This is a genomic window from Staphylococcus sp. HMSC62A08 (genome assembly GCF_001839105.1).
GTDB classification, from domain to species: Bacteria; Bacillota; Bacilli; order Staphylococcales; family Staphylococcaceae; genus Staphylococcus; species Staphylococcus caprae.
Window position 1 is genome coordinate 1 of the sequence record NZ_KV840052.1, and the last position, 57,671, is coordinate 57,671.

The 57,671-nt window shown below is 32.7% G+C and carries 50 protein-coding genes and 5 pseudogenes (1 of these 55 running past the window's edge); 31 read left to right on the forward strand and 24 right to left on the reverse strand.

What is annotated here, in order from left to right; translation table 11 throughout:
* Positions 1–460: 460 nt before the first annotated feature.
* From HMPREF3264_RS13160 to ilvD, 10 genes and pseudogenes are all read right to left on the reverse strand, one after another.
* Positions 461–760 carry a hypothetical protein gene (locus tag HMPREF3264_RS13160; RefSeq protein WP_371106828.1) on the reverse strand — a complete coding sequence of 100 codons (300 nt, stop codon included), beginning with the start codon at positions 758–760 and terminating at the stop codon, positions 461–463.
* A gap of 81 nt (positions 761–841) precedes the next feature.
* Positions 842–1,728: pseudogene (gene ilvA / locus HMPREF3264_RS10730) on the reverse strand (threonine ammonia-lyase IlvA); the annotation flags it as partial.
* A 15-nt stretch (positions 1,729–1,743) separates the two neighbouring features.
* A complete protein-coding gene (gene leuD, locus HMPREF3264_RS10735) occupies positions 1,744–2,313 on the reverse strand; it encodes a 3-isopropylmalate dehydratase small subunit (protein WP_070873307.1) in 570 nt (189 codons plus the stop codon).
* Positions 2,314–3,684, reverse strand: a complete 1,371-nt coding sequence (leuC, locus tag HMPREF3264_RS10740) for a 3-isopropylmalate dehydratase large subunit (RefSeq protein WP_070873370.1) — start codon at positions 3,682–3,684, stop codon at positions 2,314–2,316.
* A 17-nt stretch (positions 3,685–3,701) separates the two neighbouring features.
* Entirely contained in the window at positions 3,702–4,745 is a 1,044-nt protein-coding gene (gene leuB, locus HMPREF3264_RS10745) for a 3-isopropylmalate dehydrogenase (protein ID WP_070873308.1), read from the reverse strand.
* Positions 4,745–6,277: a 2-isopropylmalate synthase gene (locus HMPREF3264_RS10750; protein WP_070830535.1), complete on the reverse strand. Its 1,533-nt coding sequence runs from the start codon at positions 6,275–6,277 to the stop codon at positions 4,745–4,747. The genes leuB and HMPREF3264_RS10750 overlap by 1 nt, the downstream gene beginning before the upstream one ends.
* A 26-nt stretch (positions 6,278–6,303) precedes the next feature.
* Entirely contained in the window at positions 6,304–7,308 is a 1,005-nt protein-coding gene (gene ilvC / locus HMPREF3264_RS10755) for a ketol-acid reductoisomerase (RefSeq protein ID WP_002445299.1), read from the reverse strand.
* 127 nt (positions 7,309–7,435) lie between these two features.
* A complete protein-coding gene (locus tag HMPREF3264_RS10760) occupies positions 7,436–7,669 on the reverse strand; it encodes an ACT domain-containing protein (RefSeq protein WP_070830533.1) in 234 nt (77 codons plus the stop codon).
* Positions 7,669–9,456 (reverse strand): biosynthetic-type acetolactate synthase large subunit, encoded by a 1,788-nt coding sequence (gene ilvB / locus HMPREF3264_RS10765; protein ID WP_070873309.1) that lies wholly within the window; start codon positions 9,454–9,456, stop codon positions 7,669–7,671. Before ilvB ends, HMPREF3264_RS10760 begins: the two co-directional genes overlap by 1 nt.
* Positions 9,457–9,472: 16 nt before the next feature.
* The gene (gene ilvD / locus HMPREF3264_RS10770) at positions 9,473–11,161 is read right to left on the reverse strand and encodes a dihydroxy-acid dehydratase (protein WP_070873310.1); all 1,689 of its coding nucleotides are present in this window, start codon (positions 11,159–11,161) and stop codon (positions 9,473–9,475) included.
* Between the two features lie 484 nt (positions 11,162–11,645).
* Here ilvD and tsaE point away from each other — a divergent pair, with 484 nt between their 5' ends.
* The 4 genes from tsaE to tsaD are packed head-to-tail and all read left to right on the forward strand — an operon-like array spanning position 11,646 to position 14,206.
* Positions 11,646–12,107 carry a tRNA (adenosine(37)-N6)-threonylcarbamoyltransferase complex ATPase subunit type 1 TsaE gene (gene tsaE / locus HMPREF3264_RS10775; RefSeq protein WP_176746844.1) on the forward strand — a complete coding sequence of 154 codons (462 nt, stop codon included), beginning with the start codon at positions 11,646–11,648 and terminating at the stop codon, positions 12,105–12,107.
* A complete protein-coding gene (gene tsaB / locus HMPREF3264_RS10780; protein WP_070873312.1) occupies positions 12,088–12,750 on the forward strand; it encodes a tRNA (adenosine(37)-N6)-threonylcarbamoyltransferase complex dimerization subunit type 1 TsaB in 663 nt (220 codons plus the stop codon). Before tsaE ends, tsaB begins: the two co-directional genes overlap by 20 nt.
* The gene (gene rimI / locus HMPREF3264_RS10785) at positions 12,723–13,184 is read left to right on the forward strand and encodes a ribosomal protein S18-alanine N-acetyltransferase (protein WP_070873313.1); all 462 of its coding nucleotides are present in this window, start codon (positions 12,723–12,725) and stop codon (positions 13,182–13,184) included. The genes tsaB and rimI overlap by 28 nt, the downstream gene beginning before the upstream one ends.
* Complete coding sequence (tsaD, locus tag HMPREF3264_RS10790) at positions 13,181–14,206, forward strand: tRNA (adenosine(37)-N6)-threonylcarbamoyltransferase complex transferase subunit TsaD (protein ID WP_070873314.1); 1,026 nt, start codon at positions 13,181–13,183, stop codon at positions 14,204–14,206. Before rimI ends, tsaD begins: the two co-directional genes overlap by 4 nt.
* Before the next feature lie 98 nt (positions 14,207–14,304).
* Here tsaD and HMPREF3264_RS10795 read toward each other — a convergent pair.
* A pseudogene (locus HMPREF3264_RS10795) lies at positions 14,305–15,921 on the reverse strand (MutS family DNA mismatch repair protein).
* 341 nt (positions 15,922–16,262) lie between these two features.
* Positions 16,263–18,194, reverse strand: coding sequence for an ABC-F family ATP-binding cassette domain-containing protein (locus tag HMPREF3264_RS10800; RefSeq protein ID WP_070873315.1), 1,932 nt, complete (start codon positions 18,192–18,194; stop codon positions 16,263–16,265).
* A gap of 358 nt (positions 18,195–18,552) precedes the next feature.
* Here HMPREF3264_RS10800 and HMPREF3264_RS10805 point away from each other — a divergent pair, with 358 nt between their 5' ends.
* The 6 genes from HMPREF3264_RS10805 (at position 18,553) to HMPREF3264_RS10830 (ending at position 24,420) form a co-directional block, all read left to right on the forward strand.
* Complete coding sequence (locus HMPREF3264_RS10805; protein WP_070873316.1) at positions 18,553–19,194, forward strand: redox-sensing transcriptional repressor Rex; 642 nt, start codon at positions 18,553–18,555, stop codon at positions 19,192–19,194.
* Between the two features lie 89 nt (positions 19,195–19,283).
* Positions 19,284–19,571, forward strand: a complete 288-nt coding sequence (locus HMPREF3264_RS10810; RefSeq protein ID WP_070873317.1) for a hypothetical protein — start codon at positions 19,284–19,286, stop codon at positions 19,569–19,571.
* Between the two features lie 273 nt (positions 19,572–19,844).
* Complete coding sequence (locus tag HMPREF3264_RS10815; RefSeq protein WP_070873318.1) at positions 19,845–20,939, forward strand: YeeE/YedE family protein; 1,095 nt, start codon at positions 19,845–19,847, stop codon at positions 20,937–20,939.
* 12 nt (positions 20,940–20,951) lie between these two features.
* Complete coding sequence (locus HMPREF3264_RS10820) at positions 20,952–21,176, forward strand: sulfurtransferase TusA family protein (RefSeq protein ID WP_002445323.1); 225 nt, start codon at positions 20,952–20,954, stop codon at positions 21,174–21,176.
* A 178-nt stretch (positions 21,177–21,354) separates the two neighbouring features.
* Entirely contained in the window at positions 21,355–22,605 is a 1,251-nt protein-coding gene (locus HMPREF3264_RS10825) for an ammonium transporter (protein WP_044466874.1), read from the forward strand.
* Positions 22,606–22,944: 339 nt separating this feature from the next.
* Positions 22,945–24,420 carry a sucrose-6-phosphate hydrolase gene (locus HMPREF3264_RS10830; protein WP_070873319.1) on the forward strand — a complete coding sequence of 492 codons (1,476 nt, stop codon included), beginning with the start codon at positions 22,945–22,947 and terminating at the stop codon, positions 24,418–24,420.
* Between the two features lie 72 nt (positions 24,421–24,492).
* On the opposite strand, the gene agrA is transcribed toward HMPREF3264_RS10830, so the two are convergent.
* From agrA to HMPREF3264_RS10850, 4 genes are read right to left on the reverse strand one after another with little or no spacing between them, the layout of a single operon-like run.
* On the reverse strand, positions 24,493–25,209 hold the full coding sequence (gene agrA, locus HMPREF3264_RS10835) for a quorum-sensing response regulator AgrA (RefSeq protein ID WP_002445329.1): 717 nt from the start codon (positions 25,207–25,209) through the stop codon (positions 24,493–24,495).
* Between the two features lie 14 nt (positions 25,210–25,223).
* Positions 25,224–26,519, reverse strand: coding sequence for a quorum-sensing sensor histidine kinase AgrC (gene agrC / locus HMPREF3264_RS10840; protein WP_070873320.1), 1,296 nt, complete (start codon positions 26,517–26,519; stop codon positions 25,224–25,226).
* A 22-nt stretch (positions 26,520–26,541) separates the two neighbouring features.
* Positions 26,542–26,682, reverse strand: coding sequence for a cyclic lactone autoinducer peptide AgrD (gene agrD / locus HMPREF3264_RS10845; protein ID WP_070873321.1), 141 nt, complete (start codon positions 26,680–26,682; stop codon positions 26,542–26,544).
* Positions 26,683–26,688: 6 nt separating this feature from the next.
* On the reverse strand, positions 26,689–27,252 hold the full coding sequence (locus tag HMPREF3264_RS10850; protein ID WP_070873322.1) for an accessory gene regulator AgrB: 564 nt from the start codon (positions 27,250–27,252) through the stop codon (positions 26,689–26,691).
* A 316-nt stretch (positions 27,253–27,568) separates the two neighbouring features.
* Between HMPREF3264_RS10850 and HMPREF3264_RS12500 the strand changes: the two genes are divergently transcribed.
* Positions 27,569–27,646, forward strand: a complete 78-nt coding sequence (locus HMPREF3264_RS12500; RefSeq protein ID WP_080981464.1) for a delta-lysin family phenol-soluble modulin — start codon at positions 27,569–27,571, stop codon at positions 27,644–27,646.
* A 370-nt stretch (positions 27,647–28,016) separates the two neighbouring features.
* On the opposite strand, the gene HMPREF3264_RS10855 is transcribed toward HMPREF3264_RS12500, so the two are convergent.
* Together HMPREF3264_RS10855 and HMPREF3264_RS10860 are read right to left on the reverse strand one after the other, a co-directional pair.
* On the reverse strand, positions 28,017–28,802 hold the full coding sequence (locus HMPREF3264_RS10855) for a carbon-nitrogen family hydrolase (RefSeq protein ID WP_070873323.1): 786 nt from the start codon (positions 28,800–28,802) through the stop codon (positions 28,017–28,019).
* Positions 28,803–28,903: 101 nt separating this feature from the next.
* Positions 28,904–29,530: a nitroreductase family protein gene (locus HMPREF3264_RS10860; RefSeq protein WP_070873324.1), complete on the reverse strand. Its 627-nt coding sequence runs from the start codon at positions 29,528–29,530 to the stop codon at positions 28,904–28,906.
* Positions 29,531–29,719: 189 nt separating this feature from the next.
* Between HMPREF3264_RS10860 and HMPREF3264_RS10865 the strand changes: the two genes are divergently transcribed.
* Positions 29,720–31,234, forward strand: coding sequence for an SdrH family protein (locus tag HMPREF3264_RS10865; RefSeq protein WP_070873371.1), 1,515 nt, complete (start codon positions 29,720–29,722; stop codon positions 31,232–31,234).
* Between the two features lie 56 nt (positions 31,235–31,290).
* Here HMPREF3264_RS10865 and mroQ read toward each other — a convergent pair whose 3' ends face one another.
* Entirely contained in the window at positions 31,291–32,034 is a 744-nt protein-coding gene (mroQ, locus tag HMPREF3264_RS10870) for an intramembrane glutamic endopeptidase MroQ (protein WP_002445337.1), read from the reverse strand.
* Between the two features lie 178 nt (positions 32,035–32,212).
* Here mroQ and groES point away from each other — a divergent pair, with 178 nt between their 5' ends.
* From groES to HMPREF3264_RS10890, 4 genes are all read left to right on the forward strand, one after another.
* The gene (groES, locus tag HMPREF3264_RS10875) at positions 32,213–32,497 is read left to right on the forward strand and encodes a co-chaperone GroES (protein ID WP_044466866.1); all 285 of its coding nucleotides are present in this window, start codon (positions 32,213–32,215) and stop codon (positions 32,495–32,497) included.
* Between the two features lie 69 nt (positions 32,498–32,566).
* Positions 32,567–34,186, forward strand: a complete 1,620-nt coding sequence (gene groL / locus HMPREF3264_RS10880; protein ID WP_070873325.1) for a chaperonin GroEL — start codon at positions 32,567–32,569, stop codon at positions 34,184–34,186.
* Positions 34,187–34,431: 245 nt separating this feature from the next.
* Entirely contained in the window at positions 34,432–35,655 is a 1,224-nt protein-coding gene (locus HMPREF3264_RS10885; protein ID WP_070873326.1) for an LPXTG cell wall anchor domain-containing protein, read from the forward strand.
* Between the two features lie 218 nt (positions 35,656–35,873).
* Positions 35,874–41,828: a SasC/FmtB family protein gene (locus tag HMPREF3264_RS10890; protein WP_070873327.1), complete on the forward strand. Its 5,955-nt coding sequence runs from the start codon at positions 35,874–35,876 to the stop codon at positions 41,826–41,828.
* 53 nt (positions 41,829–41,881) lie between these two features.
* Here HMPREF3264_RS10890 and HMPREF3264_RS10895 read toward each other — a convergent pair whose 3' ends face one another.
* Positions 41,882–43,171 (reverse strand): aminotransferase class I/II-fold pyridoxal phosphate-dependent enzyme, encoded by a 1,290-nt coding sequence (locus HMPREF3264_RS10895; protein ID WP_070873328.1) that lies wholly within the window; start codon positions 43,169–43,171, stop codon positions 41,882–41,884.
* A gap of 191 nt (positions 43,172–43,362) precedes the next feature.
* Between HMPREF3264_RS10895 and HMPREF3264_RS13015 the strand changes: the two genes are divergently transcribed.
* The 7 genes from HMPREF3264_RS13015 (at position 43,363) to pmtD (ending at position 47,618) form a co-directional block, all read left to right on the forward strand.
* A complete protein-coding gene (locus tag HMPREF3264_RS13015) occupies positions 43,363–43,461 on the forward strand; it encodes a Trp-rich small protein (RefSeq protein WP_002445390.1) in 99 nt (32 codons plus the stop codon).
* Positions 43,462–43,710: 249 nt separating this feature from the next.
* A complete protein-coding gene (locus HMPREF3264_RS12680; protein ID WP_141764493.1) occupies positions 43,711–43,881 on the forward strand; it encodes an SE1626 family protein in 171 nt (56 codons plus the stop codon).
* Between the two features lie 180 nt (positions 43,882–44,061).
* Positions 44,062–44,439: a PSM export ABC transporter transcriptional regulator PmtR gene (locus HMPREF3264_RS10900; protein WP_002445393.1), complete on the forward strand. Its 378-nt coding sequence runs from the start codon at positions 44,062–44,064 to the stop codon at positions 44,437–44,439.
* Positions 44,439–45,338 (forward strand): phenol-soluble modulin export ABC transporter ATP-binding protein PmtA, encoded by a 900-nt coding sequence (locus HMPREF3264_RS10905; protein WP_070873329.1) that lies wholly within the window; start codon positions 44,439–44,441, stop codon positions 45,336–45,338. Before HMPREF3264_RS10900 ends, HMPREF3264_RS10905 begins: the two co-directional genes overlap by 1 nt.
* Entirely contained in the window at positions 45,335–45,994 is a 660-nt protein-coding gene (locus HMPREF3264_RS10910; protein WP_002445397.1) for a phenol-soluble modulin export ABC transporter permease subunit PmtB, read from the forward strand. Before HMPREF3264_RS10905 ends, HMPREF3264_RS10910 begins: the two co-directional genes overlap by 4 nt.
* A 20-nt stretch (positions 45,995–46,014) precedes the next feature.
* A complete protein-coding gene (pmtC, locus tag HMPREF3264_RS10915) occupies positions 46,015–46,887 on the forward strand; it encodes a phenol-soluble modulin export ABC transporter ATP-binding protein PmtC (RefSeq protein ID WP_002445398.1) in 873 nt (290 codons plus the stop codon).
* Complete coding sequence (gene pmtD, locus HMPREF3264_RS10920) at positions 46,887–47,618, forward strand: phenol-soluble modulin export ABC transporter permease subunit PmtD (RefSeq protein ID WP_070830489.1); 732 nt, start codon at positions 46,887–46,889, stop codon at positions 47,616–47,618. Before pmtC ends, pmtD begins: the two co-directional genes overlap by 1 nt.
* Positions 47,619–47,651: 33 nt before the next feature.
* On the opposite strand, the gene HMPREF3264_RS10925 is transcribed toward pmtD, so the two are convergent.
* Positions 47,652–48,215 carry a thioredoxin family protein gene (locus HMPREF3264_RS10925; protein WP_070873330.1) on the reverse strand — a complete coding sequence of 188 codons (564 nt, stop codon included), beginning with the start codon at positions 48,213–48,215 and terminating at the stop codon, positions 47,652–47,654.
* A 166-nt stretch (positions 48,216–48,381) separates the two neighbouring features.
* Between HMPREF3264_RS10925 and HMPREF3264_RS10930 the strand changes: the two are divergent.
* The 3 genes and pseudogenes from HMPREF3264_RS10930 to HMPREF3264_RS10940 all read left to right on the forward strand — a co-directional run bounded on the left by HMPREF3264_RS10930 (position 48,382) and on the right by HMPREF3264_RS10940 (position 50,321).
* Positions 48,382–48,866, forward strand: a pseudogene (locus HMPREF3264_RS10930) (hypothetical protein).
* A 64-nt stretch (positions 48,867–48,930) separates the two neighbouring features.
* Positions 48,931–49,488 (forward strand): HAAS signaling domain-containing protein, encoded by a 558-nt coding sequence (locus HMPREF3264_RS10935; RefSeq protein WP_070873332.1) that lies wholly within the window; start codon positions 48,931–48,933, stop codon positions 49,486–49,488.
* Positions 49,485–50,321: a DUF4097 family beta strand repeat-containing protein gene (locus tag HMPREF3264_RS10940; protein ID WP_070873333.1), complete on the forward strand. Its 837-nt coding sequence runs from the start codon at positions 49,485–49,487 to the stop codon at positions 50,319–50,321. The genes HMPREF3264_RS10935 and HMPREF3264_RS10940 overlap by 4 nt, the downstream gene beginning before the upstream one ends.
* A 118-nt stretch (positions 50,322–50,439) precedes the next feature.
* Here HMPREF3264_RS10940 and HMPREF3264_RS10945 read toward each other — a convergent pair whose 3' ends face one another.
* Complete coding sequence (locus HMPREF3264_RS10945; RefSeq protein WP_070873334.1) at positions 50,440–51,480, reverse strand: C45 family autoproteolytic acyltransferase/hydrolase; 1,041 nt, start codon at positions 51,478–51,480, stop codon at positions 50,440–50,442.
* 400 nt (positions 51,481–51,880) lie between these two features.
* Between HMPREF3264_RS10945 and HMPREF3264_RS12685 the strand changes: the two genes are divergently transcribed.
* Positions 51,881–52,051 (forward strand): hypothetical protein, encoded by a 171-nt coding sequence (locus tag HMPREF3264_RS12685; RefSeq protein WP_002435939.1) that lies wholly within the window; start codon positions 51,881–51,883, stop codon positions 52,049–52,051.
* Between the two features lie 75 nt (positions 52,052–52,126).
* Here HMPREF3264_RS12685 and HMPREF3264_RS10950 read toward each other — a convergent pair.
* A pseudogene (locus HMPREF3264_RS10950) lies at positions 52,127–52,429 on the reverse strand (YolD-like family protein); the annotation flags it as partial.
* Positions 52,430–52,612: 183 nt separating this feature from the next.
* Between HMPREF3264_RS10950 and HMPREF3264_RS10955 the strand changes: the two are divergent.
* From HMPREF3264_RS10955 to HMPREF3264_RS10970, 4 genes and pseudogenes are all read left to right on the forward strand, one after another.
* The gene (locus HMPREF3264_RS10955) at positions 52,613–53,725 is read left to right on the forward strand and encodes a tyrosine-type recombinase/integrase (RefSeq protein ID WP_002489461.1); all 1,113 of its coding nucleotides are present in this window, start codon (positions 52,613–52,615) and stop codon (positions 53,723–53,725) included.
* A gap of 2 nt (positions 53,726–53,727) precedes the next feature.
* Positions 53,728–55,791: a tyrosine-type recombinase/integrase gene (locus HMPREF3264_RS10960; RefSeq protein WP_000026850.1), complete on the forward strand. Its 2,064-nt coding sequence runs from the start codon at positions 53,728–53,730 to the stop codon at positions 55,789–55,791.
* An 8-nt stretch (positions 55,792–55,799) separates the two neighbouring features.
* Positions 55,800–56,164, forward strand: a pseudogene (locus tag HMPREF3264_RS10965) (DUF6262 family protein).
* 4 nt (positions 56,165–56,168) lie between these two features.
* A complete protein-coding gene (locus HMPREF3264_RS10970; RefSeq protein ID WP_070873335.1) occupies positions 56,169–57,557 on the forward strand; it encodes a hypothetical protein in 1,389 nt (462 codons plus the stop codon).
* A gap of 42 nt (positions 57,558–57,599) precedes the next feature.
* Here the strand turns inward: HMPREF3264_RS10970 and HMPREF3264_RS10975 are convergent, their stop codons facing one another.
* A protein-coding gene (locus HMPREF3264_RS10975; protein WP_000612779.1) for a YolD-like family protein crosses the window boundary here: on the reverse strand, positions 57,600–57,671 show its 3' portion. Its footprint extends 339 nt past the window's final position; the window shows 72 of its 411 coding nt (coding positions 340–411); the start codon falls outside the window, past its right edge; its stop codon occupies positions 57,600–57,602.

The following is a 57,671-nucleotide window of genomic DNA, read 5'->3' on the forward strand; positions in this document are numbered from 1 at the left end:
TTATGCCTAAAAATCAATCGGCGCCCCGAAGGTACGTAGTCTATTAGCTATGGAGAAAGAATGATTCTCTGCGAAGAGAAAGCGATTGAAGCTGATGAATTAAGGAAAGAGCGCAACGAGTTTAGTCGAGCTAAATGAGTCAGCGAGAGACGCGAATGAAGAAAGATGCGAACGCTTGACTCAAGCAGAGGAAGCACCTTAGCGACAGATGGTAGCCCGGCTTACGTCCTAAAGAAAAATAAGGATATTAATCCTTAATTTTTCTTACTTAATGGCATAAAGCCATTAAGAACCGCTGAAGCAATTGCCAGGCAAGTCAGAGACCGTAAGGTCTCTTTTTTTATGCCCAATAATAAAATTATAATTACACAATTCATTTCAAATAAAAAACTCGAAAATGATTACCTGCACGTCACAGAATCATTTTCGAGCAATATTAATTAAAGCATATATTATTAGCTTAAATAAGTAAGGAATATAGCATTTTATTTTCATTAATATATATATTAGAAGGATCAAAGTGGTTCACACGTTCTTTTAATTGAATAAGGTCACTATGATGCTTAAGTTGAATACCAATAATGACTGTACCCGTAGTTTGAGATGTTTTCTTCAGATATTCAAATTTAGTAATATCATCTTGCGAACCTAACACGTCATTTACAAACTCTCTTAAAGCACCAGGTCTTTGAGGGAAGTTTAATATAAAATAGTGTTTCATTTCTTCAAATAAAAGTGAGCGCTCTTCTATTTCTTTCATACGATTGATATCATTGTTACCACCACTTACGACACAAACGACTGTTTTACCTTTAATCTGCGTTCTATAATTTTCAAGAGCAGCTACACTTAATGCGCCTGCAGGTTCAGCTACAATAGCTTGCTTAGAATACATATCTAAGATAGTAGAACATACAGCGCCTTCATCTACTTGAACGTAATCATCTACGTTATCTTTAGCAATTTCAAATGTAATATCTCCAACTCTTGCAACTGACGCACCATCTACAAACTTATCTATATGATCTAAAGTAACGACACGTTGATTCACAACGACTGATTCATACATACTACTAGCACAGCAGGTTCCACTCCAATAATTTGAGTATGTGGGGAGTACGCTTTAAAATATGTGCTAATACCTGAAATTAGGCCTCCACCGCCAATAGCAGCGAATAAATAGTCGAATTTCACGCCATCTGCTTTAGATTGTTCAATGATTTCTTTCGCAAGTGTACCTTGGCCAGAAATTGTATAAACATTGTTAAATGGATCAATGAAGTTCATTTCGTGTTCTTTAGTATAAGTGAGCGCTTCCTCTAAACAATGATCAAACGTATCACCAGTTAATACAACTTCGACATTGTCACTACCAAAAAATTGTACTTGGTTGATTTTTTGAAGTGGTGTGGTTACCGGCATGAAAATAACGGCTTTTAAATTTAATTTTTTAGCAGTGTAAGCAACACCTTGTGCATGATTACCTGCACTTGCGCATGTAATGCCTTTATTTTTAGCCTCATCAGATAATACTGAAATTGCATTGTAGGCACCTCTTAACTTGAACGAACGTACCCATTGAAGGTCTTCTCTCTTTAAATAAACCTTGCAATCATACTTTTGGGAAAGGTAGTGATCAAGTTGTAATGGTGTTTCTTTGGCGATATCTTTAAGACGTAAAAAGGCTTCATCGATATCTTGAGTTGAAACGGTCGTTTTTACTGTCATAATATTCCACACCCTTTAAAATGTTTTTTCATATTTTTCTATTAAATCTTCATATTGTAAAGTAATGGCAATATCATCAAGTCCATTTACTAATTTATTCTTCCATGTTTCATCTATTTTAAAGTTAAAAGTTTGTTCAGGAGATGAAACAGTTTGAGTAGGTAAATCAATGGTTACCTCTTCGAATTGAGCTAAATGTTCACGAGCTTCCTTTTCAAGAGCAATAGGTAACATTGCATTCTTAGTACAGTTCATATAAAAAATATCACTAAAACTGCCAGCAATAATAATATTAAAGCCGTAATCTTTTAATGCCCATGCAGCATGTTCACGACTAGAGCCACATCCGAAATTATCTCCTGTAATTAAAATAGATGCCCCTTTGTATTGTGGCTTATTAGGATTAAATTCTGGATTATCTGAGCCATCAGGTAAATAACGCCACTCATCAAAAGCAAATGGGCCAAAGCCTGTCTTTGAGATTCGTTTAAGGTGTACTTTAGGGATTATTTGATCTGTATCAATATTGTCATAGAAAAGGGGGACAACCTTACCTGTATATGTTGTTATAGGTTGAATATCCATTTATACGACCACCTTTCTTACATCTACAAATCTTCCATTAATAGCTGCAGCAGCTGCCATTGCAGGGGAGACAAGATGTGTTCGTGCACCTTTACCTTGGCGTCCTTCAAAGTTTCGATTACTTGTTGAAGCACAGTGAACACCTTCAGGAACTTGGTCAGGATTCATCCCTAAACACATTGAACATCCAGGCTCTCTCCATTCAAATCCAGCTTCTTTAAAAATAACATCGAGACCGAGAGCTTCAGCTTCTTTCTTAACTGTTCTTGAACCAGGAACAACGATAGCAGTGATATTAGGATGAACTTTATTTCCTTTAACGATACGACTTGCTTCTAATAAATCAGATAATCTTGCATTGGTACATGATCCAAGAAAAACATATCCTAATTCAATATCTTCGGCTTTTTGACCAGGTTTGAGGCCCATATAATGATATGCGCGTTCATCGTTTGAATCTTTGATTTTAGGAAATGGACTACTGAAATTAACACCCATTTCAGGATTTGTTCCCCAAGTTACTTGAGGTTCAAGGTTAGAAACATCTAATTCAATGACTTTATCAAAATGTGCATCCTCATCTGAATAAAGTGTTCTCCACCAATCAATAGATTGATTAAAGTTACTTGCATAAGGACGGCCTTTAACATATTCAAATGTAATTTCATCTGGTTGCATCATGCCATACTTTGCTCCGGCTTCAATAGCCATATTACAGATTGTCATACGTGCTTCCATAGACAAACTTTTTATTGTTTCTCCTGTAAATTCAAGGGCATATCCAGTACCAAAATCTACACCATATTGGTTAATTAAATAGAGTATAATATCTTTAGCATAAACACCTGTATGTAATTGGCCATTAATATCTATCTTCAAATTTTTAGGTTTTGTTTGCCATAAAGTTTGAGTTGCAAAGACATGCTCAACTTCACTAGTACCAATACCGAACGCAATTGCACCAAATGCACCATGTGTAGCTGTATGTGAGTCACCGCATACAATTGTTTTACCTGGTTGTGTCAATCCAGTTTCCGGTCCAACCATATGAACAATACCTTGCTCATCAGATCCCATATCAAAGATGTGTACCCCAAAATCTTTAGCATTTTTCTGTAATGTCGTAATTTGTTTATTAGCAATCTCGTCTTTAATATTGAAAATATCAATAGTAGGAACGTTATGGTCTAATGTTGCGAAGGTAAGATCTGGTCTTCTAAGTTTTCGATTTTGAATTCTGAGTCCCTCAAATGCTTGAGGAGAAGTAACTTCATGTATGAGATGCAAATCTATATATAATAATTGAGGTTCACCTTCGTTTCCGTGTAGAACATGTTTATTCCATACTTTATCGAATAGTGTTAGTCCCATCATACTTCTCCTCCCTTTTATGAATATTGATTCTTTAGTAGTTTAAATATATCTGAAGTGTTGCATTGACCACCTAAATCAGCAGTCGTTTTACCAGATTTAATTAAAGCAAAGACATGGTCTTCAAGTTCTTTGGCAGCTTTAGGTTGGTTTAAACTTTCCCTTAAGCAAAGCGCTAATGACAAAATCATGCCAAATGGATTTGCAATGTCCTGATTTGCAATATCTGGCGCAGATCCATGGATGGGTTCATACAAGCGAGTTCCTTGATTACTGAAACTTGCTGAAGGTGATAATCCAAGAGAACCAGGAATCACTGATGCTTCGTCACTTAGAATATCCCCAAATAAATTTTCGGTGACGATGACATCAAATTGCGTAGGTCGAGTGATTAAATGCATACTGCAGGCATCTACTAAAAGATGATTGACTTCTACATCTGGGTAATCTGCTTTAACTTCTTCAACAGTTTGACGCCATAGTTTACTAGAAGATAAAACATTTTCTTTGTCTACAGAAGTTAATTTTTTTCTTCTATTTTGTGCTAAGTCGAAAGCGACTCTTACAATTCTTTCAATTTCCTCACGCGTATAAGTTAAAGAGTCTAAAGCAGAAGTAGCATCATAGTGACTCGGTTCACCAAAATAAATACCACTAGTTAACTCTCTAACAATAACTAAATCAGTTCCTTTGACACGTTCCTCTTTTAAAGGAGAAAGGTGGCTTGTCCCCTCAGTGACAATGGTAGGACGGATATTTGCGTATAAATTTAATGATTTTCTTAATTTCAGTAACCCATGCTCTGGTCGATTGTTTGGATTAGTCCATTTCGGACCGCCTATAGCACCTAATAAGATTGCATCAGCATTTTTACATGCTTCTAATGTTTTATCAGATAGGGGAGTGCCATAGTTGTCTATGGCCGCCCCTCCAAAATGATGTTCTTCAAGTTGATATTCAAAATCATATAGTTCACTAATTAACTTGAGAAGTTCTAAAGTACCATTTAAGATTTCTGGACCAATCCCATCTCCCGGAAGTGCAACGATGTGATAACGCATTATTGAATACCTTCCTTTTCTTGATTTTCAGATACATATTTAGCATGGGCTTCAATATAAGCTTTGCATGATGCTTGTAAAATATCGTGATCGAAACCAATACCATTGACAGATTTTCCTTCGATAATTAAGCTCACATGTACTTCAGCTTGCGCATCTGTACCTTCTGTAACGGAGTCAATTCTATAATCAATGAGCTCTGTTTGACGTTTGAAAATGCGATCAACAGCATTATAAATGGCAACAATTGAACCAGTACCAATACTTGAATCTTGATAAGTTTGTCCGTTGTTATCTTTAATAACTACAACAGCACTTTGTAATCCTTTGGATACATATTGAAGTTGTAAATTCTCGAGTTGATAGATTGCATTTTGTTCATGTTCAGAACCTTGAATAATTGCGTGGATGTCACGATCTGATACTGCTTTCTTCTTATCAGCAACTTCTTTAAATTGCTTGAATAGCGCAATTTGATCTTCAGGACTAATGTCGTATCCTAGTACTTTTAATTTTTCTGCAAAAGCGTGTTTACCAGAAAGTTTACCAAGTGGTAATTCAGTAGTACTGACACCGACTAATTGAGGTGTCATGATTTCATACGTTTCACGATGTTTCAGTACACCATCTTGATGAATACCAGATTCATGACTAAACGCATTTTGTCCTACGATGGCTTTGTTTCTAGGTACTCGTATGCCCGCATAACGTGAAATAAGATCAGATGTTTTTTTCGTTTCACCGAGTTTAATTTGAGATTCTATACCATAATGATCACGTCTGACATATAGTGCTAGCGCTACCTCTTCGAGTGCAGCATTTCCTGCACGCTCACCGATACCATTGACTGTGCCTTCAATACGTCTTGCACCACCTTCAATAGCTGCTAAACTATTTGAAACCGCCATTCCTAAATCATCATGACAATGTGCACTAAATACGATTGGATTATCTGAATGAATGGATTCAGTTAATGTTTTAAAAATTTGACCATATTCAGTAGGATAGCTAAATCCTACTGTGTCTGGGATATTGATGATTGTTGCACCAGCATCCACAGCAGTTTGAACACAATCAATTAAGAACGGAATTTCAGTTCTCGTCGCATCTTCAGGAGAGAATTGTACGACTTCGAAATATTGCTTAGCATATGATACATGTTCTTTGATAGATTCTAATACTTCCGCTTGAGTCATTTTTAATTTATGTTCTAAATGGATAGGTGAGGTAGCTATAAAGACATGAACTTGAGGTTTAGCTGCTAACTTTGTAGCTTCATATACTGCATCTATATCTGCTTTTTTACATCTAGCTAATCCACAAACAGCAGTTGTAGTTAATGCCTTTGCAATCGATTCAACAGATTTGAAACTACCTGTACTTGAAGCGGGGAATCCAGCTTCAATCACATCTACACCCCATTTTTCTAATTGCTTTGCAATTTTTAATCTTTCATCAAATGTAAAGTTGACACCTGGCGTTTGTTCTCCATCTCTAAGTGTTGTATCAAAAATTTGAATATGGTCTTCCATTTTAAAACACCTCTTGAATTTAATAATTATTTTTCAATGCTTTTAGATTTAATAAATGGCATCATTTCACGAAGCTCACGACCCACCGCTTCAATTTCATGACCATGTTGTTGTTCACGTAATTGATAGAATTCTTTAAAGCCATTTTCATTATCTTTAACAAAACGATTAGCAAAGTTACCGTTTTGGATATCTTCTAATACAGTTTTCATGTTGTTTTTAACTTCTGGAGTGATGACACGTGGTCCAGATACATAATCACCAAATTCGGCAGTATTTGAAATAGAATAGCGAACGTTTTCCATACCGCCTTCATACATTAAATCAACGATTAATTTCATTTCATGTAATACTTCGAAGTAAGCTAATTCTTTTTGATAACCAGCTTCTACTAAAGTTTCAAAACCACTTTGAATTAATTTATGGATACCACCACAAAGTACAGCTTGTTCACCGAATAAATCAGTTTCAGTTTCTTCTTTAAATGTTGTTTCAATAACACCAGCACGTGTAGCACCAATACCTTTGGCATAGCTTAAAGCGATATCACGTGCATTTCCAGTAGCATCTTGTTGTACACCAAATAATGAAGGTACTGCACTGCCTTCAACGAATGTACGTCTTACAAGATGGCCTGGTCCTTTAGGAGCTACTAAAAATACATCTACATCAGCAGGAGGTTGAATAACACCAAAATGAATGTTAAAACCGTGGGCGAAAGCTAGGGCATTACCAGCTTCTAAGTTAGGTGCGATTTCATTTTTGTATACGTTACCTTGGATTTCATCTGGTAATAAAACCATAACGACATCTGCTTGTTTTGTAGCTTCACTTACTGGATACACATCGAAACCATCTTTTTTAGCTTTATCGTATGAGTGTCCAGGACGGATACCGATGATGACATCATAGCCACTATCTTTTAAGTTTTGCGCGTGGGCATGTCCTTGTGAGCCATATCCGATTACTGCAATTTTTTTACCTTGTAATGCGTCTTTAGTTACAGATCCATCATAATAAACTTTTGTCATAGTAAATTCCTCCAATTACTTCATATAAATTCGAAATTTTCAAAATATTTATATTGTAAAAATGAGTAAGATGTTAGTTATGTTTAAATATTCAACTTTTTACAACACTAGCGCATCAAATCATTTTTTATATACTTGTAACACTTAATACATTAATTTGTTGTTCTAATTTCTTTAAAAGAATATTGAAAGCAGTGTCATCGTCAATATTGACCTTAAGTTCCATATTGGAAATACCATCTTGTTCTGAGCGTTTAACATGTAATTCATCAATGTTACATTGTAATCTGACAAATGCGCTTGTAATACGATTTAATGTGCTAACTTGATCAGCGACAACGAATTGAATTGTGCGTTTCATTATAATCCCTCCATCTCATTGTTCGATTTACCGCTTGGCACCATCGGAGTAACAGGTTCAACAGGGGAGATACGCACTTCAATCAATGCTGGTCCTTCATGAGCAAATGCTGCGTCAATTTGTGACTCGAGCTTATCAGGTGTATCAATTAAATATCCATTGATGCCATATGCTTCAGCCATTTTCATAAAATCGGGTTGATCATTAAATACGGAATGTGAGAAACGTTGATTAAAGAATTTATCTTGCCATTGTTTAACCATACCTAAAGTACCGTTATTAATTAAAACGATTTTTACATTTAAATGATATTCAGGTAATAACGCCATCTCTTGATTAGTCATTTGGAAACCGCCGTCACCAACAAAGCAAACCACTGTTTTATCTGGTTCAGCGAGTTGTGCACCAATGGCTGAAGGTATGCCAAATCCCATTGTTCCTAAACCACCGCTAGTGACCCATTGTCCATGATTTTTAAATGGATAGAATTGTGCTGCCCACATTTGATGTTGTCCTACGTCTGTAGTAACGATGGCCTCTCCGTGAGTAATCTTTCCAATATATTCAATGGCTTTTTGAGGTTTACTGAACGTAGAATCGTCGTTGTCATATTTAAATGGATGTTTCTGCTTATTGGCTTTACAGTATTGAATCCATTGTTCATGTGGGGCTGTTGAGACATTTTCAGAGAATAAAGCTTCTAAAACGCGTTTACAATCAGCGACAATACCTAAATCTGTATCAATGACCTTATTGATTTCAGAAGGGTCAATATCCACGTGCACAATCTTAGCATTAGGTGCGAATGCATCAGGTTTACTAGCAAGACGGTCATCAAATCTACTACCTAAGTTAATGAGTAAATCACATTCTGTAAGAGCCATATTACTTGCGTATGAGCCGTGCATACCACCCATACCTAGGAATAGGGGATGTTCGTACGGAATAGCTCCTAAACCTAAAAGTGTCGTGACGGTTGGAATTTGGTGTTTAGTGACAAATTCTGTTAATCGTTGATTAGATTTAGAATGATTAATACCTGCACCGGCGAGAATGACAGGTCTTTCTGCTTCTTTAATATAAGAAACTAATGTTTGAATATCTTCAGCTTCTGGCTCGCTCTTTACATCATATCCTGGCAAATTGATTTCATTGGATAGTCCCACGTTAGTTGATAAAATCCCCATATCTTTTGGGAAATCGATCACTACTGGACCTTTTCTTCCTGAATTGGCCACATGAAAGGCTTCATGTACGATTCTAGGTATATCTTCAACATTTTTGACTTGATAATTTTGCTTAGTAATCGGGGTAGTCATTGAAAGTAGATCAGCTTCTTGGAACGCATCTTTACCAATTCCAGGTGTCGCAACTTGACCAGTAAAGACTACTAATGGTAACGAGTCACTATGAGCATCAGTGATACCTGTAATAGCATTCGTAGCTCCAGGACCACTGGTTACTACAACAACACCCGTCTTACCTGAAACACGTGCATATCCTTCAGCAGCATGCGTCGCACCTTGTTCGTGTCTAGCTAAAATATGTTTAATTTGACCATCATAGAATGTATCATACAGCGGTAACACTGCACCGCCTGGATAACCGAAAATGAAATCCACATCTTCGTGTTGTAATGCTTCGACCAAAAGTTTAGAACCACTTCGCATTTGATTCACTGTTTGCGATTTTAAATATTCAGGTTCTGTAGATTTAGCAACTTTTAAAGTGTCAGTTGCATCTGTGTCTAATGTAGTAAATGAGGGACTTTCTTTTTGATTAGACATTTTTATCATCTCCAATTTAAATAAGGTTTTCTGGGACTTGCATAATTCCACCTGTGTTAGCACTTGTAACTAACGCAGTGTATCTTGCAAGGTAACCTGTTTTAACTTTAGCTTTAAACGGTTTGAGTGCTTCACGACGACGATAGAGTTCTTCTTGTGGTTGATCGACATCTAGCTTTCTATTTATTAAATCTATCGTGATTTCGTCTCCATCTTTGATTAAGCCGATTGGACCTCCAGAAGCGGCTTCTGGAGAAATATGTCCAACTGCAATACCTCTCGTTGCACCAGAAAATCTACCATCAGTAATAAGCGCCACATCTTTACCTAATCCTCTTCCAACAATTGATGAAGTAGGGGCTAACATTTCTGGCATACCAGGGCCGCCTTTAGGACCTTCGTATCTAATGACAACCACATGGCCTGCACGGACAGTATGATTATCAATAGCTTCAACGGCTTCATCATGTGAATTAAAACAAATTGCTTTACCTTTAAATACTTTAATAGAAGGATCTACACCGCCTACTTTAATCACTGCACCTTTAGGCGCTATATTACCAAAGAGAATTGAAAGGCCACCTTGATGATCATAAGGTTGTTCTAGAGGATGAATGACATCGAAATTTTTAATTTCTTTACCTTCATTGTTCTCTCTTAACGTTTTACCAGTTACTGTTAACCGATCAGGATGTAATGTACCATCTTTCTTCATTAATTCATTGATAATGGCTGGTACACCACCAGCTTGGTGTACATCATGCATAGAATATGATGAGCTAGGCGCAATTTTTGATAAGTAAGGTGTTTTTTTAGCAATTTCATTAATACGTTCTAAGTCATAATCCACACCAGCTTCATTGGCGATTGCTAAAGTATGTAACACTGTATTTGTTGAACCACCCATGGCCATATCTAATGCGAAGGCATCATCAATCGCTTCACGCGTCACGATGTCTCTTGGTTTGATATCGTTTTTAATATTTTCAACTAAACGAAAGGCTGCTTGACGAATCATTTCACGGCGTTGATCACTCACTGCTAAAGCAGTACCGTTATATGGAAGGGCAAGTCCTAAAACTTCCATTAAACAATTCATTGAATTTGCGGTGAACATCCCTGCACAGGAACCACAAGTAGGGCAAGCGTTCTGTTCCATATCTAGAAACTCTTCTTTAGAAATTGAACCTTCTTTGAAAGCACCAACCGCCTCAAACATTGATGATAAAGTGAGAGCCTTACCTTGAGCAGATAATCCTGCTTTCATAGGGCCACCTGAACAAAAGATTGCAGGTACATTTGTACGCACAGCTGCTAGTATCATGCCAGGCGTTATTTTGTCGCAATTTGGAATATAAAATACGCCATCGAACCAGTGGGCATTAATCACAGTTTCGGCTGCATCTGCAATAATTTCTCTAGAAGGTAACGAGTACCTCATTCCGATGTGTCCCATCGCGATGCCGTCATCTACACCAATCGTGTTAAATTCGAATGGGATAGCACCTGCTTCACGAATTGCTTCTTTAGCAATATCAGCAAGTTCTCTAAGATGAACATGCCCTGGCACAATATCTATGTAGGAATTGCAAATTGCCACAAAAGGTTTATTCATATCTGTAGGTTGATGAAGTGCGCCCGTAGCGTGTAAAAGACTTCTTGCTGGAGCTTGGTGATCTCCTTTTTTGATCATGTCGCTTCGCATTTTTGATTCCCCCGTATTTGTATTAAGAAAATAAAAAAACGCCCCAATGATTATTGGGACGTTTGTAAGTCCCATTCAACTAGAAATAGGACTTAAACATTTAGTAGGTCATGCTAACTAAAGTTCGAGTCCTTACGAGTATAATAAAATGATAATAGCATTTGTAGTTGTCGGTTGATTGAGCGTAGTATGATAAGTCATTTTATTATACTCCTTTCGATGAATGGTTAATTATTCTTAATAGTTTGAATTGTTTTAAAATTTGATAAACCCAATTTACTACATGAGGTGAATCGTGTCAATAATAATTTAGAATTTTCTAACAATTTATTTTTGATTACGACTTAGAATTTTCACAAAGAAATTTACAATAAAATTTGTTACAATAAATGAGTTAACAATGGACGTATTAATAATAAATGAGAGATACAAAATTAAAGATAAAAGATTACAAAACATATCATCAAAAATAGGAGAATGAATGTTGATTACGATACACAATTTGGATGAGATGAAACAATTTGCTGAATTTCTAGTTAAAAATGTAAAAGTTGGAGATATCATTTTATTAAATGGAGACTTAGGTGCAGGTAAAACGACATTAACTCAATTTATTGGGAAAGCACTAGGTGTTAAACGAACAATTAATTCACCAACGTTTAATATTATAAAATCGTATAAAGGTGATGAATTAAAGTTACACCATATGGATTGTTACCGCTTAGAAGACCAAGAAGAAGACTTAGGCTTTGATGAATATTTTGAAGATCAAGCAATTACTGTTATAGAGTGGAGTCAATTTATCAAAGATTTACTGCCACCACAACATCTTATCATTAATATTAAAGTCAAAAATGAAAATGAACGTGTGTTAACAATTGAATCTCATGGAGACCATTACGACATGATGAAGGAGGTGTTGGTAAATGAATTATCTACTCATTGATACATCTAATCAGCCCCTATCAGTAGCATTAATGCAGGATAATCAAGTCATCGCGGAGAAGACGACCAACATTAAACAAAATCATTCAGTTCAATTGATGCCTGAAATTCAAAAATTATTTGAACAATCTCAGATCGATAAACAAGATATTACGGATATTGTTGTGGCAGAAGGACCGGGCTCTTATACAGGTTTAAGAATTGGTGTAACTGTAGCTAAAACACTTGCTTATGCGTTACAAACACGATTATATGGTGTGTCTTCATTAAAAGCACTTGCTGCTACTGTTAAAGATGATGATAGGTTATTGGTTCCTATTTTCGATGCGCGTAGAGAAGCAGTGTATACAGGTGTTTATCGGAATGTTGATGAAAAGCTTGAAACGGTCATTGAAGATGGCTATTTACCAATAAGTGAACTTAAAGATAAACTTCACGCATTGAATCAAGATTATGTATATGTAGGATTCAATATTGAAAACATTGCGCACCTATTAGATAGTGAAGTTATTGAGAATTTACCAAGTGCAGCAGTCATGAAATCGCTCATTCAAGAACCTGAAGATATTCATACATTTGCACCTAAATATCATAAATTATCAGAGGCGGAACGAAATTGGTTAAACCAACAGAAGAACAATTAAATATTAGGAAAATGAGCGTAAAAGATGTACCTCAAGTCTTTGATATAGAACGGGAAAGTTTCAATGACAGTTCATGGACAATTGATGCGTTTTATCATGAGATTGAACACAATCAATTTGCGAATTATTTCGTGATTGAATATGACGATAAGATTATAGGTTACCTAGGTTTATGGATTGTGATTGATCAAGCACAAATTACTACTGTTGCGATTAAAGAGCAATTTAGAGGATATGGACTAGGGCAGTTATTATTAAAATATGTTAAAAACTATGCTAGCCATACGTGTGAAGTGATGAGCTTAGAAGTGCGTTTAGATAACGAAGTCGCACAACATGTATATAAAAATTTAGGTTTTCAATATGGTGGAAAAAGAAAAAATTATTACGGTGAAGGTGAGGATGCGTTAGTGATGTGGGTGAACTTAAAATGACTCAACAAACATTAATTCTAGCAATAGAAACAAGCTGCGATGAAACTAGTGTAAGTGTGATTAAGAATGGTACTGAAATACTTTCTAATACAGTACTGAGCCAAATTGATAGTCATAAACGATTCGGTGGCGTCGTTCCTGAAGTTGCAAGTCGACACCATGTTGAAGGCATGACAGCGACAATTGAAGAATCGCTAACAACAGCCAATATGACTATGGAAGACATTGACGCGGTTGCTGTAACGCAAGGTCCAGGCTTAATCGGGGCATTACTGATAGGAATTAACGCAGCGAAAGCGCTCGCGTTTGCTTATGATAAGCCTATTATTCCTGTACACCATATCGCTGGACACATTTATGCCAATCATTTAGAACAGCCACTTACATTTCCTTTAATGGCGCTTATCGTTTCTGGCGGACATACAGAATTAGTTTATATGAAAGATCATTTAAACTTTGAAGTTATAGGTGAAACAAGAGATGATGCGGTCGGTGAAGCATACGATAAGGTAGCACGTACAATCGATTTACCTTATCCAGGCGGTCCACAAATCGATCAGCTAGCTGCGAAAGGTAAGGATGCATATAACTTTCCTAGGGTTTGGTTGGAAAAGGACAGCTATGACTTTAGCTTTAGCGGACTTAAAAGTGCTGTTATTAATAAATTGCATAATCTACGCCAAAAAAATGAAGAAATCGTAGCCGAAAATGTTGCGACGAGTTTTCAAAATAGTGTAGTTGAAGTATTAACGTATAAAGCGATGCATGCATGTAAATCATATGGTGTTCAACGTCTTATCGTTGCTGGTGGAGTAGCGAGCAATAAGGGGTTAAGAGCCTCACTTAAAACTGCATGTGAGAATGAGGGGATTACGCTTACGATTCCTAGTCCATCTTTATGTACAGATAATGCGGCTATGATTGGTTCAGCTGGACATTATTTATATCAAGCAGGCTTACGTGGCGATTTGTCGCTTAACGGTGAAAATAATATCGATATCGAAGATTTTTCAATTGAATAAGTAAATGAGAAAGCTCCATTTAACGTATAACATGAAACTGTAGTCATACGTTGAATGGAGCTTTTAATATAGATAGAAAGTTTATTAGGATAATGTAGTTATTCTTTAACTTGTTCTTTAGCGCGTTCATAAATAGCATTAGGAAATTGTGTGATTCTAAGTAATTCAATGGCATTACGCGTATTGGCTTTGCCGGGTTTAATTTTATAATCAAAGTAAATTTCATTATTGTTAATAGATTCATTGAAGTGATAATTGTGGTAATCCCTTTCCAATAATGACGATAATTCAATGTCATGTGTCGCAGCTACAACTTGATAGTTAGGTAATGCATTCAAATAGCTGAGTACAGATTCTGAAGCAGCAATACGCTCTGTCGTATTTGTACCTTTAAAAATTTCATCTATGAAACAGTAAATTGTACCTTGTGTATCAATATTAAATAGGCGTCTGATGGACTTCAATTCAGCCATAAAGTAACTATCGCCTGACAATACGTCATCAGCATTGGCCATAGAAGTGTAAACATAGCCAGGTTTGCATTTAAACATATTAGCTGTTGCAGTTCGAAGGGATTGCGACATTATGATATTTAACGCTACGGCTTTCATAAATGTTGATTTCCCTGAAGCATTGGAACCAGTGAGCAGTATGTGATTGTCGAGATTTAAATCATTAGGTACCGCTACATCTTCGTCAATTAATGGATGTATTAAATTTTGAAAATGCACACCATCAACTGACTCATCTATAACTGGTTCACAGTAATAAGATAATGTACGTCTATACATGGCAAGAGAATAGTGATTATCAAGCGTACTTATATAGTCATAACATTTCATTACTTCATCCTGATATTTGAAATAACTATGTTGAATAAGATGAAACAGTACGTAATCAATCATAAAAATTAATTTTACAAAGAGAATTGAACTGGTTACAAAATCAGGTGATTCTATCTTAGCTAGAAATCCACTAAACCTACGAGACGTCTTAAAATGATTAAAATTAACATCTAGTTCAGGTGTGCCCTCTAATTTACTCAATGCAAGACATTGCTTGATGACATTCGCAGTATAGAAGATCGACTTTAAGTCTTGATCATAGGTCTTCTTAAGATTCATCGATAACGTTACATTTAAGATTAAAGCACCGATGAATAAAAACAGGCCTGACCCAGGTGAAATAAACATTATCGGCAAAGTAACGATAGGTAATAATGGACAAAACATTTATAAATTATTTCGAGAAATAGGACTTAATTGGTCTGGAAATAACGGATAAACATTTTTTCCTATTTTAGAAAGTATGTAAGATACATTTAAACGGAATGATTTATCATCATTGTAGCGTTGTATGAGTGATTGATCCTCTATTTTAAACATACCTCTTAAAGTGGCATATAATTTCATTTCTCCTATAGCAGTAAAATTAAAGTTGATTTTATGAAATAATGCGCTCAAATTTAAATCGGACCAAGTTTTATCATCGATAAGTGGATGTTTCTTTTCAAATTCGTCTTTATACGTTTGATACTGAGCATCAAATCGTGAGTTAGGACGTATAAACGATTCTAATTTTGATTTATTATCCCAAAGTGTATTAATTTTAGTGATAAGTTTGCGTCTTTCTATTATAGATACAACTATATTTACGATTGCTACAAGTAAAATAAATATGAGAATGATTAGTGCTAAAGTTAAGTTGTTAGTCATAGAATTCTCCCTTATGTATTTATATTTAAATTATTCCATAAATAAATTTTAGACTCAAACCTTCTTACTGAAATAAAAATGTCAATAGGGAACGTGCGTACTTATCAACAAAATGTGCGTAACTTGTGGATAAACACTGTTGAAAAGTGTGGATATAGGGGTGAATAACTCGAATGATTTAAAGGAAAAGTGTTAATTTACCTGTGGATAACTAGGATATCTCTGTGGATAGCCATCATATCCACGATAAACGGTGTGAATAATATTTGTGTAATAACATACTAAAAGACACTAAAAAGTAAGAAATTCTACTTCTCAGTGCCTTCGATGATATTAGTGATTTATAATTTTTCTTGTAATTCTTCCCATTCAAACATTACTTGTTCTAATTTTTGTTCGGTTTCATTTTTTTCTTCAGCTAATTCAGCAGCTTTAATAGGATCATTAAATACTTCCGGTTGCGTCAATTGTTCTTCAATATAAGAAATATGTGTTTCAAACGCTTCAATTTTAGCTTCGCATTGTTCAATTTGACGTTCTATTTTTCTTTGATCTCGTTTTTGTTGCTTTTGGTTCATATATGATGAAGGCTTTGTTGTGCTATTATTTTTCACATTTTCAGCATCATTTTTTAACTCTTGTTGTGCCTTTAATGCAGCAGCTTCTTCAGTTTTTTCAATGTAATATTGATAATCACCGAGATACATTTGTCCACCTTGATAATTGAGGTCAAATACTTTATTTGCAAGTTGATTAATAAAATATCGATCATGTGAGACGAAGATAATTGTTCCTTCAAAATGTTTTAATGCTTGTTCTAGCATTTCTTTAGAATCGATATCTAAGTGGTTGGTCGGTTCGTCGAGAATTAAGACATTATCTCTTTGTAGCATTAATAAAGCTAACTGCAAACGTGCTTTTTCGCCACCGGATAAGTCATTAATAATTTTCTTCACATCTTCTTGAACAAATAAGAAGCGACCTAGTACAGCTCGTACATCTTTTTCATTCATCGTAGGATATTGATCCCATACATAATCTAAAATTGTTTTATTCGATTTAAATTCTGCTTGTTTCTGATCATAATAACCAATTTGAAGATTTGCACCAAAGGTGATGCTACCGCCAAGATTGTCTTGTTTTTGGGCAATTGTTTTAATTAGCGTAGTCTTTCCAACACCATTAGGACCAATCACAGCTATATGATCGCCTTTAGAAACTTCAATATTAATGGGTTCAGTAATAGGAGCGTCATAACCAATTTTTAAATTTTTGATGTGCATGACATCATTTCCGGTATTTCTTTCAAAACCAAATTGTATATTCGCACTTCTTGCATCAATCATTGGTTTATCTATGCGTTCCATTTTTTCTAATGTTTTGCGACGACTCTTTGCCATACCACTGGTAGATGCGCGGGTAATATTTTTCTCTACGAATGTTTCTAAACGCTTAATTTCTTTTTGTTGTTTTTCGTATTCTTGCATACGCTTTTCATAATATTGATCGCGTTGTTCAATAAATTGTTCATAATTACCTACATAACGTTTCACATCTCCAAGTGCGACGTCATAAATTTGAGTGACGATTTTATCTAAGAAATATCTATCATGACTGATAATTACGATGGCACCTTTAAAATATTTTAAGTAGTCCTCTAACCATTTTGTAGTTTCTAAATCTAAATGGTTGGTTGGTTCATCAAGTAAGAGTAGGTCAGGCTCGTTTAACAACATTTGTGCAAGCGAGAGGCGTGTTTTTTGACCACCACTAAAATCATTAATAGGTTTATCAAAATCATTCTCAGTAAAGTTTAGGCCATGAAGTACGGTTTTAATTTTACTTTCATATTGATAACCTTCCAGTTGTTCAAAACGATTCGTTAGCGATTCATAACGTTCCATATGTTCTTGATATGTTTCTGATTCGTATTCATGTGTATGTTGTGCAAGCCAATCAGTTTCTTCCTTAATTAGACTTTCCATATTTTTGATATGTTCAAATGGTTTTGACATCTCTTCGAAAACGGTAGCCGTTGAATTAAGTGTCATTTGTTGGGTAAGATAACCTAATTTTAAATTCTTTATCTTAGAAATGTGACCACTATCATAACTTTCTACGCCAGCGATAATCTTCATAAGTGTAGACTTTCCAGCACCATTTCTACCAACAACACCGATTCTCTCACCGGTTTTAACTTCAAAGTCTACATCAGTAAATATATCTTCACCATCGAACGATTTAGAGATGTCATTAAGTTGTAAAAGTATCATTCGATTCTCACCTTTCTAATTCAATTAAATAGTTATAGACTATACATAAACAATAAGATTTCAAATTTTTTAATTTTGTGCGAATTTTTAATTGTTAAACTTTATTATTCTCCAAAATAAAATTCGCTTGCCTAAAGAGACCTTATGATTAAGCTTATAATTAACTCAATTATCTTTATTTTACAGCATTCCCGCATCACATGAAACTGGGATATTTATTTTTAAAAATCAATAATGTATAATATTTAAGTATTCATTGTAGGCAATTATTTGTATATTTAAACGCCTTACAACTTGCACGTTAAAATGTTTGAATACATAAATATATTTCATTCAAACTTTAAGGGGGACCTATGATATGCCAGAACACACTAAAATTCCTCGTGCTACATTAAAGCGTTTACCTTTGTACTATAGATTTGTAAGTACATTAAAATCTAAGGGTATTGACCGTGTGAATTCCAAAGCAATTAGTGAAGCTTTACAAATAGATTCAGCAACAATACGTCGTGATTTTTCATATTTTGGCGAATTGGGTAAAAAGGGTTATGGTTATAACGTTGATAGTATGCTTGAGTTTTTTAAATCAGAGATTAGTGAAAGTGACGAAATCAAAATTGCGATTGTAGGCGTAGGTAACTTAGGCCGTGCATTACTTACGTATAATTTCTCAATTCATGATGAAATGACAATTACTGAAGCGTTTGATATTAATGAAGATGTAATTGGAGAACAAGTTGGTAAAGTTGTAGTTAAACATAATAATGAGATTCAATCTAGATTAGCAGCTGAAGAAATCGATGTCGTTATTTTAACTACGCCTGAAAATGTAGCACAACAAGTTACTGATCAACTTGTAGAAGCGGGCGTCAAAGGGATACTTAACTTCACTCCAAGTCGAATCAAGACACCACAACATGTACAAGTTCATCACATCGATTTAGGTATTGAACTACAATCATTATTATTCTTTATGAAAAATTACAGTAATGGCAATTAATACATTGATAAGCATCCGTTAAAGGGTGCTTTTTTGTTATGAAAAAAATGATATAGTATACATAATCATACAAAGGGGTGCACGCAAAAATGAGAGTTGAAGCAAATTGTAGTTATAAAGCACACATACCTCAAATGTTAACTGTTCCAGGAAAATTAATATTAGATGATCATACAATAATATTTAAAGCTTATGGCAAAGATCATACACCATTTGACTTGCAGTTTGATACTGACAAAGTTGTTCGATATAAGCAATCTAAAGGCTTGTTAGGTGGTAAATTATTCATTTATTACAATGACCATGAGTGGTATAAGTTTAGACATTTTTCAAAAGAGGATTTAAAAGCAATCAATGTAGTATTGAAAATAAATTAATTTCTAAAAATATAGTAAAAACCATTGATAATCCGAGAAAAATTAGTAATTCAAATTATATGCGTATGCTTCCCTAGGGTGCCGTCTCCGTCTGTAGTCTTCGACTGGCATTTCTCCCTCGGGATTTAGTGCATATATTTTTGAAGTTTATTGAAAATAAAGTTATTTAATCTGTATGGGCTCTAATTTTAAAAGTCAAAAAATGATAAGTTTGCAAAAATTGAAAATTTCCATTATAATACCTTATTATTTATATCGGAAATAGGTGATTAAATGACTTGGATGATAATTAGTGGACTCATCGTCGGTGTGTTACTAGGATTTGTAATGCAACGTACAAGATTCTGTCTCGCAGGCGGGTTCAGAGATATGTATGTTCAAAAAAGTAATAAAATGTTCTATGCCTTACTGGTAGCAATCACAGTTCAGAGTATAGGGCTACTCATATTGACAAGCTTTGGAGCTATTAAAGTGCCGACTCATACATTTCCTGTAGTTGGAACCATTATAGGTTCGTTTATCTTCGGCATAGGTATAGTACTCGCAGGTGGATGTGCCACTGGAACGTGGTATCGTGCTGGTGAAGGACTCATAGGTAGTTGGGTTGCCCTCATCTTATACGCAGTGACTTCTGCAATTACAAAAACGGGTGTATTACTTCCATTGATGAATGTAATCAATCGACCTACTAACGTGAATGCGAGTGTAAGTCATTCAACAGGCATTCCGAACTGGGTACTTGTTTTAATTTTAACAGTGATTACAATCACTTTAGTTGTAAGAACTATACGTAAACCTAAGGTAATGGTGCCTAAATTAAAGCAAAAGCATACGGGTATTCGACATTATTTATTCGAAAGAAGATACCATCCATTTGTTGCAGGCATTGTTGTAGGTTTAATCGCACTACTTGCATGGCCAATGAGCGAATCCACTGGTCGTCCTTATGGACTTGGGATTACGACACCATCTGCTAATTTAATAAACTTTTTAGTCTCAGGTAATTCTAAATTTATCGATTGGGGCGTACTTTTAGTACTTGGTATCTTTGTAGGTTCTTATATCGCCGCAAGAGGTTCAAAAGAATTTAAATGGCGCCTTCCAGATAAAAAGACCATTCGTAATAGTGCCTTCGGTGGAATACTGATGGGGTTTGGTGCATCTGTAGCTGGAGGTTGTTCAATCGGTAACGGCCTTGTAGAAACTGCCACAATGAGTTGGCAAGGATGGATAGGCTTAGGATCAATGATTATTGGAGTATGGTTTATGAGTTACTTTATTTTCGTTAAACCTATGAAAAGGTTGCAACAAACGACAAATAATAAATCTCAAAATAATACAGTAAGTCAACGTACTCAAACGACATAAGGAGGTTATTCTATGGTACATGAATTAGGTACAGTAGGTATGGTATGTCCATTCCCACTTATAGAAGCACAAAAGAAAATGCAAGAATTAAATCAAGGCGATGAATTAAAAATAGACTTTGACTGTACACAAGCTACTGAAGCTTTGCCTAATTGGGCGGCTGAAAATGGCTACCCAGTAACGAATTATGAACAATTAGATGATGCTTCATGGACAATCACTGTTCAGAAAGCTTAAATCATATATGAAGTGAGGCTAGCGGAATCGTGTGATTTCGCTAGCTTTTTTGTATCGTTTCAATACAATTATATCAGTTAGAATGTTAAATAAACTTACGCCACGTGTAATATTACCTTACCGATTTTTGCGCTTCCATCAATCACTCATTATGATGTTGATAAAGGAAGTGGTAAGAATGAATATGGATGATACAATTTTCCTATTTTTATGTACATTATTAGTTTGGTTAATGACTCCAGGTCTTAGTTTATTTTATGGAGGACTTGTCCAATCGAAGAATGCATTAAATACAGTTATGCAAAGTATGGCAGCAATTGTTATTGTCACATTCACATGGATGATTATTGGTTTTTCAATTAGTTTTGACCAAGGTAACGACTGGCTTGGTGGTTTTAAATTTCTAGGTTTAAATCACGTCGGTTTTGCAATTTCTAAAACTATTAGTCCACATGTCCCTCTCGCACTTTTCATGTTATTCCAAATGATGTTTTGTACTATCGCGGTTTCGATTTTATCAGGTTCTATAGCTGAAAAAATGAGATTTATCCCTTATCTTATTTTTGTTGGTTTATGGGTAGTATTTATTTATAGTCCAGTTGCACACTGGGTATGGGGTGGAGGCTGGATTAGTAAACTTGGTGCCATCGATTACGCTGGTGGAACAGTTGTACATATTACCTCAGGTGTGTCTGGTTTAATTTTAGGGATTATGATTGGGGTAGGAAAGAAACAAGAAAAGCATACGCCTCATAATTTACTCATTACGCTAATTGGAGGTATTTTAGTTTGGTTAGGTTGGTACGGATTCAATGTCGGCAGTGCGTTCACATTTGATCAAATCGCGATGGTATCGTTTGTCAATACTGTCATCGCTGCAAGTGCCGGTGCATTTGGCTGGTTGATTTTAGAATATGCTTTGAAAAAGACAACAAGTCTATTAGGCCTTTTATCTGGTGCACTTTCTGGGCTTGTAGCCATTACTCCAGCTGCAGGTTATGTCAATTATCTTAGTGCAGTCATTATCGCTGTAATTGGTGGTATCGGATGCTACGTTGTTATCAATTTAATTAAAGTGAAATTACAATATAACGATGCGCTCGATGCGTTTGGTATTCATGGCGTTGGAGGTGTGCTTGGTGCAGTACTTACAGGTGTCTTTCAGTCTCACAAGGTAAATGATGCCGTGGAAAATGGTCTCATATACACAGGCGATTTCAAAGTTATTTTAATACAATTAGCAGCAGCGCTTGCCACTGTGGTATTCAGTGCAATTGTTACATACATGATTGCTAGAATAATTAAGTCATTTACACCATTAGCAACTACTGAAGAAGAAGACAAAACTGGACTCGATGCAATTGTTCATGGTGAAAAAGCCTACTTCTATGGTGAATTAAATAAATTTAATCGTCGTATGAAATTCTAGTCCAACATATAGAAAGTTAATCTCACTCACTTATCATGTCGATATCATTTGAACTATCACTCAACTAATTTATTCAATTATTTAAAGTGGTTATATGTGATGAAATATGTTCAAGTTAATACATACATGATAGGTGAGTTTTCTTTTGAAAAATATTTCCGATATCGCTAAGTGCGTAGATGTATTTAAACGTATCGTTTCCAGATTTTTGAATGTCGATTCATTTTCCATAAAATTCTCATGATTAAAACTAAAAATCTACATCTATATACGTAGCTCATATGTTAAAATATTAAAGTTAAGAAGAAAGCAAAATGAGTTGAGAGTAGGAGTGAAAACATGGCGGAATGGACACGTGAAGCACGTTATCAACGTATAGAAGATGTTGATACAGAGACGTTTATGGAACTAAAAAAACGAGTCGATGCTTCTCCATACAGACAGACATATCATATTCAGCCTGAAACAGGATTGCTAAATGATCCTAACGGCCTTATCTATTATGATGGGCGTTATTACATATCACATCAGTGGTTCCCATTAGGAGCAGTACATGGACTTAAATATTGGTTTAATTATACCAGTGATGATTTGGTACACTTTGAATCTCAAGGGCCTATACTAGAGCCGGATACGAAATATGACAGTCACGGTGTGTATAGCGGTAGTGCCTTCGAATATAATGGTCATCTCTATTATATGTATACTGGTAATCATCGCGACCATCATTGGAATCGTGTATCTAGTCAAATGATTGCCCGACTTAAAGAAGACGGTACCGTAGAGAAATTTCCTAAGCCGGTTATTCATGGTCAACCAGAGGGTTACACAAGTCATTTCAGAGATCCTAAAGTATTTGAAAAGGACGATAAACTATATGCGATATTAGGCGCCCAAACCAATAATGAACAAGGTCGATTGGTCTTATATCGTAGTGAAGATGTTGTGAATTGGACATTCTTAGGTGAGATTCAAACAGATTTAAGTCAATTCGGATATATGTGGGAATGTCCAGATTATTTCGAGTTAGACGGTCATGATGTTATACTTTTCTGCCCACAAGGGGTTGAAGCGGAAGGTGAAAAGTATCGAAATATTTATCAATCAGGTTATATGATAGGGAATTTAGATATTGAAAATATGACATTTGACCATCAAGCGTTTCAAGAATTAGATAGAGGATTTGATTTCTATGCACCGCAAACTTTTGTGGATAAACATGGAAAACGCATATTAATTGGTTGGATGGGACTACCAGACATTGATTATCCAACTGATTCTGAAGGATGGGCGCATTGTTTAACAATTCCTCGAGAACTCACAATAGAAAATGGTAAATTAAAGCAACGTCCACTCAAGGCGTTAGAAACTTTAAGAACGAATAAAGAAACTGCTTTGGGCTATGCAAATAAATTTAATCGCAAATTGCATCCTTACGAAGGAAAGCAATATGAAATGATTATTGATATTTTGGAGAATGATGCAACAGAAGTATATTTCGAATTAAGAAGTTCAAGAAATGAATCCACACTTATTATTTATAATCAACGTGAAAATACTATTACGCTTGATCGTTCTGATAGTGGTTTATTGCCAACAAATGTAGCCGGGACAACACGCACAACTAGGTTAGATACACCTCTCAATCAATTACACATCTTTGTCGATACTTCAAGTATTGAAATATTCTGTAATGATGGGGAACGTGTGTTAACTTCAAGAATTTTCCCAAGTGAAAATGCGACAGGTATCAAAGCATCCACAGAATCAGGACAAGTTTATTTACAATTTACGAAATACGAATTAAAGAAATAATTCGATTACAATGAAGAAACCCAGCTTTCGCAACTGATGGAGATGAGAAAGCTGGGTTTCATTATGTGTGTATTAGATTTTTTTGACATTACGTACGGACGCGAAACAATTTTCGCCATTTTTAAAGTAAACCATACGCTCTTTAGAATCAATGGATTCAATATTATGCCGATTAACAACAAAACTATTGTGACATCTAAAGAAGCGATCATCGAGTTGCGCTAATTCTTTCAAATTACCATAAAACTCAATTTGGCGATTATCTAAATGCGCAATGAGTCGGTGTGACTTTGTAGATGATTCAAAGAACATAATATCATCATATTGAACATAAACTGAATTACTACCACGTTTTAATTCAATTGTTTCAACATTACTCTCTTTAGATAATAATTTAAGTCGTGTATGTGCCGTTTCAAGACAATCAATAATTCTTGTCTTTAGCTCTGAAGGGTCATCTTTGAAAATAAAATCCATAGCAGCCACTTTATAAACGAAAGTTAAATAAGTGAGTTCACTATGACTTGTAACAAAGATAATATTGCCTACAGGATCATGTTTACGGATTTCACTACCTAATTTGATGCCATTCATATCAGCTTCTAATTGAATATCTAAAAAATAACAACCAATATCATTCATTTCTTTAGATTGCTCAAGAACCTCATAAGGATCATCAGTTGCGAGCGCTAACTCCATCGGTTTTTCTTCAATCATAATATAATTTTTGATAATTGATGCCATATTTTCTCTTTGTCTTGGATCGTCTTCGCAAACGAATATCTTCATCTGTTATCACATCCTTATGCTTCGTTCTTAGTATTGATGATTTCTACTTTTTGAACAAAATAACCATTTTCGATAACGGTATCTAATAAAACATTTTCGTTTTCATCAGTCAGTTCTTTAAGCGTAGATAAGCCTAAACCTCTGTTATCACCTTTCGTAGAAAAGCCTTCTTCAAATAATTCATGAATTTTAGGGGTATTATCGCTACATTTATTCATCACAATGAATGTAACAGATTCTTCGTTATCAATAAAGGCAATTCGTATAAGTGGATCTTCAAGTGCCTCTGATGCCTCAATGGCATTATCTATAATAATGCCTGTAATACGACTAAATTCAATCGTATTCATATCAATTTTATCTATTTCATCAGGTACTTCAATGCTGATAGGTATTTCTTTTTCTTGAGCTTGAAGAATTTTAGTTGTAATTAACCCTTTAATTTCTCTAACTTTTAATTTTTCAATCCCATTCAACTTGATTGAACGTGTCTTCATATTATCCTTGAGTGGAACAATTTGTTCATTAAAATACTTCTTAAGCCCTTGCATATCATCTTCACGAATAAACTCAGAAAGGGTAGAAAGAATATTGACATAATCATGACGGAACTTACGCATTTCATTATTAATACTCTCGATTCGCAAAGTGTATTCGTAATACGTTTCAATTTCCTCAAGATTACGTTTATATTTCATTTCACGAAGGGTAAATGAAGATAATACAAAAATAAGAATACTTAGAAATATTATTAAACCAACCAGGATAAAGGCATATAAACTAAGACTATCACTCGCACTCAAATCTGTTTGAGAGATTATGTAAAAGAAAACAAATGATAAAAATAAAACTACAGTTATTATGGTAATATAATTTTTATTTAGAGATAAGTATGATTCTCTAAGTTTTTTAAATAGAAATTTTAAAAAATAAGCTAATAAAATTGCAATAATCACGAAAGCTATGAAATGAATCATTAGTGAAATTGTATCGTTTTTAATAATTTTCCTAGTATATAAGAATAAAGTTACTGATAAGTAATTAGTTAAATATAATACTAAATTACTAATTAAGACTGCTAAAAAGGAATATAACTTAATTTTTTTATAAAAGAATAAAAATAAGATTATAACTAATACAGGCAGAATTTTATTATTAAAAAAATAAAACATAATAACAGAAAGGATTATTATCACGCTAGTGAATAAATAATCCTTAAAATTGAATTTGATATCTAAAATAATTTTAATAATAAGAAATAATAATAGTGTTTGCACGCCTGCAAATGGAAGATAGTTTAAAGCGTCCATTCATAACACACTTTCTAATTATTTATTCATAAATCTTTGTTAATTCTTTAGGTACTTCAGGTTCATCGTAATATAGTTGACATGGATTTGCACCCGCTACAAATCCGATAAATTCAAAAATTAAAGTGAAAAATTTTAAAAATAGATTAAATAATCCTTCCATAATAAATTAATCCTCCTTAGGAAAAAATATAGGTAATAATGTTAAAGATTCTAAAAAGATGCCAAATAATATTAATCTATTTATTGGCTCTGGAGTTATTAATGAAATAACTGTAATGATACTATATAAAACAATGGAGAGTATTTTTTTTCTCTTTAATAATCTGTTAGGTATAGGTTGCTTTTTAGTAGCTGCTGGAGCGTATTTAAATACAATAATAAGACCAATTGATGCCAATAATAATAAAAATAAATAGCTGACACTAAATTTTATTATTAATACAGGAAAGAAAATAAAAAGAATTACATTCTGTATATGACACAATAAAGAAGACTTTGCGTGCGCCCCATGAGCATTACTTCTTATTAAAAAGTAACTTAAATGTGTTATAAGTGTGTAAATCAATGTGTGGAAAATCAATGTTAACCCGTAAACAACTATTGTTTTTTCAATATTACTTGCAACAACTTGCATACCTAAACGAACTTTTAAAAATTGTATATAATCTAAATTATTTTTTCTTCGTAGGTAGTTAGCAAATTGTTCAATTTTTTCATCAATTATTTTCACTTATCTACTACTCTCCTCATAATTCATTATACAATTTTGTGCAACTCATTTTAAGAAATATGCCTAACTGTTATATAAATATACCTAAGTGTTATTTTTAATTCCTAAGTGATATTTTAGCATAAAAAAATTTACAGTTACGTATGTTTTTTTGCGAGTTAAGAAATATTTGTTTCATTATGTATAATGCATGTTTTAATAGACTCATATCACAGAGATGTGATGGAAAGATAGTTGAAAAATTTGCTTAATCTTAACTGAATGATTTTCCCTAATCATTCAAATCCATTATTTAGTCGGAAGGAGTGAAGTTGACATGGCATCAGATATCATTTCTACAATCAGTGATTTAATCAAATGGATCATTGATACAGTTAAAAAATTCAAAAAATAAGTTTTGAATTTTTCATTGTAACTTTGTTTTCTTCGTATAGTATGACTAAGAAATGGATTGTTAAGCCATCCCAACTTAACAATCCAGAATTCTTGAATAGCAAGTGAGCAACATTTGCTATAAAGCTGTAGTTTCCTTGGACTCAGTGTTACGTATTATTCTTAGCTACCTTTAATTAGGTAATTATTTCTAGCATGTAAGCTATCGTAAACAACATTCAATTTATCATTAATAAAATAGATAAATTCACTAAAATTTTTTCATAATTAATAACATCCCCAAAAAATAGATTGAAAAAATAACTGTAAAAACATTCCCTTAATAATAAGTTATCAAAGCCGTGAGTCCCTCCCAAGCTCACGGCTTATTTTTATTTGTATAAATGAGGTTTTAAATTCTTGAAGACAGGAATAGTTTCTCGCTGTTTATCCACTAATTCTAGGTCTATTGTAGTTGTAAGTATACCTTCGTCATTTCCCAATTCTTGTATGATTTCTCCATTAGGGTTAATTACTGTAGAGTAACCTGCATATTCAGTATTTCCATCATTGCCACAACCATTTGCCGCTACAACGTACATATCATTTTCAATTGCTCTTGCTTTGAGGAGTGAAAGCCAATGATTAAGTCTAGCACTTGGCCATTGAGCTACATAGAATGCGATTTTAGCACCGCTTTTAGCAGGATATCTTAATAATTCTGGAAATCTTAAGTCATAACAGATAATTTGAGTTGCTAGTGTTCCGTCTGATAATTTGAAAGGCTCAGGCATGATATTTCCATCTGAAAGAAATTCTGGTTCTCTTAACATTGGCACAAGATGTACTTTGTCATATTCATTAATTAATTCGCCGTCTTTATTGACTGAAAATGCCGTATTGTATACATTTTCATTTTTAATATTAGAAACAGATCCAGCGACAATATCTACATTAAATTCCTTAGCAAGTTGAGATATAAATGGAAAACTTCTTTTTAAATTAGTGTCAGATTTATCTTCAAGTTCTTCTAACGCATAACCGTTATTCCACATTTCAGGTAAAACAACGACATCAGTATCATCATCTAAGTATTCATTAAACCAATTTGTGATTTTAGTTTCATTTTCTTCCGTATTACCGTAAGCCACGTGAAATTGAAAAAGTTGAATTTTCATATTCTTCACTCCTCATTTGAGTTTATCTATAAGATACTAAAGTTATCTATTAAACGCAAAAAGGCGCCTGTGGTTGATTTACACAGACGCTAACTCAAAGATTATTTTTTTACGATAAAACGATCTTCGATAGGTTTAATTTCTTTTTCTTTAGCTTCTTCACGTACATCACCGAAAGGCATTTGTGCAATTAATTTCCAAGTTTTAGGAATATCGAATTCACTTGCAGTTGCTTCATCCACGATTGGATTGTAGTGTTGTAAAGAAGCGCCAATACCTTGTGTAGCCAATGCAGTCCATATAGCGTATTGATGCATAGCATTTGCTTGATTAGACCAGATTTCAAAATTCTCATAGAAATTAGGCATTTTATCTTGTAAAGCGTTAATCACACTTTGATCTTCATAATAAAGAATTGTGCCATGTGAATGTTTAAAATTATCAATTTTTTGTCGAGTTGGTTCAAAATTTCTATCTTGTCCCATTGTTTCTTTCAGTATTGACTTTGTTGTTTCCCAAAACTTTTCATTTTTATCATTTAAAAGTAAAACGATTCTCGTAGATTGTGAGTTGAATGCTGAAGGTACGTGTTTAACAGCATGTGAAATAATTTTTTCAAGTTCTTCATCACTTATAGAAATCGATTTTTCTAAATTATAAATCGTTCTTCTACTTTCAATTGCTTCACTAAATGTTGGTTCTTTTTCATTTTTATTTAAAAAGCCCATTTTAAAATACTCCTTTGTTTATGATGTATATTCACTATAATAATTATACTTTTCAAAGTAAACAAATAATTACTATGAAGTTTCAACTATATTAATATTCATTTTCAAAAGACTTATTTAAATGCAAAAGTCTTTTATTTTATATATACTAAGGATGATAAGAAAAAGAAAAGGGGAGGTGATTGGGTGATGAAAAATATTAAATTAAAGCATTCGTTTGTATTAACAGGCTTTGCCTTTATGCTAAGTACGTCTATGTTAGATCATCAAGCTCACGCAGCTGAAAATGAAATCGCAAACCATGCAAATTCTAATACGGAATTGAATCATACTGACTCTGTCAATTCATCTTCTAATGATGATACACTAAAACCTCAAAACAATATAAATGACGTTTCTACTTCTGAAAATGAAAGTGCAGATAATTCTGATGCAAATACAACGAGTGAGGTAAATTCAGATTTGGATTCTGACAGCGATTCAGATTCCGATAGCGATGCAGATTCTGATCATAATTCCGATAGTGATTCAGACAGTCATTCAGACTCAGATTCAGACAGTGACTCCGATTCTGATCAAGGTTCCGATTCCGGTAGTGATTCCGATTCAGATAGTGACTCAGGCTCCGATTCAGACCACAGTTCGGACTCAGATCACGGTTCAGACTCAGATAGCGATTCGGGTTCTGACCATGGTTCAGACTCAGATCAAGGTTCGGATTCCGACAGCGATTCCGATTCAGATAGCGGCTCCGACTCCAATCACGGTTCAGATCATGACCACTCATCAGATAGTGGCGGGCATCATCCAGGTGGTGGTGATTCAGGATCTCATGGAAATAATAACCATGGTTCAAACGGTTCGGATGGTAACAACAATAATGGTCATTCCAATCATGGTTCATCAGGTAACTCACATGGGTCTCACCAGAATAATCCAAATCAACCACCTAAATCTGATAACAATAATGGAGGAACGGATAGTCCAGGGAATGGAAACTATGGAAGCCATAATAGTAATAATGATAGTGGCCCTCCATATAAAAGAAACCCGAACACAAACAATAGTTCAGACTATCCACAATCGAATCATCAATCGCAGCACTATGATCGTAATCAATTTATTTGGAATAGATCAGGTTCAGCCGTAAATCACAATCATTATAATACTAGTAATGAAAAAACTGACGACAACTCTATTCTGAACCGTTTTAAAAATTTAGCGAGTGGTGCGTATAAATACAATCCATTTTTAATTAACCAAGTGAGAAATTTAAACACTGAAAATGGGGAAATTACTGATAGTGATATTTACAGTTTATTTAGAAAACAAAATTTTAGTGGGAATGAGTATTTAAATTCTTTACAAAAAGGGTCTAACTATTTTAGATTCCAATATTTTAATCCATTAAATGCTAGTAAATATTATGAAAATCTAGATGAGCAAGTTTTAGCACTTATCACTGGCGAAATCGGTTCAATGCCAGATTTGAAAAAACCTACTGATAAAGAGGATTCAAATCATAGTGCCTTTAAAAATCACAGCGAAGATCAAATCACAACCAATGATGAAGAACAAACGGATGACTATAAAAATAAGAAGAAATTTAATCGCACCCTCATTACACTAAGTAGTGTGATTGTTGTCATATTTGCAGGTGTAGTAGGTATGTTCTTATATAATAGAAAGAACAATCAACAATAACAAAGAAAGCATCTAATCATGTACGATCCACAACATTATACATGATTAGATGCTCTTTATTTTAAAATAAAATGTAGAATAAAGTTTGCTTGTTCTTGAGCTTTCTTCAACGCATCGCCACCAAACACTTGCATCAGTACCACTGTACCATTTTGCAACATATGAATACCGATTGGAACAGCAATCCGCTTAGTATATACATAAGCAATTGAAAATATCATACCCATACCAAAGTACATAGGAATGAATTTAAAATCGTTATGAGCTAAAGCAAAAATAAGCGAGCTGACTATCGAAGCAATGAGAAAGCTTACGACACGAGGCCCTTTAATAGCATTATATATTTCTCCGAAAAATACCTTTCTGAAGACAAATTCTTCCAATATTGGTCCTACAATAGAAATTAAAATAATGAATACAGGCATTTGTTTTGCGATTACCATTAAACGTTCTGTATTTGGACTCTTTTGAGGGCTACCATTAATTGCAAAGAAAATTAAACCCACAATCACTTGGTAGATCATAACGATACAGAAACCGAGCAATGCCCATGGCACAATATATCTTTTAGGTTCTTTTTTACTAGCTTCTAGTGTAGTAGGATTCTTTACCTTTAAATTGATTAAAATAATAATAACAGCAGCTAGAATAAATAAAGAAACTTGAGTATAAATCATAAATTGAGTGCTTTCTATTTTTGACATGTGACCGAGCCAATTGCTTCTAAGAATGAAACCAGGTAGCATTTGAGCCAAGCCATATATGAGCACCGTTAATAAAGATACCCAAAATCTTCTCATAACTTACCTCCATCTATATTTAAGTATAGTTTATTTTATCGTAAATAATTGTGATGTACAAAATTTAATCGGCTACCTTTTCACTTGAAAAGTTGACCAACTTTGATTAATATAAAAATTAGGTTAGCACTCTAATATTCTAAGTGCTAAATCACATGCGAATAAAGGAGGAACAATCATGCTTAAACCATTAGGAAATCGTGTGATTATTGAAAAGAAAGAGCAAGAACAAACAACTAAAAGTGGTATCGTGTTAACAGATAGCGCTAAAGAAAAATCAAATGAAGGTGTAATCATCGCAGTAGGTCAAGGACGTTTACTAGACAATGGTTCACGAGTTGCTCCTGAAGTAAGTGAAGGTGACACTGTCGTTTTCCAACAATACGCAGGTACAGAAGTTAAACGTGGTGACAATACTTACTTAGTTTTAAATGAAGAAGATATTTTAGCAGTAATTCAATAATTTTAAAAATAAATTTATAAACATTAAACGACTATCAAAGAATTTCTAAAATTGGAGGTATTATAAAATATGGCAAAAGATCTTAAATTCTCAGAAGACGCGCGTCAAGCGATGCTAAGAGGTGTAGATAAATTAGCAAACGCTGTAAAAGTGACGATTGGTCCTAAAGGACGCAATGTAGTATTAGATAAAGAATATACAACACCATTAATTACAAACGATGGGGTTACAATTGCTAAAGAAATTGAATTAGAAGACCCTTATGAAAATATGGGCGCAAAATTAGTGCAAGAAGTTGCTAATAAAACGAACGAAATCGCTGGTGACGGTACGACTACAGCGACTGTTTTAGCACAATCTATGATTCAAGAAGGCTTGAAAAACGTGACAAGCGGTGCCAATCCAGTTGGTTTAAGACAAGGCATCGACAAAGCAGTAAAAGTTGCTGTTGAAGCACTTCATGATATTTCTCAAAAAGTTGAAAATAAAAATGAAATTGCTCAAGTAGGTGCTATCTCAGCTGCAGATGAAGAAATCGGTCAATATATCTCAGAGGCAATGGATAAAGTAGGTAATGACGGAGTTATTACAATTGAAGAATCAAATGGCTTCAATACTGAATTAGAAGTTGTTGAAGGTATGCAATTTGACCGTAGTTACCAATCTCCATATATGGTTACAGATTCAGACAAAATGATTGCTGAATTAGAAAGACCTTACATTCTAGTAACTGATAAGAAAATTTCATCATTCCAAGATATTCTTCCTTTATTAGAACAAGTGGTTCAATCAAGTCGTCCGATTTTAATCGTGGCTGATGAGGTTGAAGGCGATGCATTAACTAATATCGTCTTAAACCGTATGCGTGGCACATTCGCAGCAGTTGCAGTTAAAGCACCTGGTTTTGGTGACCGTCGTAAAGCAATGTTAGAAGATTTAGCTATTTTAACAGGTGCACAAGTGATTACGGACGATTTAGGCTTAGAATTAAAAGATGCAACAATCGATATGTTAGGTTCAGCTAATAAAGTTGAAGTAACTAAAGATAATACAACTGTCGTTGATGGCGATGGTGATGAAAATAATATCGACGCACGTGTACGTCAAATCAAAGCTCAAATCGAAGAAACTGATTCAGACTTCGATAGAGAGAAATTACAAGAGCGTTTAGCTAAATTAGCCGGTGGTGTTGCAGTCATTAAAGTAGGTGCTGCAAGTGAAACTGAACTTAAAGAACGTAAATTACGTATTGAAGATGCGCTTAACTCTACTCGAGCTGCAGTTGAAGAAGGTATTGTTGCCGGTGGTGGTACTGCCTTAGTTAATATTTATAAAAAGGTAAGCGAAATCGAAGCAGAAGGCGACGTTGAAACAGGCGTAAATATCGTACTTAAAGCGCTTCAAGCTCCTGTACGTCAAATTGCTGAAAATGCTGGCTTAGAAGGCTCAATTATTGTAGAACGCTTGAAAAACGCAGACGCTGGTGTAGGCTTCAACGCTGCTACAAATGAATGGGTAAATATGCTAGAAGATGGTATTGTAGACCCTACGAAAGTTACTCGTTCAGCATTACAACACGCTGCAAGTGTTGCTGCAATGTTCTTAACAACTGAAGCGGTAGTCGCTACAATCCCTGAAAAAGACAATAACGATCAAGCAGGTATGGGCGGCATGCCAGGTATGATGTAATTGAATCAATGATTAATGATTAAAGTTTAGCTCCTTTCAAAGTGATGAATTCCCTTTGAAGGGAGATTTTTTGTATCATTTTTTTGAAAACGATGTCGAAACGAGTATTTTTATTTAAAATAATATATTATAATTAATTTAACTATAATGTTAGTGAGACGAGCATATATCAATTCATAATATTTACTATCGTTTCAATTTTTAAAAACGTTATTGTTCAATAATTTTAGGAGGATTTAACAACAATGAAAGACAACAAACCTAAAGATGTAAACAAATTAAAACAATTATCCAGCAAAAAATATTTAGGTTATGGTACCGCAAGCGCATTAACTTTAGCTCTATACCTATTTTCAGGAAATGCGAGCGCACATGCTGAACAAAATAATAGTGACCAACCGCAAGATAAGAAGGTAGCGACAACATCCACTGAAAAGAGTGATAAAACAGTACAAACAACACCTGCGACTCAAAATGCGAGTAATCAACAAAATACAAATAATCAACAACCTGCTGATACTTCAACTAATGAGGATGAAGAAGATTATAGCAGTTTTTACGAAGTCCCAATTCTACATGTTACAGTCTGGTTGGATGAAGACGGCAATATTCTGAAGGATGCAGTTGAAGATGCGAAAACTCCAGAATCAGAGAGAGGACCTGTTAAAATTCCAGGTTATAGATATACACGAATGACAATGTCAGATGGTATTACTAAGTATATTTATAAAAAAGTGAGTAATAACCAAACTACTCCATCCACTGGAAACGCTACAAACACGAATCAAAACACACCTATAGAAACAAAAAAAGAAGAAACACCAACTGCAACTCAATCACAAAATAAGAATCAAGAGAGTAACAAAGAAGAAACACAAGCAACACCTAGTGACAAAAAAGAAGAAAAGAAACCTACAGAAACAAAGAAAGAAGAAACAACAACTTCAAACACTAAAAAAGATGAAGAAAATAAAGATAAACAAAAAGCTAAAAATAATGGACAAACTCATTTAAACTCAAATGAAGATGAAAATAACCAAACTACTGAAGAGAAACCATTACTACACGTTACAGTTTGGGTAGATGAAAATGGGAACATTCTTAAAGATGCAGTAGAAGATAGTAAAACTACAGCTAATAATAGAAATCCTGGACAAATTGACGGTTATACTTTTGAAAAAACAATTGTAAAAGATGGTATTACAAAACACATTTTCAAAAAAGAGATGACAAAGAAACCTACAGGTAAAACAAAAAATCCTGAGCAAAACCAGAATAAAAAAGCTACTACGAAAGTCAAAGGACATAACAATTCAGAGAATGAAACAGGTGAAGAAAAATCAGATCAAAAAGATAAAGATGAATTGCCAAAAACTGGGGTAGAACAAACTGGTTTTAATCCTGCTGCATTAATGTTACTTGCTGGCTTAGGATTATTAGGATTATATAGAAATAGAACAAAAGAATAAAATTTTTGGAGTACAGACATTATTGTTTGTACTCTTTTAATTTACGTCAAAAAAATCATCAAAACTATCAATTTTCTAATTGTAAAAAATCGGGCTAAGTGTTATATTTTAACTTAAAGTTTTAGAAATTATAAGATATTTTATTTAATTTTTAGAATAGGCTATAACTGGATAGAAAATTTTCTATTATACAACTAGAGACATAAGGAGACAACAACATGAAGAAAAACAATAGAATATACAACTTAGATAACACAATCACTCGTTTTTCTATTAGAAAATATCAAGGTTTTGGAGCAGCAAGTGTAGCTGTAGCTGCATTTTTTATGATGGCAAACACCCATTTTGCCAAAGCTGATGTCGTGAGTGACAGTAAAGAAACTAACGTTCAAATTCAAACACAGCCTAACTTAAATCAAACAAATGATTTAACAAATGAATCTACACCTATTACAAAAGTAAATAATGTGAACAATGAACAAAAGAACCCTGAACCAGTTACTACGCAAAATTCTGTAGACAAGAGTAAGTTAAACCAACTTGTTGTACAATATAAAGCAATTGATTTAAGTCCCAAAACAGAAGAATCTATTAAAGCTTTTGAAGCGGATGTAAATGAAGCTGAACGTGTACTTAATAGTAATATGACGCAACAAGAAGTGAATCGATTTTATTATAAATTCTTAAATAGTGCCGGTAAATTACGAAATAAAACTACAATGGATTCAAATGATTTAACTAATAATGATAACCAAAGAACTCAAAATAAAGAAACTATCCATACACCTCCACGCACTAGAATCAATACAAATAGTCAACCTAAACATTTACCACATGGTTCATATTTTAGAGCAGTAGATACAGCAGCAAATACAGTAGCCTCCATAGATCCATTAAGTAAAAATGAAACGGATGCTTCGATTAAAAATGGAAACTTTCGACAAGTATCAGTAGGAAATTTACCTACGAGGTCGAATAAATTAACAATCGTCAAAGGAGTAGATCATTGGCATAGTTTATCAAAGGACCCTAATCCAGAATATCCTATACTTTTTACTCCAGCCGCTAAAGACTATGCAAATTTTATGAGTGATAACACAGATCCTTATGGTGTCGTTTTAGCACGTACAACTAATGGATGGGACCGTTCAGTACTCGATCCTCGAGTAGCGGGTATTTATCAAGATATTGATGTTACACCAGGATCAGAGTTAGTCATTAACTTTATATCAACGAGCCCTACCTTTACAGATGGGGTAACTGGAGCTAAATTAAAGATATCAAATGTAGAGGGAACGCAAACACTATTTGATAAACGTCTTGATGCGATGCAAAATTTTCCTACTGGTTGGCTTAAGGCTATGGTTAATATTCCTGATAATATGAATCAAGTACGTATTTCTTTCCTCCCTATTTCGATTAATAATGCTTTAACTACCCGTGAGTCGAACAGTGGGCATGGATTTGGTGATAATCCTAATTATAATTATGGAGGTACGGTAAGCCGTGTAACAGCCAATACGGGGGCATATGTAGTGTCAAGAATTAACCAAGTGAACTATGATGCCGTGGCTTCTACTCCTACTTCTAATGTAGCACGCGCAACAGTATCCTTAACTGTTGAAAATAAAGGTCACACTCAATCAAAAGAGACAACTTATAAAGTTGTACTTCCTTCAAACTCAAAATTTATTTCAGCGAATGGCGCTAACGGTAATTATAATGCGAATACGAATACTTTAACTTTGAATATAAGTAATATGCACGGTGGTAATACGAAAGATATTTCTTATACAGTAGAGTTCGAGGCAATGCGACCAAAACTGGTTGATTTAAATGGACAAATATCATATAAGACCAATGCGCCTTTCCGTGGTGACGGTAGTCAAAAAACAGGCAACAATTCTGTTAATACTCAAACAGTCACGTTGAAAATGAATAAAACTGACTTAGAATCCAAATTGACTGAAGTTGAAGCTCATATTCGTGATTTAAAAGAATCTAATTATATAAATCAATCATGGAATGCGCTTAAAGAAAAAATTGCAGAAGCACGTACTATCATAAATGAAGATAACAATAATGTTGCTTTAGATAATAGAGCGTCTCAAGCAACGATTAATACCGTTACTAATGAATTAGTTACGTTAAAAGGTGAACTTAAGATGGCTACACCTAGTAAACCTATTGTGAATGCTAATAATCAAGAGGCTAACGTAACTATCAGCCCTGCACTAGAAGCAGATAAAGTGAATATTTCATATCATAATACAAATAATGAAAATGATACTCTCGTAGCTACTAAATCAAATGCTACATGGTCATTAGATAAACAAGTCCAAGGTATTACAATTAATGAAAATACTGGCAAAATTACAATCAGTTATTCAGCAGTTCAATCTGAGAGTCTAGTAACTGCTACAGAAACGACAGGAAACAGCGATAATAGTGAACTAAGCGAAATAACAATGCCACGAAAAGAGACGACACCAGGGGCACCGACAATCAAAGCTGATCAAACCAATGCGACCGTGACAGTGATACCTGTTGGAGAATCCACAAAAATTGTCATTAAATATAAGAATAAAGAAAATCAAGCTGGCGAAATCATCGCGACTAAAACAGGTTCAACATGGTCACTAAATAAACAAGAAACTGGAATTACTATTGACGCAAACTCAGGCGACGTTACAATCAGTTATTCAGCAGTACACCCTGAAAGTGAAGTAACAGCAAGTGAAACAAAAGGTAATAGTGACGTGAGTCCAGAGAGCAAAGTGAATATGCCACGTAAAGAGCAGACACCAGCTTCACCAATTGTAAATGCCAATGAAGCGCAAGCGGATGTGAATATCGCACCGAACGATGGATCCACAAAAGTAGTAGTTCAATATATTAATAATGGCGGCCAACCAAGCACAGTTACTGCAACAAAAGAGGGAACAACTTGGAGTTTGGATAAAGATGTATCAGGAATTTCTATAAATTCAAATTCAGGACAAGTAACTATCAGTCATTTAGCAGTTCAACCGGAAAGTGAAGTAACAGCAAGTGAAACCAAAGGCAATAGCGATGCGAGTCAGGAAATCAAAGTAAAAATGCCACGCAAAGAATCGACACCGCAAGCACCAACAATTAGTACTAATGAAGAACAAGCAAGTGTGATTGTTACACCGAGCGATGACTCTACAAAAATGGTTATTAAATATTTAGATTTAGAAGATCAAATTAATTCAATTACAGCAAGTAAAATCAATCATCAATGGTCTCTAAATAAACAGGTTCAAGGCATCACTATTGAACCAAATACAGGTAAAGTGGAAATAAGTTATCAAGCAACACAACCAGAAAGTGACATTATCGCAACAGAAACAAAAGGCAATAGTGATGTAAGTGGAGAAAGTAAAACAGTTATGCCACGAAAGGAAGATACACCTGAACCGCCAACTGTTAGCGCTAATGTAGAACAAGCAAATGTAAATGTGGTGCCAAATGATGACTCTACAAAAGTGATCGTTAATTATACAAATACAGAGGGCCAAATCATTTCGATTAACGCTAACAAAGAAGGAACAGCATGGAGGCTTGATAAACAAGAAGAGGGAATTACTATCAATGAAAATACTGGCGAACTCACAATCAGTTACACAGCAGTTCAACCTGAAAGCGAAGTAACTGCAAGTGAAATCAAAGGAAATAGTGACGCAAGTGCACTAAGCAAAGTAAAGATGCCACGTAAAGAGTCAACGCCAGAGGCGCCTACTGTTAATACTGATGATGTAGAAACTAATGTAAGTATCCTTCCAAACGATGAGTCCACAAAGTTAGAAATTAATTTTAAAAATAAAGAAGGCCAATCAAGTAAAATTACTGCTACTAAAGAAGGGGGAATTTGGAATCTAGATAAAGAAGTTCCGGGGATTACTATAGAGCCAACTACTGGTGAAGTTACAATTAGCTATACAGCAGTTCAACCTGAAAGCGAAGTAATTGCAAGTGAAACCAAAGGAAACAGTGAGGCAAGTGAAGTAAGTAAAGTAGCGATGCCACGCAAAGAGTCAACGCCATCAGCACCTACTGTTAAAGCTGATCTAAGTTTAGCAAATGTAAGTATCCTTCCAAACAATGAATCTACAAAAGTAATCGTTCAATTCATAAATAAAGATGGCAAGCTGGAAACAGCGATCACAACTAAAGAGGGAGCAATTTGGAGCATAGATAAAGAAGTTCCAGGAATTACTTTAGACACAACCACAGGAGAAGTAATTATTAGCCATACAGCAGTTCAGGCGGAAAGTGAAGTAACTGCGAGCGAAACCAAAGGTAATAGTGACTCAAGTGGATTAAATAAAGTAACAATGCCACGAAAAGAATCAACGCCGGATGCGCCAACTGTAAATGCAAATGAAGCACAAGCAAATGTAAGTATTCTTCCAAACGGTGAGTCCACAAAGTTAGAAATTAATTTTACAAATAAAGAAGGCCAAACAACTACAGTTATCGCAACAAAAGAAGAACAAAATTGGATCCTAGATAAAGAAGTTCCAGGCATCACTTTAGACACTAACACTGGTGAAGTTTCAATTAGCTATACAGCAGTTCAACCAGAAAGTGAAATAACTGCAAGTGAAACCAATGGCAATAGCGATGCGAGTCAAATAAGTAAAGTAAATATGCCACGCAAAGAGCAAACACCAACATCTCCAACAATCGTTACTGATGAAGATCGAGCAAGTGTGAGTGTAATTCCTAACGACGAATCTACTAAAGTAGTTATTAAATACTTAGATTTAGAAGATCAAATTAGTACTATTACAGCAAGTAAAATCAATCATCAATGGTCTCTAAATAAGGAGGTTCAAGGAATCACTATTGAACCAAATACAGGTAAAGTGGAAATAAGTTATCAAGCAACACAACCAGAAAGTGACATTATCGCAACAGAAACAAAAGGCAATAGTGATGAAAGTGGAGAAAGTAAAACAGTTATGCCACGCAAAGAGTCAACACCTGAACCGCCAACTGTTAGTGCAAATGAAATGCAAGCAAGCGTGAGTATCGTCCCTGCAGTTGAATCTGACAAATTAAAAGTTCATTATACTAATAAAGATGGACAAGCAAGTATATTAATCGCAACTAAAGAGGGTTCTACTTGGAGATTAGACAAACAAGAATCAGGCATCACTTTAGACACAAACACTGGTGAAGTAACTATCAGTTATTCAGCAGTCCAACCAGAAAGTGAAATAACAGCGAGTGAAACCAAAGCTAATAGTGACGAAAGTGAAGTAAGTAAAGTAACAATGCCTCGTAAAGAGTCAACGCCAGAAGCGCCAACGGTCAATGCTAACGAAGCGCAAGCGAATGTGAGTATCCTTCCAAATGATGACTCAACAAAGTTAGAAATTCATTACACAAATAAGGATGGGCAAGCAAGCGCAATTATTGTTACAAAAGAGGGGACAAGTTGGATCCTAGATACAGAAGTCCCAGGCATCTCCATCAATCCAAACACAGGTGAAGTCACAATCAGTTACACTGCGGTACAACAAGAAAGTGAAGTAACAGCGAGTGAAACAAAAGGTAATAGCGACGCTAGTGAATCAAGCAAAGTAACAATGCCACGAAAAGAAGCCACACCTGAGCCACCAATTGTGAGTGCAAATGAAAAAGAAGCAACGGTTACAGTAAAACCAAATGATGGAGCAACAAAAGTTGAAATTCAAATTATAGATAAAAAAGGAAAAGCGATTCAAATTACTGTAAATAAAAAAGAAGCCCTTTGGTCTATAAATAAAAACATAAATGGTATTTCTCTTGATTCCATTACAGGTAAAGTAACAATAAGTAGTGAGACGGTTGAAGCAGGTAGTGTAATATCTACAGTTGAATATAGAGGTAATAGTGATAGAAGTAAGGTAATTAATATTAAAATGCCTCAAAAATTAATAAATAAAGAAAAAAATAAAACTAACACCTCAAAAGTAAAAACGAAAGCACATATCTCTGAAAAAGGAAAAGAAAAATCAAAAACAAAATCAAAACCTAAAACAAATAAAACTTTACCTGATACGGGAGAGACTAAGGAAACAAATCGAACATTAATATCTAGTATATTGTTAATCGGCTTGATATTAATTCGTAAGTCACGTAAGAAAAAAGATACTATATAAGAACAAAGAAGAGTTACTCTCAATCGCTTTAATGAGAGTAACTCTTCTTTCATTTATTTCAAATCATCAATTGCTTTGGCAATAGATTCAAATACATGTGGAATATCTTCTTTTTCAACGCAGCTAAATGCAATACGAATATCTGTGTCATTTAATGCAATAATACCTATTGAGTAGTGATCAATTAAATGTTTACGTAAGCTTTCAGGATTTACGTGATTAACTTTTAACGCCATGAAGTATCCAGAGTTGAAATCATATGCTTTCCAATAGTCTGCATACTGTTCACTATATACAACTTCTTTTGTAATTTCATAACGTTCTTTAAGTGTTTGTATATTATCGTCGATTTCTTTATCAAATTGATCATGATGCTGTAACACGTGCTTAATTGCACTTTGAGAAGGTAGTGGGCCACTTGAAATATTACTTCTAATTAGACCTTTCACTTTTGCTTCGAGAACATTTTTTGTAGTTTCATTTTCAGTACCAAAAGTCATGAAACCAACGCGGAAGCCCCAAGCAAAGAATTCTTTTGTTGCACCATCGAGACGAACAGGCAGAATATTTTTAGAATTCACTTGAGTTAAAGCAGTGAAAATAGATTGCGTGTATACATCTTCATAAAATAAACCATAGTATGCATCATCAACAACTGCAATGACCTTTGTACCTTTATTAGCAAGGTCTTGAATCGCACTAACGATTGTTTTAACTTCTTCAACGTTAGGTGTATAACCTGTTGGATTATTTGGATAATTTAAGAGCATAACTACCTTATCTTTATTGTAGTTTTGTAAGGTTTCAACAAGTGAATCTGTTGTAAAATGACCCTCATCATCGAAAATAGGGTATGTTTGAATGTTTGCATTATGTCGAGTATTAAATACGAGTTTATAGTTACCCCAATTATGAGTAGGTAAAAGAATCGTATCATCTGGATTTACAAATAAATCAGCAACTAATGATAAGCCATGAGTTAATGCATTAGTTACAATTGGACGACTGATAACATCCATAGTCAAATCAGGATTCTCTTTAAGTATCTTCTCTTGCCATAAGTCGCGCAATGCTTCGATACCTTGAGGTGGTGCATATGGAAAAATTTCATCAGGAGTTAAATCATTAAACATATGATTTAATGAATTAGCATACATTTTACCGTTATTATTAGTTGCCATCCCGATTGTTGCATTGTATTTCGTACTTTTAGCTTCGGCAGATTGAGATAAGATGCCTTTAGGATAGAACATTTCTTTTCCTAAGTTAGACAACATCTCATATACTTCTAGGCTTGACTGTTTTAAATCGTTGTTTAGATTTTCGGCTAAAGGGCTCGTCATTTTCTAACCTCTCTTTAATAAAGTGTTTATATATATATTATCTTTAATTTGGTTAAAGATAAAGTATTGTTTACAAAGAATGAAAAAAGAAAAATTTCTAATCGTAATCGAACATACGTTCTGTTTTTATGTTAGAATATTGTTAGGTCATCATCTTATATGACACTAATCAATTTGGGAGGTGTAGTATAATGACGTGGTGGCAAGACGGTTTAATAACATTGATTACAGGTGGCGTACTTGTTGTCTTTCGAATATGGTTAGAAATTAAATGGAAAGACAAGAGATGACCGAACACAAAAAACCCCAAGTCTGCTGGTACCAGACCTGGGGTTGTGTAGTATAATTCGTGGATACAATTAAATTATAACATTGCACTAAATATACAGCAAACAATATTTTATTAATCCTAATTATAAAGCGATAATATAAGGCTTGTTTTATATTGGTACATTAAACCCTAAAGCAATAAATTCTTCTAGATAACTTCATTGATAAACTTTTATTTGATATAATTTTTATTGTATTGAGGTGAAATGATGAAGCACTTAACTAAAATATTAGTAGGTTTAGCGGTTGTGCTTTTTGTAGTAGGTTACTATTTACAAGCAACAGGACACGAATCGCAAGGGGTTAAACTTCTACTTGCAGCAATCATGTTTATGATTTGTGCTTTTCTAAATAGAAGTAATGATCGTCGAAAGAAATAATTGATTGAAATAAATGGGTTTAAGTGAAGTGTTTACTTCGCTTAAGCCTTTTTGTGTATATACTTTATACTCAATTTTTCATTAGAAAGCACTTATTTGTAAGTAATTTGATATATATACTTTACAAATCTGTGTATATTGTATATATTATGTATATACAGAAAGAAAAGAGGGACATCAATGAAATTAATTTTGAAAAACAACAGTGAACAACCCATTTATGAACAAATTAAGCAACAAATTAAAGAAAATATTTTAAAAGGTTATGTTGCTCCTGGCGAACACCTTCCATCAATGCGTGAGTTAGCTAAAGATTTGCAAGTGAGTTTAATTACTACTAAACGAGCTTACGAAGATTTAGAAAAGGATGGATTTGTGACTACTATAAGAGGCAAAGGAACCTTTGTTAAGGAGCAAGATAATTCAATTCTTAAGGAGAAACAATTCTTTGTCATTGAGAATTTAGCGAAAACAATGTCTAAAGAGGCGAAAACAATTGGGATGCCCTTAGAAGAATTGATAGAAATATTAACTTTAATTTATGAGGAGGAAGACTGATGAACGCGATTGAGCTTAAAAAAGTAAGTTATCAAACGAGCGAATTTCAGTTAAAAGATATCTCCTTTGAAGTTCCTAAGGGCTTTGTAACAGGTTTTATAGGTGGGAATGGCGCTGGTAAAACAACAGTTATTCGCTTAATTATGGATTTAATTCAATCTAAAAATGGTCAAATTTCTGTATTTGAAAAAAATATGAAGACAGATCCTGTTGAAATTAAAAATAAAATAGGTTTTGTTTATTCAGAGACGTATTTTAATGATAAATGGACAGCTAAAAAGTTAGAAAATATAGTCGCACCATTTTATAAAGATTGGGATCATGAATTATTTATTAATTATCTTCAGTTTTTCCAACTTCCTTACAATAAGAAAATAAAAACATTCTCAACTGGAATGAAAATGAAGTTATCATTAGCAGTTGCATTTAGCCATCATGCAGAACTATTCATTCTAGATGAACCTACATCTGGTTTAGATCCTCTTGTAAGGAATGAATTACTTGAGATTATACAACAAGAATTGATTGATGATGATAAAACAGTGTTTTTATCTACACATATTATTTCAGATTTAGAGAAAATAGCAGATTATATTGTTTATCTACGAGATGGAGAGATTATTTTCAATGAGTCTAGAGATAAATTGTTTGAGAAATATAAAGTGATTAGTGGTTCCAATGAAGACCTAGATCAAGAGTTGGAGGAATTATTAATATATAAAGAAATAAGAAAAACTGGCTACATAGGCCTTACTGAACACTATCAAACGTTTAAAGAGTTATTTGGAAATAGAATAGAAATTAAAAATCCTACAATCGAAGAATTAATGATTTACTTAGAGAAAAATAAAAAGAAAAAAGACTTTAAATATTATCAACAAAGAGAGAAAAGTTTATGAAACAACTTCTAATAAGAAACATTAAACTTCGACGATGGACACTTTTAATTTATGGATTATTATTACTATTCTTTCCTTTTTATCATTTAATTGATAAACACCATCTAGTCTTTTCTGTTATATCTGGTCCGATGGGTGTCATTTTAACGATTATTTGTTTAGTCGATGCTGGACATCTATTTAGAATCAATCGCAGGTTAGGTGGTTCACAGTCTTACTTGTTCTTTGGTAGTTTGCCAGTTTCAAAAAAAGATTTACTCAATGCCAATTACATCAGTTGCATAGTATTAACTTTGATTGGTGCTTTAATCATTAGTCTATATGGATATGAAACGAATACGATTAAAACGGATTCGATATCTTTTTCAACAACATATTCATTTATAATAGCGAATTTCTTTTCTATTCCAATCGCTTTTAGAAAAAGTACAGAACAAAAGAATAAGGACGTACCTTATATAGGATATGTATTCGGAATTATGATTGTATTACCGATTATTCTTTCTGCTATATTCATTTTGATTAATTATATTACTCGAAATGATAGTCATATCCCTACTATTTATTCATACTTTTTAAATTATGGATTATTGATGATAAGCATCATCTGTTTAATTATTAATTACGTGATTCAAATAAAAAAATTTAAAAACTAATCACTAGAGGGAGGTCTATTATGAAATTAGAACGTATTACTAAAAAATATGGACAAAATACAGTCATAGATGATGTCAACTTTGATTTTGCAAACAGTCAAATTGTTGGTCTTATAGGTAAAAATGGTGTAGGTAAGACAACTTTGATGAAAATTATGAATGGTAATATCATCAATTATCAAGGTAAAGTAGATTTATCTAAAGACGAAAATGTAGGTTTCTTAATTGAACATCCTAAACTTTATGATAATAAGTCTGGCTTATATAATTTGAAACTTTTTGCTCAAGTATTAGGAAAAGGTTTCGATAAAGAGTACTCAGATCATATTATCGATGCTTTTGGTATGAGACCTTACATTAAGAAAAAAGTAAAAAAATATTCAATGGGTATGAAACAAAAATTAGCAATAGCTGTATCTCTTATGAATAAACCAAGATATTTAATATTAGATGAACCTACTAACGGCATGGATCCTGATGGTTCAATCGATGTATTAAAAACAATTCAATCTTTAGTAAAACAATTAGAAATGAAAATTTTAATTTCTAGTCATAAGTTAGAAGATATTGAGTTAATTTGTGATAGAGCGATATTCCTAAGAGATGGTCATTTTGTTCAAGATGTGAACATGAAAGATGGTGGCCCTGAAGACACTACAATTATCACTGTCGAAAATGAAGACTTCAACAAAACATTAGAATATCTAACTGAACATTATAAAGTACAACAGTCACAAAAAGATGCTGGTGAAATAATGATTAAAGCTCAAAAAGATTATAAACCACTACTTAAATCATTATCTCAAAAAGAGGTTTATCCAAAATATATTGAAACACGCAAAAGCTCTTTACGTGATACTTACTTTAATATTAATCAGAGAGGTGATAAATAATGAGAATTTTACAACTAGTCAAATATGATTTAATTAGTATTTTGAAAAGTCCTTTAACATACCTTGCATTGATACTAGTTATAGGAATGACTGTCTTCCAAGCAAGTATGCAAGCTGCATTCGCTAAGACTCACCAAGTAGATAATAATATGGTATTCATATTAGCAAACTGGTTATTCTTATTCGCTGGATTATTATTTATCATCAAAACTATCACTAGAGACTACTCTCAAGGTACGATTCAGTTATACATGAGTAAGGTAAGTAGTAGAATTGGATACATTATTGCTAAAACAATTTCAATAGTGTTAATTTCTCTCTTATTTACGTTACTTCATTATCTTGTAATCATTATTATTCAAGCATTTACTAAAGGTTCAAACGTTGATGGAGATAAATTCTTAAATAATATTTGGTTTTACCTTATATTCTTCCTATTCTTTGGACTATTCTTATTATTACTAACGTTAATTATTGAAAAGCCAGCAGTAATCTTTACTTTAGGGATTTTCTTATTACTTATCGTCCCATTCGTACAACCTTTCATAGGTTTAATCCCGCACATTGGTGACGATATCCAAAAATCATTTAAGTATATCCCATTCACTTACTTAACTGAGAAAATGACAGAAGACATTAAATTCTCACATTGGCAATGGTTTATTTCAATTGCTTCAATCGTTGTATTATTTATTGCTGACATTCTATATGCTGCTAAAAGAGATATTTAATCAGATAATACTGAGGCACATGCCTCAGTATTTCTATTTATACAAAAGTTTAGTAATGATTGAGTTATATACTGCTTTCCAAAATGAAGAATCAGTTTTAAATCTATTGGAAATTAATAGATGCGTTTCTTTTACTTTGTCATCATAATCAGGGTGGTCTTTACTTGGCAATTTATCATTTCTAAGCTCAGTGACGAATGTTTGAACTTCTTTAGCTCTTGGACCCCATACAGTGATTTGTTCATATGAATCATTCATAAATACAAATATAGGTATAGATCTTGATTTGCCGTTAGTTAGGTATTGGTCAATGAGATTTGTGTCATCATCTCTATGAAAAAATTTAACTTCAAGGTTTAATATTTCACTGATTTGTTTTAATATTGGGAGATTCATCATTGCATCTCCACACCAGTCTTCAGTGATGACTAATACCTTGGAATAATTTGTTTGTTGTAATTGCTTTATACGATCATCATCTGTAGGGGGGCTAAAGGATTTGTAAATTGACAATAAATTCTCTTTGTTGTCTTTCATTTGTTCAATGTACTGTTCTAGCGACTGACTTCTATTAAAATATGTTTGTAAACTTGTCATATAAGTAACCTCCTTTGATAATTTAGAATATTATAACAATTTTTAAACTTTAAAGATATTAATTAACTTAATTCGAACGTGATTCACAATGTGACTAAGTTGTTAGATGAAACTCAAAATTCCTTATGCTATATTAGTTAGAACAAGAGTGAAAGTGGTGACTCAAGTGCGAATACAAAATCGATGGGTGATTTCAACCCTTTTTTGATTGGAGCAATCATTTTACTATTCGGAATTATGTACTATAAAAGTATTAAGACCGTAGATTTATCCAATTATACTATTAACAACATTAGTTTGAATGAACATTTTAAAGAAAAAGGATATGTATTAAATAAGAAGGTTAAATTAGATAGATTTAAATTTTATAATGATGAAAATCATAAAGATTTAACAGTTAAAGTAAAAAATAAAAACCATACTATAAAAGGTATTGTTCTAGTCAAAGATAAAAATGTTAAAACAAATTTTGGCATTAAAATTGGCGATTCGATTGATGAAGTAATAGACGAACTCGGAGACAGCTATAAAAGAAATATTGCTGGTAAGCATTATAAATCAATTACATATATAGATCGTGAGCATAAAATGAAGCTAAGCATACTTTATAAAGATGAAGTAGTAAAAAGAATAGAATTCTTCAGTAAATAAGTTTAGTTGAGGAATGTACGCTATTGCATATTCTTTAATTCAAATTCAGGAAGAGTGACAATATATGGATAAGATTACTTTTTTAAATGAATTAGAATTAGCCTTGGATGAGCTTCCTAGAAATGAAAAGGATAATAAGATGTACGAGTATGAAAATCTTTTTTATGAAGAGGAACTCAAGGGCAATAATGAAGAGCAAATTGTAAAAAAATTAAAGGACCCTTATGACATAGCTAAAGAAATTAAGGCAAAAAGTGCTATTAGTTACGCTAGTTCTAAACCTACGATTCAAAATATAGCTAGGGCAATCTTTGCATCTTTAAGTTTGGGAATCTTATCGATATTTATTATATTGATACCTGTCGTGATTATCGCATTACTTCTTTTGATTTTATTGTTTTTATCAATTTGTCTTTTATTTTCTCCTATAATATTAATCGTTTATTCATTACTTAATGGTTTTCATAACTCAATAAGTAATATATTATTTTCGATTTCATTGGCCGGTTTAGGAATTATTTTTATTGTTTTAACCTTTAAAATTATGCATATAGTACATAAACTGATTTTAAGATATTTACTATGGTACATAAAAACAGTTAAAGGAAGCGTTAGAGAATGAAGAAGCTTTTCATTAGCGGTTTAATTATATTTATTGTGTTTTTTATTGGTGGAACGATAACATGGTTTGCTTTTGATAAAGCTACTTATGAAAAGCAAAATTACTACAAAACGTTTAGTAACAATTTTAGTAATGTATCTGTAAATACGATAGGTTCAGAAATAAATGTTATAAAAGGTAAAAAATTTAAAATCGACTATAAAGGAGATAATGATATTTTTGTCTCCAAAAAAAGAAATACACTAAAAGTAACAGAAAAGCGAGCGACTAACAGAGGCTATGGTTTAAATTTTAATCCTTTTCATCGAAATAAGAAAAAACTTACTTTAGAAGTTCCAGATAAAAAACTGAAAAACTTGAATGTAGATTCGCTTATCGGTGATATACATTTAAAAAATTTGAAGGTAAATAATACAACTGTTATCAATCACCGTCTTTTTTCAATGGATAATTCAAATTTGAATAATTTAAATTTTGGGAGCTCTGGTAGAAAAGCCAATATTAGTGATTCTACTGTTCAAAAAGGTAATATAAAAATGAACTTAGGCAAAATATTAGTTAATCATAGCCAATTGAAAGATTCTATATTCTTATTGAATAAAGGTGATATTCTTATGAAGAATATGAAATCTTCAAATGATATTAAAGCCTCCACGAAACAAGGTGATATTAAATATAACTTCGGAGAAAACCCTAAAGACACATTACTCAAATTACATCCTGGTCGAGGTAAAAAAGTTGTTAACAATAAGTACTTTAAAGAAGGCAAAGTAGGTAAAAGTAATAATATTTTAGAGTTTTATACTGTTGATGGTGATATCACTGTTGATTAATTTTAGTCGGACAGTATCATTTTTTAAGTATCATAGCCCTTAAAATGAATGTATTTAAAAGTTCATTTTAAGGGCTATTTTCATATTTATTCATCACGCATTAGCCCGAAATAAAACTTTAATAAGTTGCGAAAGTCAAAGAAGTGTCAATTTCACCTCTGAAATAATCAATGTTTAAATCTTCGCCATTTAACCATTTTGAAAAGTTTATTTCAGTAGCATGGTTATTCTCACCGAGTGCCATCCAAGCAGTTAATGTATTTGGTTCATAAATAGATGTATGAATGGTGCCAGACCAACTTCTAAAGAGTTTACTGTATATCTCATATTGTGGGTCGTTAAATAATTTGAAAGCATCTTCTTTAGTAATAGTGTGATTCGTATGTTTGATAACTCGCTCTAATCTCTCTTTAGACTCTTTTGTGTAATTGCGATTTTCATGGGTTAATAATTCGAAATGATTTGTACATATTGGGTCATATCTCACATTAATTGAACGTGGTGTCACTTCAACTATCGCATAGTTTAAATTCTTATCCATTAAAATATAGCTAAATGAACTTCTATGAGGGATTTCTTTTAAAAGTCGAATAGCTTCATGAACATCTTTACAATTTTCAAGAATAAGTCTGCCTATCATATAACAAACAAAACCGTTGGCCGGCTTTTTACGATGCATAAAATTATAAGCCATTACTAGTCCACATTCATTCATCCCATCCATTCTGCCTGTCACTCTCGAAGTAGGACCTATTTGAGCCAAACCACTATCATTTGGTTGGAAAAGTAAATATCTTCCATCATATGTTGCTGGGTGATAATCATAATTACGTATTAAATAGTCTGTCCCCTTAAAAACTGTACAACCACTGTCTTTTAAATCTGTAAAGCGGTAATGACCAAAATTTAGGATGATCTGTTTAGTTGGAAGGTTAAGCACGTCTTGCATACCAATGAGCTCATCCCATATTTTCGGAGCATATGTTTGAAAGATATGATATGTTTCTTTTACATCTATATCAAAGCGAGGATTTCTTTTTCTCCATTCCTTTTCACGATTTTTTAAAAGGGGAGTCGTTTGTAACCATTTTGCTGTTTCAACTCCTAAATCGTAGTGGGAACCACGATGAGTCATAATATCAGATTGTACGTTTTGCATTCAGAACATCCTCTCTTTTCAAATGTTTACTTTAATGTAATAGGAAATTAACTTAATGTTAATTGCATTACATTAGTTGAAATAATACAATCGAATTGTATTTTAGTTGGGGAATTTTTAATATTTATGGGAGTGATTTCTATGTTTACAGATCGTTGTAGAGCAATTGCTGATTCAGTTAAATCATGGTGGCTAAGTTAATACGCATGATACTTTATTATTTAAGCTATTATTATTTAGATTTAAAATAATTAAATTAATCTTTATTTGTCATATTACCATAATTCTTACTTATATTGAGAATAATCATTTTTGAAACGGGTATTTATTTATCGAAGAAGATAAGTATGCTATCATATTGTATTGTAGATATGCATATTAATTTTAGAGGTGAAAAGTAATGTGGAACTTTATTAAAGGTTTATTTAAATTTGTATTTAGCTTATTAGCTATTACTACAGTTGTTGTAGGCGTAGGTGTTGTTGCCTTTGCTTATATTTTCAAAAAAGATTTCGAAGATATTGAAAGAAAAACAAAAGAAATTGTTTCAGATATCGAAAACAATAATTAATTAGTTAAGTGTATACTAGCTGATTTTTAAATAATGGTTGGCAATGGCTCAAAGTTAAGCTATTGCCAACTTTTTTTATGCGAAGGTAATATCAATAATATCTAAGATTGAAACCTTTTGATGGTATGTAGTATTAGGTTTTATACCTTCAATTTCAAAATTCAATGAATCTATGCGATGTATATTAAGCTGAACAAAATCAATATAGCCTTCTTTATAAAATTTGATATTAACAGGTTGGGATCTTTGTAAAGCCTCATGTAAGCGTATATTTAATTGAGCCAGTTGATCATCTGAAAGCACAGGTCTATCTATCTTATTTTGGTCGAGCATATATTGATGAATTGTTTCAAACTGCTCAGGTAATGTAGCAAAGGGTTATATATATGTTGAAGAATATAGACTATTTTGTTTAAAATGAATCATATTTTAAGAAAAAATGAACAAAGTAAAAATATTAAATAGTCTTTTTTTATTACGTGTAATAAGTTTAATATGTATGATGTAAAAAGAATTTGAATAGTGTATACTTATACTATTAAAATTAGAAATGAGATTATTATGAAAATAGTAGAAGTAAAATCTAAGAATGGTACCAATTTTATGATTTTAGATGGTAATAATGAACCTATAGTAGATGCAGTAAGATATTTGAAGTATCTGGATAGTGTTAAGAAAAGTTTAAATACCAAGAAAACCTATGCCTATGCACTAAAAAATTTTTTTGTTTACTTAGAAAGTAAAAAGATATGCTATAAAGAAGTTAGTTTTGATAACTTTGTTGATTTTATAAGATGGATGAAAACACCTTTTGAATATGAGAATGTCCTCTCTTATCACCGAAAAGAAAAAAGCATTAGTCCTAAGACAATTAATCTGACTATGACTGTAGTATCTAATTTTTATGATTATCTCTATAGGAGTAAAAAATTAGATGTTAATTTCTATGATTTTATGCATATGGAAAGTAAATACTCTAAAAAATATAAAAGTTTCATGCATCACATAAATAAGGACTATAGAACGTTGAAAAATATTTTGAAAGTTAAAGAACCAAAGAAAAAAATAGAAGTGTTAACTAATGCGGAGGTTAAGAAATTATTAGAGGAAGCTAATAATATTAGAGATAAATTCTTAATACAATTACTATATGAAACCGGATTACGTATAGGTGAGGTATTATCATTACGTATTGATGATATTAAATTTGACTTTAGAAAAGGCCATCAAATAGTTTTGAAAAATAGATTTAATGATAATGGTACTTATTTGAAAACTGGGGAAAGAAAAATATTTATTTCCCAATCGTTAATTGATTTATACGATGATTATGTCTACGAAATAATTGACGAACTTTCAATATGTTCTGATTATCTTTTTGTAAAAATAAAGGGGAGAAATGTAGGAGAAGCTATGAATTATAGTGATATATATTCATTATTTAAAAGGCTAAAACATAAAACATCTATAAATGTTTATCCTCATTTATTTCGCCATACACATGCAACTGTTTTTTATAATGAAACTAAGGATATAAAACAAGTTCAAGAAAGACTTGGTCATAGTAATATACAAACGACTATTAATTTATATGTTCATCCCACTGAAGAAGATATACGTGAAGATTGGAATAAAGTAAAGCATCAATTTCAAGTTTTTAATAAAGGGGAATGACTATGTCAATACCAATTAATTTACCTACAAACAGTACTATGATTAATGAATTATGTACATTACAAAGTAGAACCATCAATATAAAAGGAGAGGTTTTAATAACTGAAATATATGATGATTACTTTTTTAAAAATGATGAGTGGCACATTACAGCTTTTAACAAATTCAAGCAATTTCAAGATAGTATCAAGAACTATAGAGACAAAAGAAAAAATGTTTTCTTTAGGATTAAAAGTAAAAATTTGAATTTAGAATTTAAATACCTTTTTTTGAAACTGATAGTTAAAGAGGATTGGTCCTTATCTAATTTATTTAATACTGGAGCAGTAAAGCTTAATAAGATTGCTAAGTTCTTTAATGAAGTTTATCCAAATTTAAATTCTTTACTTGATTGTGATATAAATACATTAGAAAAGCACTGGTTTAATTGGCTGACTGAAAATAATATACCAATAAAAAGAAGATCATCAACAATAGTTTTTGGTGATTATGAATACAAAAGCGGACTGGCTTCTTTTTTAAAGAATATGTACATTAATCTAATTAAGTTCATTGATAAGCGAGAAGAATGGGAAAAAGATAAATGGGATATTAGAAATTTAGAAAAATATGGATTGAGTTATAATAAAACACTAACTGGCAATTATTTAAACTTTGAAAAAATTGAGTCAATTAAAATGCGAGAATTAGCAAAAAAATATTTAAAAAATCGTTTGATAACTGGTGATATAGCATTTGCTACAGCAAGGTTTTATATAAGAGTTTTAACTAGGTTTTTTCAAAATATATCTAAAAATAAAGAAACAAGGAATAGTTTAAATGAACTAGATAGATGTCATATCGAAGCATATATAGAATTTTTGTTTGAATATGCAGCTAATAAACATTTGCAAAGTACTAAGAATTTTGTGAGAGAAGAATTAAAAACAATTAGAAGGTTCTTAAACGATATTATAACTCAAAACTATGCTATAGCACCGTACCAAGATATACGATTTTTAATTTATCCTCAAGACTTACCTAAACACGAAAAGAAAAATAGTAGCCAAATTGATTATATCCCAGATTTTGTATTGGAACAGCTTTTTGAGCATATAAATGATTTGCATAAAGATTTAATACCTGTAGTTTGGATAGCTTTTAAAACAGGATTAAGAATTTCTGATGTATTGACATTACAAAATAATTGCCTTGCAAAAGTTAATGGAAAGTATTCAATAATCACAGATATTGCTAAAACTTTTGTTAAAGGACATAGAATACCAATTGATAATAAATTAGCTGATATAATAGCAGTTTTAATAGCCGATTCTAAAAGTAAAAGTACAAAAGATAATAATCCTAATAATTATATTTTTGCTATTTATAAAGGAAAAAGAAAGGGAATGCCCTTTACACAACATATGGTCAGAGCACACTTAAATCATTTATCAAAGACTAAAAATATTATTGATGAACAAGGAGAAATCTTCCATTTCAAAACTCATCAATTTAGACATACCTATGCAGTAAAATTGTTAAATGGTGGAGCAGATATATTAACGATACAAGAATTATTAGCACACTCCTCACCAGAAATGACTCTAAGATATGCTAAGTTACTTGATGATACAAAGAGAAAGGCTTTTGAATCAGTTATTGATCAAGGAGCTTTTAGTTTTGATGTTGACGGTAAAATTAAAAATATACAGCATAGTAGTGAACTATCTGAAAAAGCATTGAATTCTTTATGGCAAGAACATAAATTAAACGCAATGGACAATCCTTATGGCACTTGTCATGCTAGATTGAGTGGTGATTGTCCATACATGGAAGCTCCGCCATGCCTGACTTGTAATTCTGGGAAACCATGTAAGGATTTAGCTATTGGATTTTCTGATTTAGATGTTGAAAAATATGAATTACATATCAAATCAACGGTCAAATCTATAGAATTAGCTAAAAATAATAATAGACAAGATATGGTTGAAAAGCATATAAATATATTAAATAAATATGAAGAAATACTAGGTAATATAAAAGATGGAAACATTATATTCGGGAGAAGTAATAGAATAAAAGTATAGAGGTTAAGATGGAAAAATTTAATAGACAAGAACAATTAAAACAGTTGCATGCAGAACGAAAAGTTAAAACCGAGAAAAAAGTTGATAAAGCAATAAATGATTTAGTTCAAAAAATAAAGAAATTAACTTTAACATCGTTTCTAAACATTCAAAAGTTTCGAAAGCTACATTATATAAAAATAATAAAATTCGAAAGAAAATAGAGAAGTTACGTGAACAAAACAGAGAAATATTTGTTCATAAAAATAAAAATGACGGTAAAGATGCGTTAATCTCCTCTTTAAAAAGAAAAGTAAATTCTTTAGAAAAAGAGAAAAAAATGTTGAAAGAAGAAATTAGCGTTTTATATTCTAGGCTGTATGAGGATATTTAAAATAATGGACAATAAAATTGAAAAGATTCTAGAAGATATTAATAAATTACAAGGCTATAAAGTAACATATCAATATGCTACTGCTATAAATATAAAAGATAATAACATGAACCCTTGGTTTGAAAAAATTGAGGAAATTCTATTGAATGTAAAAGGAGTTATACGCATTTTATCTCCTGACAACCCCCCGGTAAATTATGATTATTGGATTTTACCTGGAAGATATAAAAGACATACAAAAGAATATCACGAAAAACTAGAAAAATTTTTAGAAAAATTTGCTACTAATGCAAATATTAATGATGGATTGTTTGATCAAAATAATATACATGGATACAAATATAAAAAATATATATTCACTCCACATATTGAAATTACTCATGAGAACACTTTGAATTTATTTTTTTTAACCTTAACTATATTTAACAATGGTACATTTGTTATAGAAATCATTGAAGACTTAGAGAGTATAAACTTTGGAAGCGACTTGTATAGTACTTTCTCATGTGTAAAAGATAAGATATATCCTCTAATTAATCAAGAAAAAAATAATAGACAAAGACAGTATCAATTGTATGGTAATAGACATTGTAAAAATATTAGAGATGTTTCTAGACAAATTAATAGAATTATAAAAATTAATAGTAAGGATATTTTTGAATATAAAGTATCTAAAAATATGGGTTTTGAAGTTTATTATTTAGCTAATGAAAATGAATTTACTGATGATCCTTTCTATGAGGACGTGAAGATTCAAGAGTGGTTAGTAAATGCGCCTATTTTTTCATTTGAAGGAAAAAGTAAACATTTTAGGCAAGATGGTTATAGCGATAATTATATAAACTTCTTGAATAAAGCATCTGTTTTTGTAGTTTGGATGGATGAGCAAGAAGAAGATGTTTTAGAAAAATGTTCTCAAATGGCACTTTATTTCAATAGTTCTGCTAATTTCAATAGTTCTGCTTATTTCTTTTTCTTAGAAACTATGTTAAATGAATTACAATTGTATGGGTATCAACAATATAATTTAAATGGAAAAAAAGAAGCCCTATATTTTAGACAATGGATACTAAATTTCAAGAGATCTATTGCAATTATTTATAGAACAGAGCTTTTACCTAGTTTATATTTATATTTGTATCTAAAGAATAATAATGATTTTAAATCTCCACAATATATTGAAGAATTAAACAAAGAAGAATTATCACTAATTGAATTGGAGCAGTCATATAAGGAAGAAGAAAGAAGCGAAAAATTAAATAAACTTTTGTTAATAATAAGTCTTTTATCAATTTTCCAAGTAGTAGAAATTTTTTTCAGTGATAAAAATAATATATTTAATATCAGTATGATACTTATAATGATTTTGCTAGAAGTATTTCGAAAAAGGTAATTATAAGAACACTATTTAAACTTTTTAAAAGTTTAAATAGTGTTAAGTGATACTACAAACGTTAGCATTATTTAAATTATATATATTATTGTTAGTATCAGAAAAGGAAAATGT

Bases quoted from the DNA above. Each gene is read 5' to 3' on its own strand.
- HMPREF3264_RS13160 (WP_371106828.1), bottom strand. From the start codon at position 760: ATGAAAGAAATAGAAGAGCGCTCACTTTTATTTGAAGAAATGAAACAC.
- leuD (WP_070873307.1), bottom strand. From the start codon at position 2,313: ATGGATATTCAACCTATAACAACATATACAGGTAAGGTTGTCCCCCTT.
- leuC (WP_070873370.1), bottom strand. From the start codon at position 3,684: ATGGGACTAACACTATTCGATAAAGTATGGAATAAACATGTTCTACAC.
- leuB (WP_070873308.1), bottom strand. From the start codon at position 4,745: ATGCGTTATCACATCGTTGCACTTCCGGGAGATGGGATTGGTCCAGAA.
- HMPREF3264_RS10750 (WP_070830535.1), bottom strand. From the start codon at position 6,277: ATGGAAGACCATATTCAAATTTTTGATACAACACTTAGAGATGGAGAA.
- ilvC (WP_002445299.1), bottom strand. From the start codon at position 7,308: ATGACAAAAGTTTATTATGATGGATCTGTAACTAAAGACGCATTACAA.
- HMPREF3264_RS10760 (WP_070830533.1), bottom strand. From the start codon at position 7,669: ATGAAACGCACAATTCAATTCGTTGTCGCTGATCAAGTTAGCACATTA.
- ilvB (WP_070873309.1), bottom strand. From the start codon at position 9,456: ATGTCTAATCAAAAAGAAAGTCCCTCATTTACTACATTAGACACAGAT.
- ilvD (WP_070873310.1), bottom strand. From the start codon at position 11,161: ATGCGAAGCGACATGATCAAAAAAGGAGATCACCAAGCTCCAGCAAGA.
- tsaB (WP_070873312.1), top strand. From the start codon at position 12,088: ATGAATTATCTACTCATTGATACATCTAATCAGCCCCTATCAGTAGCA.
- tsaD (WP_070873314.1), top strand. From the start codon at position 13,181: ATGACTCAACAAACATTAATTCTAGCAATAGAAACAAGCTGCGATGAA.
- HMPREF3264_RS10800 (WP_070873315.1), bottom strand. From the start codon at position 18,194: ATGATACTTTTACAACTTAATGACATCTCTAAATCGTTCGATGGTGAA.
- HMPREF3264_RS10805 (WP_070873316.1), top strand. From the start codon at position 18,553: ATGCCAGAACACACTAAAATTCCTCGTGCTACATTAAAGCGTTTACCT.
- HMPREF3264_RS10810 (WP_070873317.1), top strand. From the start codon at position 19,284: ATGAGAGTTGAAGCAAATTGTAGTTATAAAGCACACATACCTCAAATG.
- HMPREF3264_RS10815 (WP_070873318.1), top strand. From the start codon at position 19,845: ATGACTTGGATGATAATTAGTGGACTCATCGTCGGTGTGTTACTAGGA.
- HMPREF3264_RS10820 (WP_002445323.1), top strand. From the start codon at position 20,952: ATGGTACATGAATTAGGTACAGTAGGTATGGTATGTCCATTCCCACTT.
- HMPREF3264_RS10825 (WP_044466874.1), top strand. From the start codon at position 21,355: ATGAATATGGATGATACAATTTTCCTATTTTTATGTACATTATTAGTT.
- HMPREF3264_RS10830 (WP_070873319.1), top strand. From the start codon at position 22,945: ATGGCGGAATGGACACGTGAAGCACGTTATCAACGTATAGAAGATGTT.
- agrA (WP_002445329.1), bottom strand. From the start codon at position 25,209: ATGAAGATATTCGTTTGCGAAGACGATCCAAGACAAAGAGAAAATATG.
- agrC (WP_070873320.1), bottom strand. From the start codon at position 26,519: ATGGACGCTTTAAACTATCTTCCATTTGCAGGCGTGCAAACACTATTA.
- agrD (WP_070873321.1), bottom strand. From the start codon at position 26,682: ATGGAAGGATTATTTAATCTATTTTTAAAATTTTTCACTTTAATTTTT.
- HMPREF3264_RS12500 (WP_080981464.1), top strand. From the start codon at position 27,569: ATGGCATCAGATATCATTTCTACAATCAGTGATTTAATCAAATGGATC.
- HMPREF3264_RS10855 (WP_070873323.1), bottom strand. From the start codon at position 28,802: ATGAAAATTCAACTTTTTCAATTTCACGTGGCTTACGGTAATACGGAA.
- HMPREF3264_RS10860 (WP_070873324.1), bottom strand. From the start codon at position 29,530: ATGGGCTTTTTAAATAAAAATGAAAAAGAACCAACATTTAGTGAAGCA.
- HMPREF3264_RS10865 (WP_070873371.1), top strand. From the start codon at position 29,720: ATGAAAAATATTAAATTAAAGCATTCGTTTGTATTAACAGGCTTTGCC.
- mroQ (WP_002445337.1), bottom strand. From the start codon at position 32,034: ATGAGAAGATTTTGGGTATCTTTATTAACGGTGCTCATATATGGCTTG.
- groES (WP_044466866.1), top strand. From the start codon at position 32,213: ATGCTTAAACCATTAGGAAATCGTGTGATTATTGAAAAGAAAGAGCAA.
- groL (WP_070873325.1), top strand. From the start codon at position 32,567: ATGGCAAAAGATCTTAAATTCTCAGAAGACGCGCGTCAAGCGATGCTA.
- HMPREF3264_RS10885 (WP_070873326.1), top strand. From the start codon at position 34,432: ATGAAAGACAACAAACCTAAAGATGTAAACAAATTAAAACAATTATCC.
- HMPREF3264_RS10890 (WP_070873327.1), top strand. From the start codon at position 35,874: ATGAAGAAAAACAATAGAATATACAACTTAGATAACACAATCACTCGT.
- HMPREF3264_RS10895 (WP_070873328.1), bottom strand. From the start codon at position 43,171: ATGACGAGCCCTTTAGCCGAAAATCTAAACAACGATTTAAAACAGTCA.
- HMPREF3264_RS13015 (WP_002445390.1), top strand. From the start codon at position 43,363: ATGACGTGGTGGCAAGACGGTTTAATAACATTGATTACAGGTGGCGTA.
- HMPREF3264_RS12680 (WP_141764493.1), top strand. From the start codon at position 43,711: ATGAAGCACTTAACTAAAATATTAGTAGGTTTAGCGGTTGTGCTTTTT.
- HMPREF3264_RS10900 (WP_002445393.1), top strand. From the start codon at position 44,062: ATGAAATTAATTTTGAAAAACAACAGTGAACAACCCATTTATGAACAA.
- HMPREF3264_RS10905 (WP_070873329.1), top strand. From the start codon at position 44,439: ATGAACGCGATTGAGCTTAAAAAAGTAAGTTATCAAACGAGCGAATTT.
- HMPREF3264_RS10910 (WP_002445397.1), top strand. From the start codon at position 45,335: ATGAAACAACTTCTAATAAGAAACATTAAACTTCGACGATGGACACTT.
- pmtC (WP_002445398.1), top strand. From the start codon at position 46,015: ATGAAATTAGAACGTATTACTAAAAAATATGGACAAAATACAGTCATA.
- pmtD (WP_070830489.1), top strand. From the start codon at position 46,887: ATGAGAATTTTACAACTAGTCAAATATGATTTAATTAGTATTTTGAAA.
- HMPREF3264_RS10925 (WP_070873330.1), bottom strand. From the start codon at position 48,215: ATGACAAGTTTACAAACATATTTTAATAGAAGTCAGTCGCTAGAACAG.
- HMPREF3264_RS10935 (WP_070873332.1), top strand. From the start codon at position 48,931: ATGGATAAGATTACTTTTTTAAATGAATTAGAATTAGCCTTGGATGAG.
- HMPREF3264_RS10940 (WP_070873333.1), top strand. From the start codon at position 49,485: ATGAAGAAGCTTTTCATTAGCGGTTTAATTATATTTATTGTGTTTTTT.
- HMPREF3264_RS10945 (WP_070873334.1), bottom strand. From the start codon at position 51,480: ATGCAAAACGTACAATCTGATATTATGACTCATCGTGGTTCCCACTAC.
- HMPREF3264_RS12685 (WP_002435939.1), top strand. From the start codon at position 51,881: ATGTGGAACTTTATTAAAGGTTTATTTAAATTTGTATTTAGCTTATTA.
- HMPREF3264_RS10955 (WP_002489461.1), top strand. From the start codon at position 52,613: ATGAAAATAGTAGAAGTAAAATCTAAGAATGGTACCAATTTTATGATT.
- HMPREF3264_RS10960 (WP_000026850.1), top strand. From the start codon at position 53,728: ATGTCAATACCAATTAATTTACCTACAAACAGTACTATGATTAATGAA.
- HMPREF3264_RS10970 (WP_070873335.1), top strand. From the start codon at position 56,169: ATGGACAATAAAATTGAAAAGATTCTAGAAGATATTAATAAATTACAA.